At 65.0% G+C, this 56485-nt stretch carries 55 protein-coding genes; 44 read left to right on the forward strand and 11 right to left on the reverse strand.

Translation table 11 applies throughout. From position 1 onward, the window contains the following. On the reverse strand, positions 1 to 187 hold a 187-nt coding region (locus HHL08_RS25345), incomplete at its 3' end, for a hypothetical protein (RefSeq protein WP_206377885.1). Between the two features lie 234 nt (positions 188 to 421). Between HHL08_RS25345 and HHL08_RS14365 the strand changes: the two genes are divergently transcribed. From HHL08_RS14365 to epsC, 7 genes are all read left to right on the forward strand, one after another. Continuing rightward, the gene (locus tag HHL08_RS14365; RefSeq protein WP_169573847.1) at positions 422 to 1132 is read left to right on the forward strand and encodes a response regulator transcription factor; all 711 of its coding nucleotides are present in this window, start codon (positions 422 to 424) and stop codon (positions 1130 to 1132) included. A gap of 179 nt (positions 1133 to 1311) precedes the next feature. Next, complete coding sequence (locus HHL08_RS14370) at positions 1312 to 2010, forward strand: carbonic anhydrase (protein WP_169573848.1); 699 nt, start codon at positions 1312 to 1314, stop codon at positions 2008 to 2010. Between the two features lie 3 nt (positions 2011 to 2013). After that, on the forward strand, positions 2014 to 3510 hold the full coding sequence (locus HHL08_RS14375) for a SulP family inorganic anion transporter (RefSeq protein WP_169573849.1): 1497 nt from the start codon (positions 2014 to 2016) through the stop codon (positions 3508 to 3510). Positions 3511 to 3805: 295 nt separating this feature from the next. Further along, positions 3806 to 4663 carry a TorF family putative porin gene (locus HHL08_RS14380; protein WP_169573850.1) on the forward strand — a complete coding sequence of 286 codons (858 nt, stop codon included), beginning with the start codon at positions 3806 to 3808 and terminating at the stop codon, positions 4661 to 4663. A gap of 160 nt (positions 4664 to 4823) precedes the next feature. After that, positions 4824 to 5534 (forward strand): response regulator, encoded by a 711-nt coding sequence (locus HHL08_RS14385; protein WP_169573851.1) that lies wholly within the window; start codon positions 4824 to 4826, stop codon positions 5532 to 5534. A 29-nt stretch (positions 5535 to 5563) separates the two neighbouring features. Continuing rightward, a complete protein-coding gene (locus HHL08_RS14390; protein WP_408021782.1) occupies positions 5564 to 6874 on the forward strand; it encodes an ATP-binding protein in 1311 nt (436 codons plus the stop codon). Positions 6875 to 6966: 92 nt separating this feature from the next. Further along, positions 6967 to 7971, forward strand: coding sequence for a serine O-acetyltransferase EpsC (gene epsC / locus HHL08_RS14395; RefSeq protein WP_169573984.1), 1005 nt, complete (start codon positions 6967 to 6969; stop codon positions 7969 to 7971). Positions 7972 to 8052: 81 nt separating this feature from the next. On the opposite strand, the gene HHL08_RS14400 is transcribed toward epsC, so the two are convergent. After that, a complete protein-coding gene (locus HHL08_RS14400; RefSeq protein WP_169573853.1) occupies positions 8053 to 9714 on the reverse strand; it encodes an alkaline phosphatase family protein in 1662 nt (553 codons plus the stop codon). A gap of 76 nt (positions 9715 to 9790) precedes the next feature. Here HHL08_RS14400 and HHL08_RS14405 point away from each other — a divergent pair, with 76 nt between their 5' ends. The 10 genes from HHL08_RS14405 (at position 9791) to HHL08_RS14450 (ending at position 19990) form a co-directional block, all read left to right on the forward strand. Then, on the forward strand, positions 9791 to 11818 hold the full coding sequence (locus HHL08_RS14405; protein WP_169573854.1) for a protein-disulfide reductase DsbD family protein: 2028 nt from the start codon (positions 9791 to 9793) through the stop codon (positions 11816 to 11818). Continuing rightward, positions 11818 to 12555: a TlyA family RNA methyltransferase gene (locus tag HHL08_RS14410; RefSeq protein WP_169573855.1), complete on the forward strand. Its 738-nt coding sequence runs from the start codon at positions 11818 to 11820 to the stop codon at positions 12553 to 12555. Before HHL08_RS14405 ends, HHL08_RS14410 begins: the two co-directional genes overlap by 1 nt. An 88-nt stretch (positions 12556 to 12643) precedes the next feature. Then, the gene (locus tag HHL08_RS14415) at positions 12644 to 13705 is read left to right on the forward strand and encodes an efflux RND transporter periplasmic adaptor subunit (RefSeq protein WP_169573856.1); all 1062 of its coding nucleotides are present in this window, start codon (positions 12644 to 12646) and stop codon (positions 13703 to 13705) included. Next, positions 13705 to 16809: an efflux RND transporter permease subunit gene (locus HHL08_RS14420; protein ID WP_169573857.1), complete on the forward strand. Its 3105-nt coding sequence runs from the start codon at positions 13705 to 13707 to the stop codon at positions 16807 to 16809. Before HHL08_RS14415 ends, HHL08_RS14420 begins: the two co-directional genes overlap by 1 nt. Before the next feature lie 25 nt (positions 16810 to 16834). Next, positions 16835 to 17383 (forward strand): TspO/MBR family protein, encoded by a 549-nt coding sequence (locus tag HHL08_RS14425; RefSeq protein ID WP_169573858.1) that lies wholly within the window; start codon positions 16835 to 16837, stop codon positions 17381 to 17383. Positions 17384 to 17426: 43 nt separating this feature from the next. Beyond that, the gene (locus HHL08_RS14430; protein WP_169573859.1) at positions 17427 to 17726 is read left to right on the forward strand and encodes an accessory factor UbiK family protein; all 300 of its coding nucleotides are present in this window, start codon (positions 17427 to 17429) and stop codon (positions 17724 to 17726) included. A 53-nt stretch (positions 17727 to 17779) separates the two neighbouring features. Continuing rightward, positions 17780 to 18286 (forward strand): type III secretion system chaperone family protein, encoded by a 507-nt coding sequence (locus HHL08_RS14435; RefSeq protein WP_169573860.1) that lies wholly within the window; start codon positions 17780 to 17782, stop codon positions 18284 to 18286. A gap of 4 nt (positions 18287 to 18290) precedes the next feature. Further along, positions 18291 to 19103, forward strand: a complete 813-nt coding sequence (proC, locus tag HHL08_RS14440) for a pyrroline-5-carboxylate reductase (protein ID WP_169573861.1) — start codon at positions 18291 to 18293, stop codon at positions 19101 to 19103. 62 nt (positions 19104 to 19165) lie between these two features. Beyond that, positions 19166 to 19669: an asparaginase domain-containing protein gene (locus HHL08_RS14445; protein WP_169573985.1), complete on the forward strand. Its 504-nt coding sequence runs from the start codon at positions 19166 to 19168 to the stop codon at positions 19667 to 19669. A gap of 78 nt (positions 19670 to 19747) precedes the next feature. After that, positions 19748 to 19990: a hypothetical protein gene (locus HHL08_RS14450; RefSeq protein ID WP_169573862.1), complete on the forward strand. Its 243-nt coding sequence runs from the start codon at positions 19748 to 19750 to the stop codon at positions 19988 to 19990. Between the two features lie 96 nt (positions 19991 to 20086). Here HHL08_RS14450 and HHL08_RS14455 read toward each other — a convergent pair whose 3' ends face one another. The 4 genes from HHL08_RS14455 to HHL08_RS14470 form a co-directional block, all read right to left on the reverse strand. Continuing rightward, the gene (locus HHL08_RS14455; protein WP_007709832.1) at positions 20087 to 20614 is read right to left on the reverse strand and encodes a CarD family transcriptional regulator; all 528 of its coding nucleotides are present in this window, start codon (positions 20612 to 20614) and stop codon (positions 20087 to 20089) included. Between the two features lie 245 nt (positions 20615 to 20859). Next, positions 20860 to 21198 carry a ferredoxin FdxA gene (fdxA, locus tag HHL08_RS14460; RefSeq protein WP_169573863.1) on the reverse strand — a complete coding sequence of 113 codons (339 nt, stop codon included), beginning with the start codon at positions 21196 to 21198 and terminating at the stop codon, positions 20860 to 20862. Between the two features lie 191 nt (positions 21199 to 21389). After that, positions 21390 to 21686, reverse strand: coding sequence for an RNA-binding S4 domain-containing protein (locus HHL08_RS14465; protein ID WP_169573864.1), 297 nt, complete (start codon positions 21684 to 21686; stop codon positions 21390 to 21392). Further along, positions 21679 to 24465, reverse strand: coding sequence for a helicase-related protein (locus HHL08_RS14470; protein WP_169573986.1), 2787 nt, complete (start codon positions 24463 to 24465; stop codon positions 21679 to 21681). Before HHL08_RS14470 ends, HHL08_RS14465 begins: the two co-directional genes overlap by 8 nt. 198 nt (positions 24466 to 24663) lie before the next feature. Here HHL08_RS14470 and HHL08_RS14475 point away from each other — a divergent pair, with 198 nt between their 5' ends. Together HHL08_RS14475 and HHL08_RS14480 are read left to right on the forward strand one after the other, a co-directional pair. Beyond that, positions 24664 to 26235, forward strand: a complete 1572-nt coding sequence (locus tag HHL08_RS14475) for a M23 family metallopeptidase (RefSeq protein WP_169573865.1) — start codon at positions 24664 to 24666, stop codon at positions 26233 to 26235. A gap of 224 nt (positions 26236 to 26459) precedes the next feature. Continuing rightward, positions 26460 to 27242, forward strand: coding sequence for a nucleotidyltransferase family protein (locus HHL08_RS14480; RefSeq protein WP_169573866.1), 783 nt, complete (start codon positions 26460 to 26462; stop codon positions 27240 to 27242). Between the two features lie 67 nt (positions 27243 to 27309). Here the strand turns inward: HHL08_RS14480 and rnhA are convergent, their stop codons facing one another. The 3 genes from rnhA to ispH form a co-directional block, all read right to left on the reverse strand. Then, positions 27310 to 27756 (reverse strand): ribonuclease HI, encoded by a 447-nt coding sequence (gene rnhA, locus HHL08_RS14485; protein WP_169573867.1) that lies wholly within the window; start codon positions 27754 to 27756, stop codon positions 27310 to 27312. A gap of 80 nt (positions 27757 to 27836) precedes the next feature. After that, the gene (gene thrB / locus HHL08_RS14490) at positions 27837 to 28814 is read right to left on the reverse strand and encodes a homoserine kinase (RefSeq protein WP_169573868.1); all 978 of its coding nucleotides are present in this window, start codon (positions 28812 to 28814) and stop codon (positions 27837 to 27839) included. Between the two features lie 3 nt (positions 28815 to 28817). Beyond that, positions 28818 to 29777 (reverse strand): 4-hydroxy-3-methylbut-2-enyl diphosphate reductase, encoded by a 960-nt coding sequence (gene ispH, locus HHL08_RS14495; protein ID WP_169573869.1) that lies wholly within the window; start codon positions 29775 to 29777, stop codon positions 28818 to 28820. Between the two features lie 226 nt (positions 29778 to 30003). Here ispH and HHL08_RS14500 point away from each other — a divergent pair, with 226 nt between their 5' ends. The 9 genes from HHL08_RS14500 (at position 30004) to tatC (ending at position 37264) form a co-directional block, all read left to right on the forward strand. After that, complete coding sequence (locus HHL08_RS14500; protein WP_169573870.1) at positions 30004 to 30612, forward strand: hypothetical protein; 609 nt, start codon at positions 30004 to 30006, stop codon at positions 30610 to 30612. 205 nt (positions 30613 to 30817) lie between these two features. Next, entirely contained in the window at positions 30818 to 32542 is a 1725-nt protein-coding gene (argS, locus tag HHL08_RS14505; protein WP_169573871.1) for an arginine--tRNA ligase, read from the forward strand. A 10-nt stretch (positions 32543 to 32552) separates the two neighbouring features. Beyond that, on the forward strand, positions 32553 to 33275 hold the full coding sequence (locus tag HHL08_RS14510) for an SPOR domain-containing protein (protein ID WP_169573872.1): 723 nt from the start codon (positions 32553 to 32555) through the stop codon (positions 33273 to 33275). Positions 33276 to 33339: 64 nt separating this feature from the next. Further along, on the forward strand, positions 33340 to 34353 hold the full coding sequence (gene nagZ / locus HHL08_RS14515; protein ID WP_169573873.1) for a beta-N-acetylhexosaminidase: 1014 nt from the start codon (positions 33340 to 33342) through the stop codon (positions 34351 to 34353). Between the two features lie 2 nt (positions 34354 to 34355). Further along, positions 34356 to 35132, forward strand: coding sequence for a segregation and condensation protein A (locus HHL08_RS14520; protein ID WP_169573874.1), 777 nt, complete (start codon positions 34356 to 34358; stop codon positions 35130 to 35132). Then, positions 35129 to 35722 (forward strand): SMC-Scp complex subunit ScpB, encoded by a 594-nt coding sequence (gene scpB, locus HHL08_RS14525; RefSeq protein ID WP_169573875.1) that lies wholly within the window; start codon positions 35129 to 35131, stop codon positions 35720 to 35722. The genes HHL08_RS14520 and scpB overlap by 4 nt, the downstream gene beginning before the upstream one ends. Before the next feature lie 28 nt (positions 35723 to 35750). Continuing rightward, complete coding sequence (locus tag HHL08_RS14530) at positions 35751 to 35999, forward strand: twin-arginine translocase TatA/TatE family subunit (protein WP_169573876.1); 249 nt, start codon at positions 35751 to 35753, stop codon at positions 35997 to 35999. A gap of 27 nt (positions 36000 to 36026) precedes the next feature. Beyond that, positions 36027 to 36488, forward strand: coding sequence for a Sec-independent protein translocase protein TatB (tatB, locus tag HHL08_RS14535; RefSeq protein WP_169573877.1), 462 nt, complete (start codon positions 36027 to 36029; stop codon positions 36486 to 36488). After that, positions 36485 to 37264 carry a twin-arginine translocase subunit TatC gene (gene tatC, locus HHL08_RS14540; protein WP_169573878.1) on the forward strand — a complete coding sequence of 260 codons (780 nt, stop codon included), beginning with the start codon at positions 36485 to 36487 and terminating at the stop codon, positions 37262 to 37264. Before tatB ends, tatC begins: the two co-directional genes overlap by 4 nt. Positions 37265 to 37589: 325 nt before the next feature. Here tatC and HHL08_RS14545 read toward each other — a convergent pair whose 3' ends face one another. Continuing rightward, the gene (locus tag HHL08_RS14545; protein WP_088184748.1) at positions 37590 to 37718 is read right to left on the reverse strand and encodes an entericidin A/B family lipoprotein; all 129 of its coding nucleotides are present in this window, start codon (positions 37716 to 37718) and stop codon (positions 37590 to 37592) included. Between the two features lie 362 nt (positions 37719 to 38080). Then, entirely contained in the window at positions 38081 to 39052 is a 972-nt protein-coding gene (locus HHL08_RS14550) for a cell wall hydrolase (RefSeq protein ID WP_169573879.1), read from the reverse strand. 219 nt (positions 39053 to 39271) lie between these two features. Here HHL08_RS14550 and HHL08_RS14555 point away from each other — a divergent pair, with 219 nt between their 5' ends. The 16 genes from HHL08_RS14555 (at position 39272) to murB (ending at position 56347) form a co-directional block, all read left to right on the forward strand. Further along, positions 39272 to 40267 carry a cysteine synthase A gene (locus HHL08_RS14555; RefSeq protein ID WP_169573880.1) on the forward strand — a complete coding sequence of 332 codons (996 nt, stop codon included), beginning with the start codon at positions 39272 to 39274 and terminating at the stop codon, positions 40265 to 40267. 41 nt (positions 40268 to 40308) lie between these two features. After that, positions 40309 to 40620, forward strand: coding sequence for a hypothetical protein (locus HHL08_RS14560; RefSeq protein ID WP_169573987.1), 312 nt, complete (start codon positions 40309 to 40311; stop codon positions 40618 to 40620). A gap of 29 nt (positions 40621 to 40649) precedes the next feature. Further along, complete coding sequence (locus tag HHL08_RS14565) at positions 40650 to 41915, forward strand: Gldg family protein (protein ID WP_169573881.1); 1266 nt, start codon at positions 40650 to 40652, stop codon at positions 41913 to 41915. 186 nt (positions 41916 to 42101) lie between these two features. Continuing rightward, complete coding sequence (locus tag HHL08_RS14570; RefSeq protein WP_169573882.1) at positions 42102 to 42599, forward strand: division/cell wall cluster transcriptional repressor MraZ; 498 nt, start codon at positions 42102 to 42104, stop codon at positions 42597 to 42599. Beyond that, a complete protein-coding gene (gene rsmH, locus HHL08_RS14575; protein WP_169573883.1) occupies positions 42596 to 43558 on the forward strand; it encodes a 16S rRNA (cytosine(1402)-N(4))-methyltransferase RsmH in 963 nt (320 codons plus the stop codon). The genes HHL08_RS14570 and rsmH overlap by 4 nt, the downstream gene beginning before the upstream one ends. Continuing rightward, positions 43555 to 44205 (forward strand): colicin transporter, encoded by a 651-nt coding sequence (locus HHL08_RS14580; protein ID WP_169573884.1) that lies wholly within the window; start codon positions 43555 to 43557, stop codon positions 44203 to 44205. Before rsmH ends, HHL08_RS14580 begins: the two co-directional genes overlap by 4 nt. Then, positions 44205 to 45908 (forward strand): peptidoglycan D,D-transpeptidase FtsI family protein, encoded by a 1704-nt coding sequence (locus HHL08_RS14585; RefSeq protein ID WP_169573885.1) that lies wholly within the window; start codon positions 44205 to 44207, stop codon positions 45906 to 45908. The genes HHL08_RS14580 and HHL08_RS14585 overlap by 1 nt, the downstream gene beginning before the upstream one ends. Next, positions 45908 to 47362: a UDP-N-acetylmuramoyl-L-alanyl-D-glutamate--2,6-diaminopimelate ligase gene (locus HHL08_RS14590; protein ID WP_169573988.1), complete on the forward strand. Its 1455-nt coding sequence runs from the start codon at positions 45908 to 45910 to the stop codon at positions 47360 to 47362. Before HHL08_RS14585 ends, HHL08_RS14590 begins: the two co-directional genes overlap by 1 nt. A 124-nt stretch (positions 47363 to 47486) precedes the next feature. After that, positions 47487 to 48878, forward strand: a complete 1392-nt coding sequence (locus HHL08_RS14595; RefSeq protein ID WP_169573886.1) for a UDP-N-acetylmuramoyl-tripeptide--D-alanyl-D-alanine ligase — start codon at positions 47487 to 47489, stop codon at positions 48876 to 48878. Continuing rightward, positions 48878 to 49951, forward strand: a complete 1074-nt coding sequence (gene mraY / locus HHL08_RS14600; protein WP_169573887.1) for a phospho-N-acetylmuramoyl-pentapeptide-transferase — start codon at positions 48878 to 48880, stop codon at positions 49949 to 49951. The genes HHL08_RS14595 and mraY overlap by 1 nt, the downstream gene beginning before the upstream one ends. Then, positions 49948 to 51261 (forward strand): UDP-N-acetylmuramoyl-L-alanine--D-glutamate ligase, encoded by a 1314-nt coding sequence (gene murD, locus HHL08_RS14605; RefSeq protein ID WP_169573888.1) that lies wholly within the window; start codon positions 49948 to 49950, stop codon positions 51259 to 51261. Before mraY ends, murD begins: the two co-directional genes overlap by 4 nt. 36 nt (positions 51262 to 51297) lie before the next feature. Further along, positions 51298 to 52500: an FtsW/RodA/SpoVE family cell cycle protein gene (locus tag HHL08_RS14610; protein ID WP_169573889.1), complete on the forward strand. Its 1203-nt coding sequence runs from the start codon at positions 51298 to 51300 to the stop codon at positions 52498 to 52500. Beyond that, entirely contained in the window at positions 52497 to 53678 is a 1182-nt protein-coding gene (murG, locus tag HHL08_RS14615; RefSeq protein ID WP_169573890.1) for an undecaprenyldiphospho-muramoylpentapeptide beta-N-acetylglucosaminyltransferase, read from the forward strand. Before HHL08_RS14610 ends, murG begins: the two co-directional genes overlap by 4 nt. A 148-nt stretch (positions 53679 to 53826) precedes the next feature. Continuing rightward, positions 53827 to 55254, forward strand: coding sequence for a UDP-N-acetylmuramate--L-alanine ligase (murC, locus tag HHL08_RS14620; RefSeq protein ID WP_169573891.1), 1428 nt, complete (start codon positions 53827 to 53829; stop codon positions 55252 to 55254). Beyond that, positions 55254 to 55451 carry a hypothetical protein gene (locus HHL08_RS14625; protein ID WP_169573892.1) on the forward strand — a complete coding sequence of 66 codons (198 nt, stop codon included), beginning with the start codon at positions 55254 to 55256 and terminating at the stop codon, positions 55449 to 55451. Before murC ends, HHL08_RS14625 begins: the two co-directional genes overlap by 1 nt. Next, entirely contained in the window at positions 55433 to 56347 is a 915-nt protein-coding gene (gene murB, locus HHL08_RS14630) for a UDP-N-acetylmuramate dehydrogenase (protein ID WP_169573989.1), read from the forward strand. The genes HHL08_RS14625 and murB overlap by 19 nt, the downstream gene beginning before the upstream one ends. Positions 56348 to 56485 lie beyond the last annotated feature (138 nt).

The raw sequence follows: 56485 nt of genomic DNA on the forward strand, positions 1-56485 counted from the left end.
GCTCCGCGTCGCCTCCGGCTCCGCTGCGCGGCCCCCAGTCGCGCAAGGAATAGTCCGTGAGGGTGATCTCCTGTAGGGAGCATTTACGTGAGGCAATGGCTATGCCGCTCGGGAACATCGCTTCATGAGGCAACACGACGCCCACGCTGATCGCCGCGCAATGACGCGCGAATAATTGCGCTGGCAATGATTTGTTACATCCGGCAAATTACGGAGACATTTGCCAGTCCTAGTCTTTCGCCCATCCGCGATTTCACGGGCAGAATGTCCCGATCGCTTCTGCCGCGGAGGAGAAGTCCATGTTCCCGATTCCCGCCCCCGTCGTGGCGGCCCTATCCGCCGTAGCTCCGTCCGCCTCAGTCCGTCATGCCGATGCCGCGAATCAGAGCCGGATCGCCACGCATGGCGCCGTGCAGAGCGGATGAGTCCACCGTTGATACTGATCGCCGAATTGCACCAGGATTTGCGGCACAAGGTACGCGAATATCTTGAACAGGGCGGGTTTCGCGCTCTGCCCGCGGCTTCGGCGACGGATATTTTCAGCGCCCTCACCAGCATGCCGGTTGGTGCCGTCGTGCTGGATGCGGCGCTGCGCGGCCCCGATGGGCTGGACCTGTGCCGCGATATCCGCGAACGCAGCGACGTCCCCATCATCCTGGTCGGATCCAACAGCTCCGAGGTCGACCGGGTAGTCGGGCTGGAACTGGGCGCGGACGATTATATGGCCAAACCCTATTCGATGCGCGAACTCGCCGCACGCCTGCGCGCCGTGTTGCGGCGTGGCCGGGGCGAACGGGCGCTGGGCCTGCGCCGCCAGACGGAGGCTATTTTCGACGGCTGGATCGTGGATTTCGCCCGGCGGGAAGTGACCGATCCGCAGAGCCGGCTGGTGGAACTGACCGCTGCCGAATTCACGCTGCTGACGGTGTTTCTGGATCATGCCCAGACGGTGATCGCACGCGCGCGGCTAATGGAGTTGGCGGGCGTGCGCGATGCGCCGTCGTCGGATCGCAGCATCGACGTACTGGTCAGCCGCCTGCGCCGAAAGCTGGGCGCGGGAGGGCAGCCTGCGCCAATTGTTACCGTTCGTGGTGCCGGCTATATGTTCAGCGCCGTGGTCGATCGGCGCTGAGCGGCGGTTTCCTGCGCAGAACCGCGGATTTACCCGGCTCAGCACGGCAATCGCACAGTTCATGACCCAGACACAGTTTTTAACAAACCCGCTGCGCTGCAGCAAAACCACATCCCTATCCTCCATCATACATCGGTCCGCCCCCTGACCGGCACCCTATTGAGAAGAGGATAGACTCCATGAACGAGCTACTCGGTCGCGTATTCAGTTTCGAAACCAAGGTTTTCCCGAACGAAAGCGCCCTCTATAACCAGCTGGCCAGCCATGGCCAAAGCCCCAAGGCGCTGATGATTTCCTGCGCCGATTCGCGCATCGTCCCCGAACATATCATGCAGGCGGCACCCGGCGACCTGTTCGTCTGCCGTAACGCCGGCAACATCGTGCCGCCCCACGCTACCCAGAATGGCGGCGTCACCTCTACCGTCGAATACGCAGTGATGGTGCTGGGCGTGCGCGACATCATCGTGTGCGGCCACAGCGATTGCGGCGCGATGAAGGCGCTGTCCACCAATGCCGACCTAGCAAAGATGCCCAATGTCGCCGCCTGGCTGCGCCACAGCCACGCCGCGCAGATGGTCTGCCGCGAAAATTACCCCGATGATCTGAGCGACGCCGAAAAGCTGCGCAACATGGCGCTGGAAAATGTCGTCGCCCAACTCGCGCATCTGCGTACCCACCCGTCGGTCGCGTCGGGTATCGCGCGCGGCGAAATCGCGCTGCACGGCTGGTATGTCGATATCCATGCCGGTCAGATATTGGGCCTGGACGGCGAAACCGGCCATTTCTCGCCTTTGCGCGAAGGCCAGCCGATGCCGATCGCTCTTCCCCATGGTCGTCGCCTCACCGGCGAATCGACCATTGCTCAAGCGGCGGAGTAAATCATGTTGAAGGCTCTTTCCGGCGGCAATTTCGGCCGCGACTTTACGGCGTCGATCGTCGTCTTCCTGGTGGCGATGCCGCTTTGCATGGGCATTGCGATTGCATCCGGCGTGCCGCCGGAAAAGGGCCTGATCACTGGTATCATCGGCGGTCTGGTCGTCGGCCTGCTGGCCGGTTCGCCCTTGCAGGTTAGCGGTCCTGCCGCCGGCCTTGCCGTCATCGTGTTCGAAATCGTGCGGGAACAGGGGCTTTCCGCTCTTGGACCCATCCTCATCCTGGCGGGCGCGATTCAGGTCGTTGCCGGTCTTTTGCGGGTTGGCGGATGGTTTCGCGCCATTTCACCGGCGGTCGTGCATGGCATGTTGGCGGGCATCGGCGTGTTGATCGTCGTCGGCCAGTTCCACGTCCTGTTCGATGACAAGCCGTTGTCGAGCGGATTGCATAACCTGATCGCCATGCCGGCGCAGATTTTCGGTCTGACCACCGGTGACACCGCTACGGCGTTCGCGGTCGGTCTGGTGACGATCTTCAGCATGTTGGGTTGGGAAAAATTCCGGCCCGCATCGCTCAAGCTGGTGCCAGGTGCGCTGGTCGGTGTGGTCGCCGCCACGTTGGTCGCCTTCGTCCTGGGGCTGCCTGTCGCCCGCGTGGTCGTGCCAGAATCGATCGTAGCGGCGATCGCTTTGCCTGAAGCCGGTCTGCTGGCGCAGTTGATGAACCCGGCGATCTTCACCACGGCCATTGCCATCGCCTTCATCGCCAGCGCCGAAACCCTGCTGTCGGCCGCCGCGGTCGATCGCATGCATGATGGCGTGCGCACCAATTATAACCGCGAACTCAGCGCCCAGGGCGTCGGCAACCTGCTTTGCGGCTTTGCCGGCGCGCTGCCGATGACAGGCGTCATCGTCCGCAGCTCCGCTAACGTGCAGGCCGGCGCCAAGACCCGCCTGTCGGCAATCCTGCACGGCGTCTGGATTTTGGGCTTCGTCGCGTTGCTGCCCTGGCTGCTGCGCGAAATCCCGATGGCGGCGCTGGCCGGCATCCTGGTGATCACTGGCGTCCGTCTGGTAAGCGTCGCGCATGTGAAGCATCTCTTCCACCTCTACGGCCCGCTGCCCGCGGTCGTATGGGCAGCGACGCTGATCTGCGTGGTCACCACCGATCTGCTGACCGGCGTGCTGGTGGGTATCGGCCTGTCGCTGCTCGAACTCCTGCCCCACGCCACGCGCCTGCGCCTCAAGATGGTCGACGAAAGCCGGGGCGAAGCGCATGAAGTGGCGCTGCGCGGCACCGCCACCTTCCTCAGCCTGCCCAAGCTGTTGGCGAAGCTGGACTCGTTGCCCACAGCGGGCCTCGTCATCCTGAACGTCGAAAAGCTAGGCCATATCGACCATACCTGCGCGGAAATGCTGCGCGAATGGGTCGATCGCCGCCGCGGTGCTGGCGCGCCGGTCGAATTGTTCGGCGCCACCGGACGTATGCGTCAACTCGTCGCCTGATCCCCCCAACAAAATCGGGCGATGTCCTGAGCCGCCGCGCCTCCCCCCAGGAGCGGCGGCTTTTCTTTGGACTCCCATAATCAGAAACATAATAGCAATATACTATTACCACTCTGGCAAAGAACCGTGCCCGGCATATCACAGCCGCTCCGATCCGTTCGCAGTTGCAGTAAAAGCGGTTTGTCTCGCGGTCAGGACAGAATAGGGCAAGCCTATCCGCCGGTATTGAAGACGATCAACAACAGATCTTCGGGCCAGAGCGGATGCAGGACGGAACATTCCAATGTTAAGGGGAATGTTCATGAAGTATCAAATCGCCTGTGCCGCCCTCGCGCTCATGTCCAGCGTGCCGGCTTTCGCGCAGGAAGCACCCGCCAGCCCCGTCACCGTTACCGGCAGCGTCGGCCTCGTGTCCGACTATCGCTTCCGTGGCGTGTCGCAGTCTGACAAGGCCATGGCGGTCCAGGGCGGCATCACCGCAACGCATGAAAGCGGCGTCTATGTCGGCACCTGGGCGTCGAACCTCGCTGGCTGGGGCACCTTCGGCGGCGCGGGCATCGAACTCGACCTGATCGCTGGCTATGCCATGCCGCTGGGTGAGGGCACAACGCTGGACGTCGGCCTGACCTGGTACATGTATCCGTCGGGCGCAGACGAAACCGATTTCGCCGAGCCTTATGTCAAGCTGTCGCACCAGATCGGCCCGGTCAAAGCGCTGGTCGGCGTCGCCTATGCCCCCAAGCAGGAAGCGCTGGGCAAATGGTATAATGACGCTGCCGCCTATGGCACCGGCATCCCTGACAAGGCGGGCGACAAGGAAGACAATTTCTACGTCTGGGGCGACGTCAGCGGTGCCGTGCCCAACACGCCGGTCACGCTGAAGGCGCATCTGGGCTGGTCGAACGGCAATAGCGGCCTTGGCCCCAACGGCACGTCGGTCGCCCCGACCGGCAAATATCTCGACTGGCTGGTGGGTGCGGACCTCGCCATCCCCGGCACGCCGCTGACGCTGGGCGTGGCCTATGTCGACACCGACATCGCCCGCGTGGAGGAAAACTACCTCCGCCCCAACCTGTCGGTCGCCGATGCCGACAATGCCGGCAAGTCGATCGTGCGCAGCCAGGTCATCTTCTCGCTGACCGCGGCCTTCTAATTCCCATGTCCGGGCCTGGTTCGCCAGGCCCGGACATTCTCCCTGCCGTGACAAATTGTTGCTACAGTTGCGTTTCGGGCCTTCCCGCCGCCGCCGCAGTTGACCCCCGATCCGCCGACCCCTATTTCCCGGCCATGACATTTTGTGCGCTGACGCCTTCATGACCGCCCCTTCGATCATCCTTGTCGAGGACGATCCGCCGCTGCGCACGCTGACCGCGCGTGCATTGCAGGAACATGGCTATCAGGTGCGCCCCGCGTCCTCCGGCCCCGAAATGTGGGTGGCCTTCGACGCTGGCCCGGTCGATCTCGTCGTGCTCGACGTCATGCTGCCCGGCACCAACGGCATCGACCTGTGCCGCCAGATCCGCCGCAAGAGCGACGTCCCCATCATCTTCATCAGCGCCAAGGGCAGCGAGACGGACCGGATCGTGGGCCTTGAACTGGGCGCGGACGATTACCTCCCCAAACCCTTTGGCACGCGCGAACTGATCGCCCGCATCCGCGCCATCTTGCGCCGCGTTGGCGTGGAGCGTGGCCCTGAAGAGCATCGCGAGAGCGAAGCGCATTTCGACGGCTGGAACGTCAACTTCCCTCGGCGCGAACTCCGCTCTCCCACCGGCGCCATCGTCGAACTCACCGGGGCGGAATTTGACCTGCTCGGTTCCTTCCTCAGTCATCCGCAGCGCGTGATCGCCCGCGAACGGTTGATCGAATTGTCGCGCACCCGCATGGGCGACAGCAGCGACCGCAGCATCGACGTCCTCGTCAGCCGCCTGCGTCGCAAATTGTCCACCGCCGACAAGGGCGCACTGATCACCACCGTCCGCGGTGTCGGCTATATGTTCAACGCAGAGGTCAGCCGCGCTTGAGACGGCATTTCAGGGGATCGCTGGGGCTGATGGGCCGCCTGTCGGTCATCCTGCTGCTGACGGTAATGCTGGAATTTGCGGTGGGCACGCTCATCTACGAGCGTACCAGCCAAATCTCGTTGCAGGATGATGAGGCACGGCGACTGGCCGAACATCTCGTCATCGCGCGAAAGCTGCTGACCGAGCAGCCGCCCGCTGAACGACCCGCACTCGGCCTGCAACTGACCACCGATCGCTACGACGTCCATTGGTCGCCCGCAGCCCCGCCGCCGCCGCCGCTCTCGCCTGAACTGGAGCGGATGCGCCAGCAGATCGTCGCCTGGGAACCCAGCCTGGAACGCTCCCGGCTCTGGCTGCGCATCGCATCGCCCAGTCGCCATTCGGAAATCAATGGCGGGTTGCAATTGGCCGACCGCAGCTGGGTCTATTTCGGCATGCATCATTCCGGCAGCAAATGGGCCTTCACCCTCGGTCGGCTGGGGCTGGCGCTGATCCCGGTGCTGGCGCTGCTGATCGCCGGCTGGCTGCTAATCCGCCGGACACTCGCCCCGCTGCGCGACCTGACCCATGCGACCCACCGGATCGGCCTGGGATCGGCGGTAATGGTGCCCGAAGCGGGGACCAGCGACGTGCGAAATCTGATTGCGGCCTTCAACGCGATGCAGTCGCGCCTCCACCGCCTCATCAACGAACGTACCGAAACACTGGCGGCGGTGGGCCATGATCTGCGCACCCCGCTCGCCCGGCTGCAATTGCGGCTGGAGGGGGTGAAAGACGATGATATCCAGCAGGCGATGGCCGGCGACCTGGAGGAAATGGGGGCGATGCTGGAATCTCTGCTGGCCTATCTGGGCGGCGAAAAAGACCCCGAACCGGCAGTGCGCACCGATGTTGCAGTCACGATCGCCACCATCGTCGACGCTTTTCAGGACCATGGTGACGACGTCGCCTATGATGGCCCCGATCATTTGGAAATGGCGGTGCGCGCCTTGTCGCTGCGCCGCGCGGTGCGCAACCTCATAGAAAATGCGCTCCACTATGGCGATCGCGCCCGCGTCTCGCTCGAACGGGTCGGGACGGAGATATTGATCCGCGTCGATGATGACGGCCCCGGCATCCCGCGGGAACGGCTGGAGGAGGTATTGCGGCCCTTCGCCCGGCTGGACGATGCGCGCCAGCGCAACACGCGCGGCCTGGGCCTGGGCCTGGCCATCGTCGAAAAAGCGGTGCGGGCGGAAGGCGGACAGCTGACGCTCGCCAACCGCCCCGAAGGCGGGCTGCGCGCTGAAATCTGCCTGCATCTGCCAAGGTCGGCCGCTCGTAGCGAATCGCGCAGCTAAAAGAGAAACTGTCCGACCCCAAGCAAAACTCGTTTATCGCTGTGCCTGTCGCCACGCTATGCCCACCGCAACAGGCGCATGAGGCGGATATGATGGCAGACGGACAGGCCGATGACGGAATCGTCGAGGGCTATTGGGACATAGCGGCGCTGACGGCGGAACTGGGCGCGGCGCGCAGTCGCTGGCGGCAGGCGCAGCAGCACCATGCCGAATATGGCGCGGAAGGTTTCCCGTCGCGCGACAATCTGACCAAGATCATGCAATCGCTATGCGGCGCGCTGTTCCCGCTGCGCCTCGGCCCCAGCTTCGTGCGCCTGCATAATGAGGACGCCTATGTCGCCGAAACGCTGCAGACGGTGCTCAGCCGCCTCTATGGGCAAATCCGGCTGGAACTCATCTATGCGCTGAAAGGCGAGCCGGCGGAGGCAGTCGATCGCGAAGCGGCGCGCATCATCGCCGCCTTCGCCCACAGCCTCCCGACCTTGCGCGCGCTGCTCGACACCGATGTCGATGCCGCCTTCCTGGGCGATCCTGCCGCGCGCAGCGTGGACGAAGTGCTGATCTGCTATCCCTCCATGCTGGCGATCATCCACCACCGGCTGGCGCATCGCCTGCATCAACTGGGCGCCCCGCTGGTGGCGCGGATCATGTCGGAAATCGCGCATGGGAAGACGGGCATCGATATTCATCCCGGCGCGAACATCGGCCGGTCCTTCTTCATCGACCATGGCACCGGCGTCGTCATCGGCGAAACCGCGATCGTGGGCGATCGGGTGCGGCTGTATCAGGGTGTCACGCTGGGCGCGCGCAGCTTTCCGGCGGATGGGAAGGGCGCGCTGGAAAAGGCGCTGCCGCGTCATCCGATCATTGAGGATGACGTGGTCGTCTATGCCGGGGCCACGGTTCTGGGCCGGATCATCGTGGGCAGCCGCTCCGTCATCGGCGGCAATGTCTGGCTGACCGACAGCGTGCCGGCCGACAGCAATGTGCGCCAGGCCAAGGCGCATTATGAGGTCACAAGCCGCGCCCAGGTGTCCGCCCCGCACCGCGTCCATGCCATGCTGGAAAGCACGGACGGAGTGGGGGAGAATATTTAGCCAACATCCGTTCGTTTCGAGCGTAGTCGAGAAACGCGGCGCTCACCGCTTCTCGACTTCGCTCGAAGCGAACGGGCCTTCTTATCGCCCCGCGCAGCTATCCCCGTCGCCTGCCACCAGATCGAGGCACCGGCCATCGATCTCGCTCTTCGCCACCGGCAGTCCGATCAGCGCCGCCAGCGACGGCATGATATCCACCGTCTCGACCCCCAGCGGCTGTTCGAAATGCTGCATCCCCTTGCGCCAGAACAGAATCGGCACGCGGCGATCGGCGTCCCAGGGCGAACCATGGGTCGCGACCGATCCCATGGTCGCCTGTTCCGGGATCGACATGACGCGCGGCTTCAAAAGCAGCAAAAGGTCACCTGACCTTTCGGCATAGAAGCTGGCCCGCGCCTCCTGAATCAGGGTCCAGCTTTCGGGCGGGCCGGACGGGGAAGGGGTGGCGGCGATCTGCGCCTTGGTGAATACCGTCTCGACTTGGCGGTGCGCGCGCAGCAGCTTGAGCGCTTCGGCCTCTACGCGCGCGCGCTGGGGCGCAGTCAGCCCCTTGTCGAAATACAGGTCGCCCGACGGCCCGTCGCTCCAGATCACCTTCTTGCCCGGCAACCCCGCCTTGTCTGCGATGGCGGTATTGAGCGCCTTGGGCGTCAGCGCCATGTCAACGCGGCTTTCCATCGGCATGGCGTTCAGGCGATGGCGTTCGGGCAGGTCATGGCCGCCATGGTCGGCGGTCAGCACAACGACATAATCGATGCCGTCCTTGTCGAGCCGATCGAAGAAGGCGCCCAGTTCCTGATCGAGCCGATCGACCTGGATACAGCTTTCCGTGCCTTCGGTGCCATAGGTGTGGCCGATATAGTCGGTCGCCGACAGGCCGATCGAGATGATGTCGGTCTGCGCCTGCTTGCCGAGATCCATATTCTCGATCGCGGCGGCAGCGAAGGCCAGGGTCATCGCGTCCTGTTCCGGCGAGATGCGGAAGCTCTTATAATCGCCCGCCGCGCGCGCGAAGCGGCCGGTGCCGACGGTCTTGTCGCCCGCCCGCACCGCGAAATCCTTCGACGCGCACTGGGCCGGCAGTTCGAAGCCGGGATTGGGTTGGGCCATCCGCTGCGCCATCGCCGCATTGACCTTGGCGACCAGCGGAGGGGTGGCGATCCCCTTATAGCTGACATAGCCCTGCGGTCCGCCCAGCCACCACACATGGTCGGCGGTCGCGCCGCCCATCATGATAGCCGCGCGATCCTTGCCCGCGATCGACACGACGCGGGTGGCGGGGTTGGCGATCTTCATCCGGCCGCCCAGTGTCGGCACCTTCAGGTGCATCGGCGACGCATCATATTTGTCGCTGCTGCTGCCCGGCTGCGTCTCGTCCTCGGCGCAATAGATCGATTTGTCCTCGCGCTTGGCACCAAGGTCGAACCAGTTGTTGGCGATGATGCCGGTGCGCGACGGGCGGCTGCCGGTCAGGATGGTCGAATGGCCGGGGCAGGTTTCGGTCGCGGCGTGGCTTTGATAGCCGCGCGGGAAGACCGCACCTTCGCTCGTCAGACGCTTCAGGCCGCCGCTATAATATTGGCGATATTCGCTGAACAGGTCGGCGGAGAATTGATCCACGCTGATGGCGACGATCAGCTTTGGCGGCGTTGAAGGCGCGGCGGCCGGGGCCGGGACGGGCTGCTGCGCCGCCAGCGGCATGGCGGTGGCAATCAACAGGGTGGCGGCGACTGTCTTCAACATCTACTGTACCTTCTCCAGCCTTGACGGCGAACGCCCCCGGACCTAGCCCGCTGACATCCACCAGACCAGAGGCCCGATGCGGATTTTTCAAGTCATATTGATGACGCTGGCATGGCTGGCCGCTCTTTCCCCTGCGCAGGCGCAGGGGGCGTTCGGCGGCGGGCCGGCGCATATCGCTGCGCAACTGGTCGCCGAAAGCGCCGCGCCCCGGCCTGGCGAAGGCACGACCATCGCCTTCGCCATGATTCCCGAAAGCGGCTGGCACGGCTATTGGGAAAATCCCGGCGATGCTGGCCTTGGCATGACCGTGGACTGGACCCTGCCCAGGGGCGTCAGCGTCGGCCCGCTGCGTTATCCGGTGCCCGAAACGCTGCTGATTTCCGGCCTGATGAACCATGTCTATGAAGGGCCTTATGGCGTGCTGGCGACGCTCAAGGTCGCGCCCGGCATCGCGCCCGGCACGCGCCTGCCGGTGCGGGCGAAGGCGCAATGGCTGGCCTGCACCGACAAGGTATGCGTGCCCGAAAGCGGCGAGTTGACGCTGGAACTGGTCGCGGGCGACGGCACCGTGTCAGCGGCTGATCGGATGCGCTTCGATGGTTGGCGCACCCATCTGCCCCGGCCGCTGGGATCGCAGGCTAGCTACGCGGTGAAGGACGGCAAGCTGCGCCTGTCAGTGCCGTTCCCAGCCAGTGCGCAGGCCAGCGACATCCACCTCTTCCCGCTGGCCGAAGGGCTGGCCCGCTATGCCGCGCCGCAAACGGTAACGCGCGATGGCGACACGCTGCGGATCGAGACGGACGCAGGCGAGGGCGGCAAGGGCGGTACGGTGCAGGCGGTGCTACGGACCGGCGACCATGTCGGCTTCTTGCTGACGGCGAAACCCGGCGCGGTTGCGGGCGTATCGGGCGGCGGCCAGTGGAGCGCCATTTTCGCCGCGCTGGGCGGCGCGCTGCTGGGCGGCCTGCTGCTCAACATCATGCCCTGCGTTTTCCCGATTCTGGGCCTCAAGGCCATGAAGCTGGCGAAGGCCGGCGGCGACGAGCGGACCGTGCGGCGGGAGGCGCTGGCCTATACGCTGGGCGTGATCGTCACCTGCCTAGCCTTAGGCGGCGCGCTACTGGCGTTGCGCGCAGCGGGCGGCGCCGTCGGCTGGGCGTTCCAGTTGCAAGACCCGCGCATCATCCTGGCGCTGCTGCTGCTGGTCACCGGCATCGCTTTCAACCTCGCCGGCCTGTTCGACCTCAGCGCCTATGGCGGCGGCGAAGGGCTGGCGGGGAAGGGCGGCGTCGCCGGCTCCTTCTGGACCGGGGCGCTGGTCGCCTTCGTCGCGACGCCTTGCGCCGGGCCGTTCATGGCCGCTGCCATGGGCGCGGCGCTGCTGCTGCCCCTGGCGGCTGCGCTGGCGGTCTTCGCCGGATTGGGGTTGGGGCTCGCGCTGCCGTTCCTATTACTTGCTTACGTGCCGGCGCTTCGCAAACGATTGCCTAAACCCGGCGGCTGGATGGGCCGTTTCCAGAAAATCCTCGCCATCCCGATGTTCCTGACCGCGCTTGGCCTCGCCTGGCTGCTGGGCCAGCAACGCGGCGTGTCTGGCATGACGATCGGTCTGGCCGCGGCGCTGTTGCTGGCGCTGTTGCTCTGGTGGCTGGGTGGTCGCCAGCGGCTGGGCAAGGGGGGCGGCTGGATCGCCGCGATCGCAGGCCTCGCGTTGATGGCGGGCGCCGCCTACGCCCTGCCGACCCGCGCGCCTGCCGCTGTCGAAAAAGGCGATTCAACTGTCCATTTCGATGTCGCAAAACTCGCCGAACTGCGCACCGCCAACAAGCCGGTTTTCCTCTATTTCACCGCCGACTGGTGCCTGACCTGCAAGGCAAATGAGGCCGCCGCGATCGACCGCGCCGAAACCCGCGCCGCCTTCGACAAGGGCGGCGTCACCGTCATGGTCGGCGACTGGACCAATGCTGATCCCGCCATCACCCGCTTCCTCGAAGGGCAGGGCCGCTCGGGCGTCCCCCTCTACCTCTTCTATGCGCCGGGGAAGGAGGCCGTTACCCTGCCGCAACTGCTCACCCCCGCCACCCTTGCCGGATTGGTGCGCTGATGGCCAAGATCCGTGCCGATCAGTTGCTCGTCGACAGCGGCCTTGCCGAAAGTCGCGCCCGCGCGCAGGCGCTGATCCTCGCCGGACTTGTCTTCCTGGGCGACAGGAAGGTCGAGAAGGCAGGGCAGCAGGTGCTCGAAGGGACGGAACTGGACGTGCGCGGCCGCGACCATCCCTGGGTATCGCGCGGCGGCATCAAGCTGGCCCATGCGCTCGAAGAGTTTGCGATCGACGTCACCGGCTTCGTCGCCATCGACGTTGGCTCCTCGACCGGCGGCTTTACCGACGTGTTGTTGACCAATGGCGCGGAGAAAGTCTATGCGGTCGACAGCGGCACCAACCAACTCGCCTGGAAAATCCGCTCCGACGATCGCGTCATCGTCCATGAACAAACCAGCGCCCGCATCCTGACCGACGCGCATATTCCCGAAGCCATCGACATGATCGTGTGCGACGCCAGCTTCATCAGCCTCGCCAAAGTGCTGGAAAAGCCCATCAGCTTCGCCAAACCCGACGCGCAGATGATCGCGCTCATCAAACCTCAGTTCGAGGCGCGGCGGGAAGAGGTGGGCAAGAATGGCGTGGTGCGGGATACCCTCGTCCACCAGCGCGTTTGTGCGGAGGTGCAGGACTGGGTCGTGTCGCAGGGCTGGACCGTCGCGGGCCTGACGCAAAGCCCGATTACCGGCCCGCAAGGCAATGTCGAATTTCTCCTCTACGCCCGGCTTGGTGGATAATGGACGTATGTTCGTTCCCAACCCTACCGTCATAAGGTGCGGCCCAAGCCCGATTGTCCCGCCAGAAAAGGCTCGTTACCCTTTTATCATGCGCCCCATTCTTCCCGTCCTGATGCTTGCCCTGTCCCTCGCCGCCTGCGGTGGAGAACAGGAAAAAAAGCCCCGCGCCGTTCCCTTGGTTGAGGTGCAGCCCATTGCGCCTGCCGCCTTCACCGACAATCTGGAAGCGGTCGGCACCGCCCTCGCCAATGAACAGGTGGTGCTGTCCGCGCCGGTGACCGAACGGATCGAGGCGCTCAATTTCGCCGACGGCGGCTATGTGGCCAAGGGGCAGGTGATCGCCCGGCTGGCGGTGGGGCAGGAACAGGCCGAACTCGCGTCGGCCGAGGCCACCGCGTTGCAGGCGACCCAGCAGCTCCAGCGTATCCAGGCGCTCAAGAGCCGGGGCTTTGCCACCGGCGCGACGCTGGAACAACAGGTCGCGCTCGCTAACTCTGCCCGCGCCAATGCACAGCTCGCCCGCGCCTCGATCGGCGACCGGGTGATCCGCGCGCCCTTTTCCGGCTGGGTCAGCCTGCGCACCGTCTCGCCCGGCGCGATCGTGACGGCCGGCACCGCGATCGCCACGGTCAGCGACATCAGCCGCATCAAGCTGGACTTCACTATCCCCGAAACCCGGCTGGCGATGATCCGCGAAGGCATGACGATCAAGGCGGTGTCCGCCGCCTGGCCTGATCGGCCGTTCAACGGCACGATCGCCACCATCGATCCCGTCATCGACCCTGCCACCCGCGCGGTGCGGGTGCGCGCGATCCTGCCCAATCCCGACAAGGCGCTGAAACCCGGCATGTTGCTGACCGTCAGCGTGCTCGCGCGCCAGCGCCAGTCCCTGTCGGTGCCCGAACTGGCGCTGGTCGGCGATGGCGACGATCGCTTCGTCTTCGTGATCGAGGATCGGACGGCCAAGCGCGTGAAGGTTGAAACCGGCATCCGCCAGGATGGCCGGGTCGAGATATTGGGCGGGCTCAAGGCGGGGCAGAAGGTCGTGACCGAAGGCGTGGTCAAGCTGACCGACGGGGTGAAGGTGCGGTTGCCCGGCGACAAACCCGACCAGCGGGCTAAGGACGGTTCCGGCAAGGCGGCCGGCTGATGCAGCTATCCGACCTTTCGGTCCGCCGCCCGGTCTTCGCCGCGGTCGTCGCGGTACTGATGTGCATCATCGGCGTCGTCGGCTGGATGAGCCTGTCGGTGCGCGAATATCCCGATACCGACCCGCCGATCGTGTCGGTCGAAACCAGCTATACCGGCGCGGCTGCATCCGTGGTCGAAACCCGCATCACCCAGTTGATCGAGGATGCTGTCGCCGGCGTTCAGGGCATCCAGACCATCACGTCCACGTCGCAGGACGGCACGTCTAACATCAATATCGAATTTGATCCCTCGCGTGACATTGACACCGCCGCCAATGACGTGCGCGACCGGGTGGGCTCGGTGGTGGAGGATCTGCCCGAAGACGCACTGGCCCCCGAAATCCGCAAGGTGGATTCGGACGCGCGCGCCATCCTGTTCCTCGCCTTCTCGCGCCCCGGCTGGACGCCGATCCAGATCAGTGACTATCTCGACCGCAATGTGGCCGACCGGTTCGCCGCGATCGATGGCGTCGCCCGCGCCAATATCAGCGGCGAGGCGCGCCCTTCGACCCGCATCTGGTTCAACGCCGAAAAACTGGCCGCCTTTGGCCTGACCCCGGCCGATGTCGAAGCCGCGCTGCGCAGTCAGAATGTCGAGCTGCCCGCCGGCCGCTTCGAATCACAGGACCAGAATCAGACTCTGCGCGTCGAACGCCCGTTCGCCACGCCCGATCAGTTCGCGCAGCTTGTCGTCGGCCGCGGCACGGACGGGTATCAGGTCAAGCTGGGCGATGTCGCCCGGATCGAGGAAGGCGCGGAAAATCCCTATAGCAGCTTCCGTTCCAACCAGGGGACGGCGATCGGCATCGGCATCATCCGTCAGTCGGGTGCCAACACGCTGGAGGTCGCGCAAAAGGCCAAGGCGCTGATCAAGGAATTGCAGCCGACCCTCCCGCAGGGGATGCGTGTCGCCATCGGCACCGACGAATCGCTGTTCATCGAACGCGCCATCGCCAATGTCTATGACACGCTGATAGAGGCGGCCCTGCTGGTCATCCTCGTCATCTTCCTGTTCCTGGGGTCGGTGCGCGCGACGATCATCCCGGCGATCACCGTGCCGATCTGCCTGCTCGCAACCTGCGCGGTGATGTGGCTGCTGGGCCTGTCGATCAACCTGCTGACGCTGCTTGCCTTCGTGCTTGCCATCGGCCTGGTTGTCGATGACGCGATCGTCGTGCTGGAAAATGTCTATCACCGCATCGAACAGGGGGAAGACCCGTTGGTCGCCGCCTATCTCGGCACGCGGCAGGTCGGTTTCGCAATCATCTCGACCACGCTGGTCGTCTGCGCCGTGTTCGTGCCGGTCATGTTCCTGGCCGGCCAGACCGGCCTGCTGTTCCGCGAACTTGCCATCGCGATGATCGCCGCGATCGCTTTTTCCGGTTTCATTTCGCTCAGCCTTGCGCCGATGCTCTGTTCCAAGCTGCTGAAAAATGCCGAGCGCGGCCGGCTTGCGCGCTGGATAGATGATCGCTTTCAGCGTCTGGAAAATGGCTATGCGCGCTGGCTGGACGGCGCAATCCGCAAGCCGCTGCTTCCGCTGCTGGCCGTGGTGCTATTTCTGGTCGTCGCCGGCTTCTTCTTCACCCGCCTGCCGAGCGAACTCGCCCCGGCCGAGGATACCGGCGTGGTCGAAGCGCAGATCAGCGCGCCCGAAGGCACCGGCTTTCCCCGGATGATGGCCTATATGAAGAAGATCGAGGATGATCTCTCCTTCCTGCGCAAGGATGGGACGCTTCAGAATTTGGTCATCCGCACGCCTGCGGGTTTTGGCTCGACCGACGATTTCAACGGCGGCAACGTCATCGCCTTCCTGCGGCCATGGGAAGACCGGACTATCACCACCGCCGAAGTCGCGACCATCGTCAACAAGGTGATCGCCGACCAGCCCGGCGTGCGCGGCAACGCCGCGCCGCGATCGGGGCTGGGGCGTGGGCGCGGCCTGCCGGTCAATATCGTGCTGGCGGGGTCCACCTATGAAGGGCTGGTCGCCGCGCGCGACCGGATCATGGCCGCCGCCGCCGACTATCCCGGCCTGATCAACGTCGACAGCGATTACAAGGAAACCAAGCCGCAGATGCGGATCGAAACGAACCTCGCCCGCGCGGGCGATCTGGGCGTGTCGGTCAACGATATCAGCCAGGCGTTGCAGAGCTTGCTCGGTTCCCGCCGGGTCGGCACCTATGTCGAACGGGGCGAGGAATATCGCGTGCTGGTGCAGGCGGAAGAAGAAGGGCGTCAGACCGCGGCCGACCTCGACCGCATCAACGTCCGCTCCCGCACCGGCGCGCTGGTGCCGCTGTCGACGCTGGTGACGCTGCGGGAAGTCGCCGGGCCGCGCCAGCTCAACCGTTACAACAAGCTGCGCGCCATCACCCTGACCGCTGCGCTCGCCCCTGGCACCTCGCTGGGGCAGGGCCTTGCCTTTCTGGAGGATCAGGCCCGCCAGTCACCCGAAGTGCTGGCCATCGGCTATCGCGGCGAAAGCCAGTCGCTGCGCGAAACCGGCGGATCGATCTGGCTGGTCTTCGGCCTCACAATCCTGATCGTCTATCTGCTGCTCGCCGCCCAGTTCGAAAGCTTCATCCATCCCGGCGTCATCATCGCCACGGTGCCGCTGGCGGTGGCCGGCGGCGCGCTGGGGCTGGCGATCACCGGCGGGTCGATCAACCTCTACAGCCAGATCGGCATCGTCATGCTGGTGGGACTGGCGGCCAAGAACGGCATTCTGATCGTGGAATTCGCCAACCAGTTGCGTGACGAAGGAATGGAGATAGCCCAAGCCATCCGCGAAGCCGCCAAGCGCCGCCTACGCCCTATCCTGATGACCTCTATCGCGACCGTGATTGGCGCGGTGCCGCTAGTCATTCGTGGCGGCGCGGGGGCCGCGGCGCGCCATTCTATCGGCACGGTCGTGGTGTTCGGCGTCAGCCTCGCGACCCTCATCACCCTGTTCCTGATCCCGATCTTCTATTCGCGCGTTGCCAAGCGGACGGTTTCTCCGCAAACCGTTGGCCGCAAGCTGGATTCGGCGCTCAAGGATTCGCCCGATCCCGCCGAATGACAGGCTTTTTGGAGCTGCGTTGCCGATGAACGAGATTGCGTCCCCCGGTCAGTTGCGTCTTGCCTATTTGCGCTGGGCGCTGGTTACGGTGCCGGCGATCGTCTTTCTGGGGTTCCTGTCGGGGCGGCTTGCCAATAGCGGCTATGGCAATCGCTGGTTCGACGCGCTGGAAAAGCCCGCACTGATGCCGCCCGGCTGGGCGTTCGGCGTCGCCTGGACGATCCTTTACGTCATGATGGCGCTGGCCTTCGCCATCGTCCTGCACGCGCGCGGGGCGAAGGGGCGCGGCGCGGCGATTGCCCTGTTCTTGATTCAGTTGCTGCTCAACCTTTGCTGGTCGCCGCTTTTCTTTCGCGCGCATCAGGTCGGCAGCGCGCTGGCGCTGATCCTCATCATTTTCGTATTGGTCGCCGTAACGACCGCGCTTTTCTGGCGCATCCGCCGCCTCGCTGGCGTGCTATTACTGCCCTACCTGGCGTGGCTGGCCTTTGCTTCCTTCCTCAACTATGAGATCGGCCGCCTGAACCCCGATGCGGCGACCCTTGTCGCCCCGGCGCTCAGAACCCAGATATGAATCATGGGCGCGCCGATCGCGCGCCGGACAGAGGATAAAGCCAATGCAGAGCGAAAACCGCTTTTTCGATGATCTCGCCAAGCTGGTGAACGGCGCCGCCGGCACCGTGGCGGGCATGGGCCGCGAATTTGAAACCAACGCGCGCGAGCGGGCGAAGGAATGGATCGGCGGCATGGAATTCGTGTCGCGCGAAGAATTTGACGCGGTCAAGGCGATGGCGGCCGCCGCGCGCGAGGAAGTCGAACTGCTCAAAGCGCGGCTCGACGCCCTGGAAGGCAAGGCCGGCGAACCCGTCACCAAGACCGTCAAGGCGGCCAAGCCCAAGCCGACGGACCCGGTCTGACCCTGCCATCCTTGCGTCTGTCCTTTCGCGGTAGGCGGTGATAAGGCGCGCCGATGATGGATAGCGACGAATTTGAACATGGCGGCGGGGAAGCCGCGCCGATCGACATGCTGGCAGCCTATTTCGAAGCGCATGGCTGGACGTTCGAGCAGGTCGGCGAAGATGAGATCGTCGCGAATACCCAGGGGTCGTGGGCGCAATATGAGCTGCGCGGCATCTGGCGCGACGAGGATCAGGTGTTGCAACTACTGGCGTTGCCCGACATTCGGGTGACCGAAGAAAAACGCGGCACCGTCTACGAGACGCTGGGCCTCATCAACGAACAGCTGTGGCTAGGGCATTTCGAGCTATGGTCGTCGAGCGGCATCATCCTGTTCCGCCATGGCGCGCTGCTGGGTGCGGGCGGCACCTTGACGCTCGACCAAGCGCAGTTGCTGGTGGAAACCGCGATCGACGAATGCGAGCGTTTTTATCCGGTGTTCCAGTTCGTCCTCTGGGGTGGCAAGTCGCCAGCGGAAGCGATCTCCGCCAGCCTGATCGAAACCCGCGGCGAGGCCTGATCCGATGATACAGAGCTGGCCCGATCATCTCCTCCTCGTTGGTTGCGGCAATATGGCGGGGCAGATGCTGTCTCGCTGGCTCGATTGCGGCCTCGACCCCGCGCGGGTCACCGTGTTGCGCCCCAGTGGCAGGCCGGTGGCCGATGGCGTGGCGGTCGTGACCGACTATCCCGACGCGCTGCCCGCCGGAACGACCGTGCTGCTGGGGATGAAACCCTATCAGATCGCCGCTGTCGCCGCTGCACTGGCACCGCTCTGCGCCGCCGATACGCGCATCGTCTCGATCCTGGCCGGCACGACGCTCGCCGATCTGCGTGCCCGTTTCTCCGCAGCCCGCGACATCGTGCGCGCCATGCCCAATTTGCCGGTCGGACTTGGGGAGGGCGTGACGGCACTGTTCACCGACGCGGCGACCGCGACGCAGGCCAAGGCGGACGTCGCCGCGTTGATCGAGCCGCTGGGCCTGGTCGAATGGATTGCCGACGAAGCCCTGTTCAATCAGGTGACGGCGCTGTCGGGCTGCGGCCCTGCTTTCTTGTTCCGCTTCATCGACGCGCTGGCGCGGGCGGGCGAAGCGATCGGCATTCCCGCCGATCAAGCCGCGCGCATGGCGCTGGCGACGGTGCAGGGATCAGCCGATATGGCGGCCCGCGCCGCCGACAGTCCCGGTGTGCTGGCCGATAAGGTAGCAAGCCCCGGCGGCATGACCCGTGAAGGGCTGAATGTTCTCGATGCCGACGACCGCTTGCTGGCTCTGCTCACCGATACGCTGGCCGCGGCCCGCGACCGCGGCGAAGCGATGGCGCGCGGGGCATAAGGGCTGTTTCGAGGGGCAGGCTTTTGCGCTAAGGCGCGCGCTTACCGACCCCGGAGTCCGCCATATTGTCCCCGGATACCCCCATCCTGCTGCTCACCACTGGCGGCACGATCGACAAAATCTATTTCGACGCCCTGTCCGACTATCAGGTCGGCGAAACCGTTATGGCCAAGCTGCTGGAGGTCGCGCGGGTCAAGCGCCCCTTCCGTATCGAGGAAGTGACGCGCAAGGATAGTCTGGAACTGAACGACACGGATCGCGCGCTGATCTACGCCCGCGTCGCCGCGGCGACGGAACGCCACATCGTCATCACCCATGGCACCGATACCATGACCGATACGGCCAAGCAGCTGGCCGGGATCGAAGGCAAGACCATCGTACTCGTCGGCGCGCTCGCCCCCGCGCGCTTTGGGGAGAGCGACGCCAGCTTCAACCTCGGCATGGCCTTCGCCACGGCGCAGGTGGCGGAGCCGGGCGTCTATATAACCATGAGTGGCTCTGTCTTCCGCGCCGACAAGGTGATCAAGGACCGGGCCAAGGGTGCCTTCGTGCCGATCGCGGACTGACGCAGTCGTTTCTCTACCGGAACCTTGCCGCCCATTTGCGCATTGATCGCGCAGGGTACATGTCGAGGAGGAAGAGATATGAGCGATTATCAGGAACGTCCGGTCACGACGACGACCGTAATCGAAAAGCGCAGCAGCGGCGGCACGATGTTCGCGGTCCTGTTGCTGGTTGTTGTTGTGGCGGTGGCCGCCTTCTTCCTGATCAGCAGCCAGACGAGCAAGGACAATGCCATATCGAGCGCCGCGGGCCAGGTCGGTCAGGCCGCCAGCGATGTCGGCGATGCAGCCAAGGATGCCGCCGGCGCCGCCAAGGGCGAATGACCGCGATCTAATTCTGTATGATGCAGGCATGAAAAAGGGGCGTTCCGATCACCGGAACGCCCCTTTTTCTGTCTAAGCCTGACGTCGTGGGCCTGATCAGCCTTCGACCTTGGCATATTTGGGCGCGGCTTCGTTCAGTATGCGCAGGATCTTCTTCAGAGCGGTCGGCTCGTCCGTTTCTTCCATCGCCGCCAGTTCGCGGGCCAGGCGGCTGGACGCCGCTTCGAAGATCTGGCGTTCGGAATAGCTTTGTTCGGGCTGGTCGTCGGCACGGAACAGGTCGCGCGTCACTTCGGCGATCGACACCAGGTCGCCCGAATTGATCTTCGCTTCATATTCCTGGGCGCGGCGCGACCACATGGTCCGCTTGACCTTGGGCTTGCCCTTGAGCGTTTCCATCGATTCCTCCAGCGTCTTGTTGGAGGACAGCTTGCGCATGCCGACGCCTTCGGCTTTGTTGGTCGGCACGCGCAGCGTCATGCGCTCTTTTTCGAAACGGAGCACGTACAGCTCCAGCTCCATGCCCGCGATCTGCTCCTTTTGCAGTTCGATCACACGGCCAACGCCATGCTTGGGGTAAACGACATAATCACCAACGTCAAAGGACAGCGCTTTGGCAGCCATTTGATACCTTTCCAATTCGACCGGGGGACGGGCCGTCGCGGGGGCAGATGTGCAAGAGACATAAGCCGGGAGGTCCACGGCGCCACCGTCAAGACATGAAGCGTATTCTCCAAGGCTGGACAGGGGTATGTCCGGCCGTTGGAGCGCTATTTAGCAGATTCGTAACAAAATTACCACCCCCGGACATAGTGGCCGGGAGCGTGGCGCAAAACGGGACGCAGGATGGACGGCGCGGGCCGCCCGGATCAGTTGCCGGTGCCGGGCTCGGGCGAGAAGAATTTCTCCAGCTTGCCTTCCACGCCGTTCATCTCTTCGGCATCGGCGGGCGCGTCGCCCTTGACCGTGATGTTGGGCCATTCGGCGGAGAATTTCGTGTTGAGCTCCAGCCATTTTTCCAGGCCGTTCTCGGTATCGGGCAGGATCGCTTCGGCCGGGCATTCCGGCTCGCACACGCCGCAGTCGATGCACTCGCTGGGGTTGATGACCAGCATATTCTCGCCCTCGTAGAAACAATCGACAGGGCAGACCTCGACGCAATCCATGAATTTGCAGCGGATGCAGTTGTCGGTCACGACATAGGTCATTGTCAGGGCACTCTTGGCTTGGAAAAACGCGGTCCTGCTATGCTCAGGCAAGCCGAAGGTCAATGAGGATATTGTTGCCCGGTGTTTAGGACCGGTTTGGCGGCCCAGTCGACCGAAGTTCACACCGTCGCAGGACGACATTTTCCGCGTGTTGCGACGAACCTGATGATGCGATCCCTGATCGCGCGCGCTCACGCGCCGATCGTCAGTTCCTCATAACAGTCCTGCGCTTCGGCCGCCGGGCCGCGGCGCGTGGGGAGTTGGATCACGCGCACCACGCACACGGCGTCGCCATGGGGGAAGGTGATGAGGTCGCCCGCGCGCACCGGCGCGTGGGCGCGTTCGATGCGGCGGCCATTCAGCCGGATATGGCCGGTTTCGGCCAGCTTTTGTGCGTTCGACCGGCTGGAACACAGCCGGACGAACCACAGATATTTGTCGATGCGCAGGCTCGGCCCATGGCCGATGCCGGTCACCGGGTTAGCCATTGCGGCCGAGCAGGTCGGCAAGCCCCGCAAAGGCGTTGTTGACCGGGGCCGGGCTGCTGCGATGCGCCGGGGCGTCACCCGTGCGATCGCGCTGTTGGCGTTCGTTGCGCGGTTTGCCACCGCTACGTTTACCCTCATTCTGCTTGTCAGCGCCCGGATTGTCGCCGCGGCGGGGGCCGCGCGATTGCTGCGCGCGTTCTGGACGTGGCTTCTGCCGACCTTTGAATACCCAGTTAGCTGCATTGACGGTCGGTGCTTCAACGGCTTCGACTGGTTCCGCGCTTTCGACCGGTTCTACGCCCTCGACCGCTTCTGCGGTCGGCTTCGAGGCAGGCGCCTCCACAGGGCGGAAGCCCGCGAGGCGCATCAGTTGCAGGAAGGCGGGTTCGGACAGGCCGAGCGACACGATCTGCGGGCTGACATGGGTGAAGGCTTCGTTCTTCGCGATGGCTTCATGCGCGGTGCGGGCCATGCGTTCGGCCATGTCGATGCGCAGCATCTGATCACCAAAGCCGCGGAAGCCGGCGATACGCGCGCCCATCTGTTCGAATTTCTCGCCGGTCGGGATCAGGGTGATGCCGGGCAGCGGCAGCGGCAGGCAGGGTTTGCCGATGCGCGCGGCCAACAGGGCGGAGCGCCAGCGCGCCGCACCGGGCTTCAACAGGCCGGGATGATAAATGTCGAGCACGCCTATATCGATGCCCGCCTTGCGCAACAAATGGCGCTGGTCCTTGTCGAGATGGCCTAGCGCCGAATCGAGATCCGTCCGCGCGATCACGCCGCCGGCATCGCCCAGTTGCGCGAATACGGCGCGGACAACGGCGGGCGTTTCAGGATCGGACGCGCTTTCGCTCATTTTGACGAGGGGGAGGAGATGCTTCTGCTTCTGCGCCTCGACCCAGGCGGTCAGGCGCGTGGCGACCTGCTTCTGGACATCCTGATCCAGGTCGAGAATCGCGCGATCCAGCCGAATTTCGGGCGCAAGCAGGTTTGGTCCCGCCAGCAGCGACGCTACCGGCGTTTCGCCCCAGGCGATGCCCGGTGCCTGTCCTGCTTCGTCCATGAGCGCGAAATCCGTATCCACAGCGCTCACCAGTTCGTCTGCCTTCACTCGCAATACCTTTCCAAGGCGCCGTTCCGCGGCCGCCAGCAACATCTTTCGATCCTGATGTCGCGTAGCGGGATCGACCGAGAATCGGAAGCCGTCAAGTTTTCCGATCGTCTCGCCATCGACACAGACGCTCCCGTCCGCCTCCACGACGACCGGCAGGTTGCTGGCATTCTGCCCGATATCGCGCAACAGGACGGAGGTACGCCGGTCCACGAAACGCTGCGTCAGCGCGGCGTGCAGCGCATCGGACAGCTTTTCCTCCAGCGCGCGGGTCCGTTCCGCCATCTCGGCGGGATATTCCAGCCAGTCGGGGCGATGGGCGATATAGGACCAGGTGCGCGCCGCCGCGATCCGGCCCGACAGCGTGTCGATATCGCCCTGCACCGAATCGAGTCGCGCCAGATTCTGGGCGAACCAGTCGCGCGGGATGTAGCCATTCGCCTCCGACAGGAAGCGCCAGATGCGGTTGACCGCGCGAGCATGATGGTCCGCGCCCAGCTTCTGGAAGTCGGGCAGGCTGCTGGCCGCCCAGAGCCGCTCGACCTGACGCTTCGTCCGCACCCGCTCGATCACCAGCGGGTCTTCGGCCAGCCGTTTGAGGACCGCGAGGTCGACCGCCTGCGGCGCGGCGCGCAATTCGGGACGGTCGGGGCGCTCCTCCAGATCGGCGATCAACTGGTCCAGCCGCTCGGTGCGGGGCGTGCCGTCGCGCCAGAACAGTTGATCGATCGGCGGGAAACGATGGGCCTCGATCGCTTCTATTTCTTCGGGGGTGAAGGCGGCGTCGCCATCCTCTCCCCCTAAGCTGCCGAATGTGCCGTCCTTGTGGTGGCGGCCTGCGCGCCCGGCGATCTGCGCCATTTCACTGACGGTCAGGCGGCGGGTGCGATGGCCATCATATTTCCGCAGCGACGCGAAGGCGACATGGGCGACGTCGAGGTTGAGGCCCATGCCGATCGCGTCGGTCGCGACCAGATAATCGACGTCGCCATTCAGGAACATCTGCACCTGCGCGTTGCGGGTGCGGGGACTGAGCGCCCCCATTACGACCGCCGCGCCGCCGCGAAAGCGCCGCAGCATTTCGGCGACGGCATAGACTTCCTCCGCGGAGAAGGCGACGATGGCGGAGCGTTTGGGCAGGCGCGACAGCTTCTTCGCACCGGCATAGGAGAGGGTCGAGAAGCGCGGGCGGCCGATGATGTCGATATCAGGGACCAGCGATTTGACGACGCGCGCGATGCTGGCGGACCCCAGGATCATCGTTTCTTCCCGGCCGCGGGCGCGCAGCAGCCGGTCGGTGAAGATATGGCCTCGTTCCGGGTCGGCACCCAGTTGCGCCTCGTCCAGCGCGACGAAGGCGAAATCTTTCAGGCCGTTTGTTGTTACGTCGGTGTCGCGCTGGCCCTGGCTGATCGGCATCGATTCGGCGGTGCAGAGGAAGTAGCGGGCACCCGGCGGCACGATCTTTTCCTCGCCGGTGATGAGCGCGACCTGCGCCGGTCCCTTGATCGCGACGACGCGGTCATAGACTTCGCGGGCCAGCAGCCGCAGCGGAAAGCCCATCATGCCGCTGCTATGGCCGCACATCCTCTCGACCGCGAGGTGCGTCTTGCCGGTATTGGTTGGACCCAGAACGGCGGTGATGGGGGAACGGGCGAACTGGACCATGGTCATCCCTATGTCGGGGAGGACAGAGCGGGGAGCAAGGGGATTATAGGGTTCCTTGGCGTTACGAGCGCCCGTCCGGCGATCGACACGCTTTGTCGCGGCCCGCAATGTCATCGCAACGTCTTTATTTGACTTTAACCCTGTGCGTTCACAACAGTCGCGCCCACGCATGGCGCGGGGGACGTTGCCAATGCAGCAATGCCGACGCAGCAACGACAAAAAGCCTTTGGGGTCGCGGGTTTGTTTCAGGAACACCAGTTCGGGTCGCAGCAGGGCGGCGCATCCATGTCGCTATGGATGGCCGACGCACTGGGCCATGCGCCCGTGGCGGCGACGAAGGACTGGCGCGCACGGCTCCGCGATTGGGCCGACGAGGTCGATCTGGTCCCGGACCTCGCCGAACGGGTTGGCAGCCGCACCTGGTTCCGCGGTCTGTTCACCTGTTTCGGCCTGTGCGCCACCGCCCTCTATCTCTCCCCCGGTTTCCAGCCGATTCCCGGCCTGCCCGGCGCGCGGCTGAGCGACGGGCATTATGACGAAGTGCGCAGCCAGATGATCACGCCGCTGGCGCTCGGCGCGGACAGCGGCCGGCATATGGGCGCGACCGACGCGGTGCAACCGCTGCGCGAAACGCCCGAACGGCCACAGATCGAACTGAGCGCCCAGATCGGCAGCAGCGACACGCTCCCCCGCGCCCTGTCGCGTGCCGGCGTCAGCAGCGGCGACGTCGCCACGATCACGTCCATGGTGGGCGGCGACATCAGCGAAGGCGTCAAGCCCGGCACCCGGCTCGACATCATCCTGGGCCGTCGCGTCAGCCGCGACCGGCCGCGTCCGCTGGACAAGCTTGCCTTCCGCGCGCGGCTCGACCTGGCGCTGGAACTGACGCGCGCGGCCGGCGTGCTGTCGGTCAAGCGCATCCCCATCCGCGTCGACAACACCCCGCTGCGCATCCAGGGCGTGGTCGGCGACAGCATCTACCGCTCCGCCCGCGCGTCCGGCGCGCCGCCCAAGGCGGTGCAGGCCTTCCTGCGGGTGATCGCGGGGCAGGTCGATCTGGGCGGTATCGGCGCTGGCGATCGATACGACATCGTCACCGAATATCGCCGCGCCGAAACCGGCGACGTGGAGGTGGGTGACCTGCTCTATGCCGGGTTGAAGCGTGCGCGCGGCAAGTCGGTCGACATGCTCAAATGGACCAGGGACGGCCGCACCGAATGGTTCGAGGCGTCGGGCGTGGGCGAACGGCGCGGCGTGCTGTCCGCCCCGGTCGCCGGGCGCATGTCGTCGGGCTATGGCGCGCGGCGTCATCCGATATTGGGCTATACGCGGATGCATGCGGGCATCGATTTCGCGGCACGCTATGGATCGCCGATCTATGCCGTCACCGACGGCGTGGTCGCCTTTGCCGGGCGGCATGGCGGCCATGGCAATTATGTCCGCATCCAGCATGGCGGCGGCCTCGCCACCGGTTACGCCCATATGAGCCGCATCGCCGCAGCGACGGGCCAGCGGGTGCGGCGCGGCCAGGTGATCGGCTATGTCGGGTCAACCGGCCTGTCGACCGGGCCGCATCTCCATTACGAGTTGTATCGCAATGGCGCGACGGTCAATCCGCTGTCGGTGAAGTTCACCACGACGGCGCAACTGGCAGGGGCCGAACTGGCGGCGTTCCGGGCGCGACTGGCGCAATATCAGGGGCTGCGCGTGGGAAGCCACGAAGCGTTTGCACAGAAGGCTGTGGCAGCGCCGGTGGCGTCGGGCAAGTGATAACTCCCGTTCGCCCTGAGCGAAGTCGAAGGGCATGGCTGAGCCTGCCGAAGCCACTTCGCCTCCGCTTAATATAGGGCTTCGACTTTGCTCAGCCTGAACGGTTGGGCTGTTGCGCATAAACGCCCCTTCCCGTGCATCGTCGGCTCCGTTTTTCTTGTTTTTCCGCATTCTGCGAGTCGTCGGCTGTTCCAGCCGCCTTCAGAATGCTCTAGGGCGCGGCGATGACTGGTTCCATCACCGCCATCCTGCTCGCAGGCGCGCGCCCCATCGCCGATCCGCTGGCCATAGCCGCCGGCGTGCCGGTCAAGCCACTCGTCCCAGTCGGGGGCGAACCGATGATCAACCGCCCGGCGCGCTCGCTGCTCGACCATCCTGCGATCGGGCAGGTGATCGTGCTGACGCAGCGGCCCGACGTCTTCGCCGCTGATCCCGCCACCGCCTGGCTGGCCGATCATCCGCGGGTGCGGTTCGAGACGGGCGGGCAGGGGATCGCCTCGTCGCTGCTGGCGCTGCTGGAGACGGGCGATGTGCCGTTCCCGATCCTGCTGACCACGGCGGACCACGTGCTGCTAGACGGCGCGATGCTCGACCAGTTTGTGGCGGAAGCCAGCGGCGCGGACATTGCCGTCGCCATGGTGGAGCGCGCGACATTGCTGGCCCGCTATCCCGATTCGCGCCGCACCTGGCTCAAATTCCGCGACGGATGGTGGTCGGGCGCGAACATCTTCTGGTTTGGCAGCAACAAGGCCCGCCCGGTGATCGCGCTGTGGCAAGAGGTGGAGCAGGACCGCAAGAAGGGCTGGAAGATATTGGCCGCCTTCGGGCCGTTCGCGCTGATGGGTGCATTGCTGCGCATCCTCACCTTACGCGGCGGTATCGCGCGGATCGGGCTCAAGTTCGGCCTGACCGCGCGGCTGGTGGCGATGGACAGCCCGGAGGCGTGCATCGACGCGGACAAGCCGGCGGACGTGACGCTGATCGAGACGATTTTGAAGCGACGATAAGCAAAGAGCGCCACAGTTGGCGCTTCTCATTTCACGACTGCGCTCGAAACGAACGGATGCGGGAGGATTACCGCCGGAAACTCTCCGCCGCCGCGCAGGCCAGTGCGTCGGCGCGTTCATTTTCCGGGTGGCCGGCATGGCCCTTTACCCATTGCCAGGTCACCTGATGGGGCGCGATCGCCTTGACCAGCAGTTGCCAGATTTCGACATTCTTGACCGGCTTGTTGTCGGCGGTGCGCCAGCCGCGCTTCTGCCAACCGAAAATCCATTTGGTGATGCCGTCCAGCACATATTTGCTGTCGGTGTAGATAGTCACCTTGCACGGCTTCTTCAGCATGTTCAGCGCTTCCACCGCGGCCATCATCTCCATGCGGTTGTTTGTCGTCTGCGCCTCGCCGCCGGAAATTTCCTTCTCTTTGTCGCCAAAGCGCAGCACCGCGCCCCAGCCGCCCGGACCAGGATTGCCCTTGCAGGCACCGTCGGTGAAGATGTCTATGGTGGGGAGGTCGGTCATATATTCTCCTCCGCACGGTTCGAGCGAAATCGAGAACCGCTTCTCGACTTCGCTCGAAGCGAACGGGTGTTGGTGGGGGCTTAGGCGCCCAGCAAGGTCGCGGGTTCGGCCTGCGCATAGAAGTCCAGCCGGCGCAGATAGGCGAGCGGGTCTTTGCGCGTCACCAGCGCGTCGGCCGGTGTGTTGATCCAGTCATAGGCGCGGGTCAGCAGGAAGCGCAGCGCCGCACCGCGGCACAGGATCGGGAAGGCGGCGCATTCGGCGGCGCTCAACCCATGCGCTTGGCGGTAGCCTGCGCCGATCGCTGCGCCGCGCGCGCCGAACCAGATCGCGCCATCATTGCTGAAGCACCAGGCGCTGTGGGTGACGGCCAGGTCATAGGCGCGGATGTCGGTGCAGCTGAAATAAAAGTCGATGAGGCCCGTCACATCCTCGCCCAACATCAGCACATTGTCGGGGAAGAGATCGGCATGGATCACCGATCGCGGCAGGTCGGCGGGCCAATGCGCGTCCAGAAACGCCAGCTCCTGCGCGACGCGCGCGGCCAGGCCGGGCTGGATCTGGTCGAAATCGTCGCCGCATTTCGCCGCCAGATCGTGCCAGCCGGCGATGTCGAGCGCATTGCGTCGTTCGCTGGCAAAGCCCAGCGCCGCCCGGTGCAGTTCGCCCAGCGCCACGCCGGCGGCGCGCGCCTGTCCGGGGGTCGGTTCGGTGACGCTGATGCCGGTCAGAAATTCGATCAGGCAGGCGGGGCGGCCCGACAATTGCTGGAGCCGCTTGCCATCCCGATCGGCGATGAAGCGCGGCACCAGACAGCCGCGCGCGCCCAGATGGTCGAGCAGGTCCATGAAGAAGGGCAGGTCCGCCTCATCCACCCGCTTTTCGTAAAGCGTCAGGATATAGCGATGCCTCGTTCCATCCGCACCGGTGGTTTCCAGCAGATAATTGCTGTTCTCCACCCCCTCGGCGATCCCCTTGGCCGACACCAGCCGACCGGCGTCGTAACGGGTGAGGAAGGCGTCGATCTCTTCGGCGGGAACATGGGTATAGACGGCCATGGTTCAGGCGGCTTCCAACCCGCGGGGCAGCTTGAAGGCGATCGTCTCGCGCGTGGTTTCCACCTGTTCCTCTTCGACCGTGAAGCGCTCCGCCAGCCGATCGACCACTTCGCGCACCAATATCTCCGGTGCGGAGGCACCCGCGGTCAGGCCCAGCGTCGTCACGCCGTCCAACCAGGCGAAGTCGATCTCCGATGCGCGCTGGATCAGCCGGGCGGGCGTGCCTTCGCGCTCCGCCACTTCCACCAGCCGCAGCGAGTTGGAACTGTTGGGCGCGCCGATGACGTAGAGCGCCTGGCAGCGGGCGGCGATCGCCTTCACCGCGGTCTGGCGGTTCGATGTCGCGTAGCAGATATCCTCGCCCTTGGGCGCTGCGATGGTGGGGAAACGGCGCTCCAGCGTCGCGACGATCGCGGCGGTATCGTCCACCGACAGCGTCGTCTGGGTCAGGAAGGCGAGATTGTCGGGGTCGGCGGCCGCGAAAGCCTCCGCATCCTCGACCGTTTCGATCAGGGTCATCGCGCCGTCGGGCACCTGGCCGAAGGTGCCGATCACTTCGGGATGCCCCTTATGTCCGATAAACAGGATGTGGCGGCCGGCCTCCACCTGCCGCTCCGCCTGGCGATGGACCTTGCTGACCAGCGGGCAGGTGGCGTCGAGATAGTCCAGGCCGCGCTGCTCCGCCTTGGCCGGCACCGCCTTGGGCACGCCATGGGCGGAAAATACGACCGGCACGCCATCGGGCACCTGGTCCAGGCTTTCGACGAAGATCGCGCCCTTGGCCTTTAGCCCGTCCACGACATATTTGTTGTGGACGATTTCATGGCGGACATAGACCGGCGCGCCATATTTCTCGATCGCCTTTTCCACGATGATGATCGCGCGGTCGACCCCTGCGCAAAAGCCGCGCGGCGCGGCGATCAGGAGCTTCATCGGCGGGCGGGCGGAGGGCGCGTGCGTCATGCCTTGCCGCTTAGGCGAATGTGCGGCCGGAAGAAAGAGCCAACCGGCCAAAGGAAAGAGCGAACCGGAAGAAGGCGCGAACCCGAAAGCCGCGTCCTTATATGTGGAAAGGATGGGCGGTTGCGTGGCGGGCGGCGGATGGATAAGGAAGCGCAAAGCTTTTGGTCTGTGGGGCCATGCGAAGGAATATCTGCCTGTGAAAGTGTCTCATATCGCCGTGACTGCCATGCTGGCCCTCGCTCTGGCGGGCTGTTCGCGCCGGGGCGAGATCGACGCGACCGGCGGCATCGTCGCGGTGCGTTCGGCCTGCCCGACAGCGGCGATTCCCGCGCAGACCGGCGATATCACCCTGTTTACCGCGCCCGGCCGCACCGATGCCGCAGCGATCGACGTGGTGGCGGAGATCACCAACCTGCGTTCGACCTGCGCGGATGGGGAGCAATTCTATACCGAGGCGACCTTCACCGTGAATGCGCGGCGCAGCGACGCCAGCGCGGCGCGGCAGGTAACCTTGCCCTATTTCTCCGCTGTTGTGCAGGCCGGCACCAATGTCGTCGCCAAGCGCGTGGGCCAGGTGACGCTGAACTTCGCGGCGGGCGACTATCGCGCCAGCGCGCAGGGCAAGGCCGGCTCCTATGTGAACAAGTCGGCCGCGACGCTGCCCGCCGATATCCAGACCAAGATCACGCAGAAGCGCAAGGCAGGCGACGCCGACGCCGCGATCGATCCCTTCGCCCAGCCCGACGTCAAGGCGGCATTGCAGCGAACCAGCTTCGAGTTGCTCGTGGGTTTCAACCTGACCCAGGATCAGCTCCGATATAACGCGACCCGTTAAGAGCTTCTCGCAGTTTACCTATCCTCCGTTCTTGCTGAGTAGGGACTGAGCGAAGCCGAAGGCCCGTATCGAAGCATCACATTTATCCAGATCCTTCTATCCAGATCCTTCGATACGCCATTTGCCCTTCGGTCGTCTTCGACTCCGACTTCGCTCAATGGCTACTCAGGACGAACGGTATTTTTTTGTGATGCAGGATCGTTCGATGTCCCTTTACACCCGTTTCACCGCCCATCTCGACGCCGTGCTGGACGCGCTGGAGGCTGAGGGCACATTGCCCGCCGGTCTTAACCGCAAGCCGGTGACCGTGGAGCCGCCGCGCGACCCCAGCCATGGCGACCTGGCCACCAATGCCGCAATGGTCCTGGCCAAGCCCGCGGGCACCAATCCGCGCGCGCTGGCTGACGCGATCGTGACCAAGCTACAGGCGCTCGATGAGGTCGAAAGCGCCGCCATCGCCGGTCCCGGCTTCATCAACCTGACCTTGACCGATCCGACCTGGCGCGCGGAACTGGCCGCAATTCATGCGGATGCCGATGATTATGGCCAGTCCGGTATCGGCCAGGGCGTGACTGTCAATGTCGAATATGTCTCCGCCAACCCGACCGGTCCCATGCATATGGGCCATTGCCGGGGCGCGGTGGTGGGTGACGCGCTCGCCACGCTGCTGGAATATGCCGGGCATAAGGTGACCCGCGAATATTATATCAATGACGCGGGCGGTCAGGTGGATGTCCTCGCCCGCTCCGCCCATATCCGCTATCGCGAGGCGCTGGGCGAGGATGTGACCATCCCCGAAGGCCTGTATCCGGGCGACTATCTGGTGCCGGTGGGTCAGGCGCTGGCCGCCGAATATGGCGACAAGTTCGTCGGCGCGCCGGAGAGCGACTGGCTCGTTACCTTCCGGAGCTTCGCCGTGGCGCAGATGATGGACCTGATCCGCGCCGACCTGGCCCTGCTGGGCATCCATCACGACATTTTCTCGTCAGAGGCGGAATTGCAGGCGGCGGGCAAGCCGGAGCAGGCCGAAGCCTGGCTGCGCGCGCATGACCTGGTCTATGACGGCGTGCTGGAAGCGCCCAAGGGCGAATTGCCCGACGATTGGGAGCCAGTCGAACTACCGCTGTTCCGCTCCACAAAATTTGGCGACGATCAGGATCGGCCAATCAAGAAGTCGAACGGGTCTTGGACCTATTTCGGCGCCGACATGGCCTATCACTACCAGAAGGCACAGTCCGCCGACCAGTTGATCGACATATGGGGCGCGGACCATGCCGGCACGGTCAAGCGCATCCAGGCCGCCGTCGCCGCGCTGACGGAGGGTAAGGCGCGGTTCGACGTCAAGCTGATCCAGATGGTCCGCCTGCTGCGCGATGGCGAGCCCGTGAAGATGTCCAAGCGCGCGGGCAATTTCGTGACGCTGGCCGATGTGGTGCAGGAAGTGGGCAAGGATGTCGTCCGTTTCACCATGCTGACGCGCAAGGCCGACGCCCAGATGGATTTCGACTTTGCCAAGGTGGTGGAGGCGTCGAAGGACAATCCGGTCTTCTACGTCCAGTACGCCCATGCGCGGATTGCCTCGCTCGGACGACGGGCGGAGGAGGCGGGGATCGTCCTGCCCGCGCCCGACCTGTCCCTTCTTGGGACGGCGGAGTTGGCCATCGTCAAGCTCGCCGCCCAGTTCCCGCGGGTGGTGGAAGGGTCTGCTTTGGCCCGCGAGCCGCACCGGGTTGCCTTCTATCTCAATGACTTGGCTTCCGCCTTCCACGGCTGGTGGAACATGGGCAATGACGATCCGCGCGCCCGCGTCATCCTTGCCGACGATCCGGCGCTGACCGCCACGCGCCTTTTCCTGGCGCAAGGAATAGGGCAGATTATCCGCAACGGCCTCGCCCTGATGGGCGTTGCGGCCCTGACGGAAATGCAGTGAGGCGCTGGAAATGAGCGATTATGCGCGTGGGCGACTGGATCTGGACGATGAAGATCGTCTGCCGTGGCTGGAGCCGGCGATCGACGATGACGGTGACGAGCCGATCTCGCCGCTGCGGCTGCTCGGCCTGATCCTGCTGGGCCTCGCGCTGATCGGCGCAGTGGTTGCGGGGGTGTGGTGGGTACAGAACCGTAACGGCGCGGGTGGCGCTGGCGAGGGGCAGTTGATCGCCGCGCCGCCGCAGGATTACAAGATCGCCGCTAACGAAGCCGACGCCAAGAAGTTCGCCGGCGAAGGCGACTCCAGCTTCGCCGCCAGCGAAGGCGTGCTGCGCGATGGCCGGATCGATCCCAGCCGCGTGCCCGAAGCGCCGATCGCCAAGACCGCGCCGGCACCCGCAGCCCCGGCACCCGCTGCGCCGAACAAGCCCGCCGCCAGCGTCACGGCGCGCGTTACCGATGAAACCGGAGTGCGCCAGGCTGAAACGCCAAAGGCCGCCGCCGGTGGCGCGATGATCCAGCTTGGTGCCTATGGCAGCGCGTCGGGGGCCAAGGACGCCTGGACCAAGCTGTCCAAGCGTTTCGCCTATCTCGCCCCGCTCGCCATGACGGTCGAACCGGCGCAGGTCGGAGGCGGCACCGTCTATCGCCTGCGCGCGAGCGCGGGCGGCCAGGCAAGCATGATCTGCGGCAAGCTGAAGGTCGCGGGCGAAAGCTGCCTGGTGGTCAATTAAAGGGGGAAGGGCGCGCTGCTCTTCTCCTTCGACAATGTCGTTCCGCCCCGCTAGTCTCATGGTCATGAAACCCGTCATCTTCGGTCTGTCCGGCGAAACCCTGACCGGCGACGAGCGCGCCTTCTTTGCAGAGGCGCAGCCCGCCGGATACATCCTGTTCAAACGCAATATCGCCGACCGGGCGCAGTTGCGCGCGCTGACCGACGATCTGCGCAGCCTGCATGGCCGCGACGACCTGCTCATCATGATCGACCAGGAAGGCGGCCGGGTGGCGCGGATGCAGGCACCGGTCTGGCCCAGCTTCCCGGCGGGCGCGCAGTTCGACCGGCTCTATGACCTTGCCCCGTCCAGCGCGATCGCCGCCGCGCGCGCCAATGCCCGCGCCATCGCACTGACTCTCGCGGAAGTCGGCATTACCGTCGATGCGCTGCCGCTGCTCGACGTGCGGCAGGACGGCGCGAGCGACATTATGGGCGACCGCACGCTGGGTGCCGACCCGATGCGCGTCGCGGCGCTGGGCCGCGCCACGCTGGAGGGACTGGCCGAAGGCGGCGTGGTCGGCATCGTCAAACATATGCCGGGCCATGGCCGGGCGATGGTCGACAGCCATCTGGCCCTGCCGGTGGTGACCGCCAATCTCAACGCGCTGGAAACCGACCTGGCGCCGTTCCGCACGCTCAACCAGGCGCCGATCGGGATGACCGCCCATGTCGTCTATACCGAATGGGATGCACAGCACCCGGCCAGCCTCTCGCCGACCATCATCGGGGAGATCATCCGGCAGCGGATCGGCTTCAACGGGCTGCTGATGTCTGACGATTTGGACATGAAGGCGCTCAAGGGCAGCATCCCCGACCTCGCGGCCGGCGTGGTCGCGGCGGGATGCGATCTGGCGCTCAACTGCTGGGGCAAGATGGACGATATGGTCGGGATCGCAGACCTGTTGCCTGAGATTACGGACAAGGCGCGGGCGCGGCTCGACCGGGCGATGGCATCGGTGACGCGGGGGACGGACCAGCCACCGATCGGGGAATTGCTGGCGACGCGGGATATGCTGCTGGGGCTGGTGGCGGCCTGAAAGTGGACGATCTCTTTATTGCCCCCGCCATTCCCAGCCCAGAAACGCTCACCGTCAGCTTCGAGGCGTGGGAAGGGCCGCTCGACCTGCTGCTCAGCCTGGCGCGGACGCAGAAGGTGGATCTGCGCGAAATTTCCATTCTGGCGCTGACCGAACAATATCTGGACTTCATCGATGGCGCGCGGGAATTGCGGTTGGAACTGGCGGCGGACTATCTGGTGATGGCGGCCTGGCTCGCTTATCTGAAATCCTCGTTGCTGCTGCCGCGGCAGGAACAGGCCGATCCCAGCCCCGAAGATTTGGCGCTGCGACTGCAATTACGGCTCCAGCGGCTGCACGCCATGCGCGACGCCGCCGCCCGGCTGATGGCGCGCGACCGGGTCGGACGCGATGTCTTCGCCCGGCGCAAGCCGGAAGGGCTGCGGCTGGTCAAGAAGGCGCTATGGCGCGCCAGCCTCTATGACCTGATCCAGTCCTACGGCCAGATTCGCGCCCGCACCCAGCCGGCTGTCCACATCATCGCGGTGCGCCCGGTGATGACGCTGGACGAGGCGATCCAGCGGGTCGGTTCGCTGGTGGGCGCGGCGCTCGACTGGACCCGGCTCGAATCCTTCCTGCCGCCCGATCTCGACGCGCCCAAGGCGAAGTCGGCGCTCGCCAGCAGCTTCGTCGCGGCGCTGGAACTGGCGCGGCAGGGGCGGCTGGAGATGCAGCAGGACGGCATTTTCGCACCGCTCTATCTGCGCGCCGCGCCGCCGAATCAGGAAGCCGTGGCATGACCCCCGAACCCGACGATTTCCTGCGCGCGGTGGAGGCCGCCCTGTTCGTGGCGGAAACGCCGCTGACGCCCGCCGACATCAAATTGCATGTCGGGGAAGGCGGTGATCTTCCCGCAGCGCTTGGCGCGCTGGCCGATCATTATGCCGGGCGCGGGGTCAATCTGGTCGAACGGGGCGGGCGCTGGCATTTTCAGACCGCGCCCGACCTGGCCCATATCCTGCGCCGCGAAAAGGACGAGCCGCGCAAATTGTCGCGCGCGGCGATGGAGACGCTGGCGATCATTGCCTATCATGAGCCGGTAAGCCGCGCGGAAATCGAGGCGATCCGCGGGGTTCAGGTGGCCAAGGGCACGCTCGACGTGCTGATGGAAGCGGGCTGGGTGCGCCCTGCCGGACGACGCGAAGTGCCCGGTCGCCCTCTTATCTATGCGACGACCGTAGATTTTCTGTCACATTTCGGGCTTAGCAGCCGGCGCGACCTTCCGGGCGTGGACGATCTGCGCGCCGCGGGCCTGCTCGACCCGGTCGATTTGGCGCTGGAGGGTCTGGGCGGTCAATCCGTTGTGGAAAATGACGATGAAGACGCCTAGATAGGCCTTCTACTAGGAGTATTGAAAAATGGGTTCCTTTTCGCTGATGCACTGGGTCATCGTGCTCCTGGTCGTCATGCTGCTGTTCGGCGGCGGCCGTATTTCTGGCCTGATGGGTGACGTGGCCAAGGGCATCAAGAGCTTCAAGAAGGGCATGGCCGACGATAGCGACGACGACGCGACCCCGGCCAAGCCCGCGACGCGCCTGGAAGGGCATCGCGTGCCGGAGCAGGACGCGCCGACCCCCAGCGCGACCGAAGAAAAGACCAAGGCCTGATCCTCTAGCGCAGGCCGGTAGTCCCGCATGTTTGGTATCGATTCGTCCGAATTTCTGGTGATCGTGATCATAGCCGTGATCGTGATCGGGCCGAAGGATTTGCCGCGCGCCTTGTACAAGGTGGGGCAGATCGTCGGCAAGGCGCAGGGCATGGCCCGGCACTTCCGCACCGGCATCGACGCGATGGTGCGCGAAGTGGAGCTGGAAGAGCTGGAAAAGAAATGGGCGGCGCAGAACAAGCGGATCATGGACGAGCATCCACCCGAAGTCGCGGCGACCGAAGCGCTGCCCGCGCCGGGCGAATCCGCGACGTCCGAATCCGCTGCGGAGGGTATACCGCCCTATATGGCCGAAGCACCGGCGGAAAAGCCGCCTTTCATTGCCGAATCGGCGCCTGTCGCGCCCCCCGCGGCGGACGGCCCGCCCTATGTCGCAGAGGCATCTGCCGAGCCTGTCGCGCAGCCACGCAAGGGTGATGCAGCGGCATGATCGGGGATATTGACGACAGCAAGGCACCCTTGCTCGACCATCTTATCGAACTGCGCGGCCGTTTGCTCAAATGCGTCTATGCGCTGGTAGCGACCGGGGCGATCTGCTTCTATTTTTCCGAGCAGCTTTTCACGATCCTGGTCCATCCGCTCAAGGAAGCTTTTGGCGATGGCGGCGGCAAGCTGGTCTATACCAAGCTGTACGAAGCCTTCTTCGTTCAGGTGAAGATCGCCTTTTTCGGCGCTTTCTGCCTGTCCTTCCCGATCATCGCCAACCAGCTCTGGGCCTTTGTGGCACCAGGCCTCTATGCCAAGGAAAAGAAGGCGCTGCTGCCCTTCATCCTGGCCACCCCCTTCCTGTTCGCGCTTGGCGCCAGCCTTGCCTATTTTGTGGTCATGCCGATGGCTTTCCACTTCTTTCTGGAATTTCAGGGGAATAGCAGCGGCTTGCAAGTGGAGGCGCTGCCCAGCGCGGACGCCTATCTCGGCCTCGTCATGCAATTCATCCTGGCCTTCGGCATCAGCTTCCTGATGCCGGTGCTGCTGATGCTGCTCAACCGCGCCGGCTTCGTCACGCGGGCGCAGTTGATCGGGATGCGGCGTTATATGATCGTCGCGGCCTTCATCCTGGCGGCCGTGCTGACCCCGCCCGATGTGGTGTCGCAACTGATGCTCGCGATCCCGCTGTTGCTGCTCTACGAAATCACCATCGTCGCGATCTGGTTCACCGACCGCCGGGCGGCCAAGCAAGAGGCGGCGGAAGAGGCTTCGGCGTAACTGGCGCTGGGTTTTCTGCCATTCCGCTTTTCACCGGACTTCACTTTAACAACCAGGAAAATCCCGTCACCCCAGCGAAGGCTGGGGTCTCGCGCGGGAGCACGCAGCGGTCGAAATGAGCGCTTACCCACACGTAGCGCGCCGTCGCCTGAGACCCCAGCCTTCGCTGGGGTGACGGCTATTGGGCAAGCCGGAATGGCCGCCGCACGCCCGCTTCTGGTCGAAGCCTACAGCGTCCTTCTTCGCTGCGCAAAAAAAGGCCCGCCGTTTGACGGGCGGGCCATGCTAGGGAGCGGGGTAGTAAACTATCGGGTCTGTTCGACCCTTAGTTCGCAGTCTTTTCCACGGCCTTGCCGGCGCTCTGCACGTCGCGGCCTGCGCCTTCGACCGTGTTGCACGCGGCAACCATGAGCGATCCGGTGAGCAGCACGGCGGCTAGAATTTTCTTGGTCATCGGAAATCTCCTCGTCAAAATCTGTGACCGGATGGCGACGCCATCGCAGTGACACAGGAAGAACCCACGCTGCCGCGATACGTTCCGCAGCCGAAAAGAATAAAGATTTCAAAAGGAAAGGCCCCGGAAAAAGTCTGAGCCCGGAACGTGTCGGGGGGGGAGACGTTCCGGGCTCATATTTTGCGGATAGCAAGAGCGGGGGGCAAAAGATTTGCTATCCGGAATACAGAACCCGTCATGGCCCAAATCGGTTCCCGCCAGCCTTCAAAAAAGCATTTTTTAATATGCCTTTTTTCCAGTCACTTCGATGATTATCAGATTCTTAACCGCAAGAAACCGCCGGTTCTGGCAAAAAAACGATGTCAGATGAGCGGACGGCCGCTGTTGCGATATTCCGGCCGGATGGTGGATTCCGGCAGGCCGTCATCGACACGCTGCGGTAGCGGCGCTGGTGTCCATCCGCTGCGCGGCGCGACCGGGGGTAGGGCTTGGGTGGGCGGCGTATAGGGCGCTGCCAGCATCTCGATCGGCTGCGCCGGGCGGGCGGGCCAGCTGGTGCGGGCCGGTCCCGATATCGTCTCGCGCCCCAGATAGGGGGCGGCGAAGGCCGCGGGTGTGCCGCTGAAGCCGGGATTGCGATAGAAGATATGCGCGCCGATCACCGCCACCGCCTGTAGGCTGGACGACCAGTCGGGCCGCACGGCCAGCGTGTGATAATGGGTGGCGAGGCCGACCGGGGCATAGACTTTCCCCGCCAGCGCGTCCTCCGCCACGCGCCGCGCCCGCACCCATGCGGCCGCGGCGGGCACGCGCGCCATCGCCCCGTCGCAGCTGAAGGTGAACTGGCATCGATAGTCGGTGCGTTCCGACCCCTGATAGACGACGCCGCACACCGTATTGGGCCATAGCTGGCTGCGCACGCGGTTCAGAACCACCTGCGCCACCGCGCGCTGGCCATCGTCCGGTTCGTTGGCGGCCTCATAATAGACGGCCGAGGTCAGGCAGTTGAGCGCGCGATAGCTGTCGAGGCCGGTGAGGCCGCGAAAGATCATGGCGGGCGCGGCCTTCACTTCGTCTAGGCCCAGAACATGCTCGCTCTGCACCGTGGCGACGCCGGGCACCGGATCGAACGCCCCTTGCGCATAGAAAAAGGCGGAGCCGGGGAAGTTCGCGCCCGAATCTTCCGCCGGATCGGCCATCGATCGGCTTTGTTCGCCGTCCAGCATGTCGAGCGGCGCGGCGGTGATCAGGCGCGGGGCGACGAGCAACAGCAGCGCGATCGCAAGGATCGCCCCATGTCCCTTCCATCCCCGCATCTGCGCAAAAAACCGCATGCCAAACCCTGTTGCTGCGCGACACCATGTCGGCCCAGCCCGCCCTTAACCCAATTCCCTTGCGCTTTCCTCTATGGATTTGGGCCTGTGCCGCGATGGGACGCCGGAGGGTGAAAAGATTAACCGGGCAAAGATTAACAGCGCGGTGAAATGGCCGCTTTCTCAGTGTCATCATTCCCTTGCTTGGCAAAGCCGCGCCCGCTCCGCTATGCGGGTGCCATGCTGCTTCAACCCAATAGTCTCGCGCTCATCGGCAACACCCCTATGGTGCGCCTCGCTGGTCCTTCGCAGGAAACCGGCTGCGATATTTTCGCCAAGTGCGAATTCGCCAATCCCGGCGCCTCGGTCAAGGACCGGGCGGCGCTGTTCATCGTCAACGATGCCGAGGAAAAGGGCCTGCTTCAGCCCGGCGGCACCATCGTCGAGGGGACGGCTGGCAATACCGGCATCGGCCTGGCGCTGGTCGCCAATGCCAAGGGGTATAAGACGATCATCGTCATGCCCGAAACGCAGAGCCGGGAAAAGATGGATACGCTGCGGGCGCTGGGCGCCGAGCTGGTGACGGTCCCGGCCGCGCCTTATTCGAACCCCGGCCATTTCGTCCACACGTCACGTCGGCTGGCGGAGGAGACGGAAGGCGCGATCTGGGCCAACCAGTTCGACAATATCGCCAACCGCAAGGCGCATATCGTCGGCACGGCCGAGGAGATCTGGACCCAGATGGACGGCCGGATCGACGGCTTCACTTGTGCGGCCGGCACCGGCGGCACGATCGCGGGCGTGGGCCTGGGCCTGAAAGCCAAGGATGAGAATATCACCATCGCGCTCAGCGATCCGCATGGCGCAGCGCTCTACAGCTATTATGCGACCGGCGAGTTGAAGTCTGAAGGCTCTTCGGTGGCCGAGGGCATCGGCCAGGGGCGCATCACCGCCAATCTGGAAGGTGCGCCGATCGACACCCAGTTCCGCATTTCCGACGCGGACGGCATGGAGTGGGTCCGTCGCTTGCTAAGCGAGGAAGGGCTGTGCCTGGGCCTGTCGTCGGGCATCAATGTCGCGGGTGCGGTGGCGCTGGCGCGGCAATTGGGGCCGGGCAAGCGGATCGCGACGATCCTGTGCGACACCGGCTTTCGCTATCTTTCGACCCTTTATAACCGTCAGTGGCTCGAATCTAAGGGCTTGACGGTCTTCCCCTGGCTCGCGCACACTGCATGAACGCCGACACGGGTCGCGGCGAAGAGGTTCAGAGCGTCGCCATGGCTGAAACACCCCGCCGACAGGAAGGGTTACAGCGCGTCCAGATTGGCTTGACCGGTCTGGCGGGTGTGGTGTTGCTGGTGGGCCTGGCCAATATCGTCATCGAAAAGGCGCGGCTGGACGATGCCGCGCTGCCGCCGCCGGTGGTGCCGACGCTCAGCGCCAGCAGCAATGCCGTGTCGCCCCGCGATCCGCTGGCCGAACTGGGCGTGCAGCCAGCGCCGGAACAGGCGCCGATCGTTCCTGATCTGCAACCCGATCCCAATATCCGCAAACCCATGGACCGCGATCCCACGCAGCAGCAGCGCTGAGTGATGCAGCCGGGCCGGGATCGCCGCCGATGATGGCGGGGTTGAAACGATTCCTGTGGCTCTGGCTGCCAGCGCTGGTAATTATGCTGGCGGGCCTCTGGCGCGCCTGGCTGACCGGGCAGGCCGATCCCTGGGACTGGGGCGTGCCCATGGCGCTGCTCCTCGCCGGGGCGGGCCTGCTGCTGGCGCGACGCGGATGGGCGATGCTGACCTGGGTGGCGGTGGGTGGCGTCGGGATGGCGCTGATCTTCTGTGCTTTCGCGGCGGGACGCGCGCCGGATGGGATGGCGGTGCTAGGGCTGTTCGCGGTCGCGCTGCTGGCCGTTCTCGGCGGGGCATTCATACGCCAACATCCGTTCGTTTCGAGCGAAGTCGAGAAGCCCGGCGCAAACGCTTCTCGACTTCGCTCGAAACGAACGGGCTTGGGTGTGATTTTCCTTGTTATGGCGGCGCTACTCCTCTGGCGCGGCCCCGCCCAGCCGTTGCAACCCGCCCCGGATCGCCCGAGGCTCGCCGTCATCACCGGCCTGCCGCTCTTCTGGAGCGAGTCGGGGCAGGGCGGGCCACAGGAAGCGCCCATCGTCACGATCCTGCGCACCCGCTTCACGGTCATGCCTATGGACGACACGGTGCAGCTCAAGGCATCGGGCGCGCGACGCCTGTTGCTGGCGCAGCCACGCGCGCTGACGCCCGCGCAACTGGTTGCGATCGATCGATGGGTGCGGGATGGCGGCACTGCGCTGGTGCTGGCCGATCCGCTGCTGCGCTGGCCGTCGGACCTGCCGCTGGGTGATCGCCGCCGCGCGCCGCCTACCAGCCTGCTGGGGCCGCTGCTTGAACATTGGGGCTTCGCGCCGTCGGGCGTCATGGAAGGATCGGAAATCCGGCATTTTCTACCCGATGGCCAGTTGATCACCCTGTCCGGCGTGCAGCGATCGGGTGCGGCCCTGCTGCATCGCCAGCGCATCGGCCAGGGCGCGGTGCTGGTGCTGGGCGACGCCGATCCGATAGATGATCGCTTGTGGCTCGCCGATCCCGCCCATCCGCTCGATCCCCGCTATTGGGTGGCCGATACGCCTGCGCTCGTCGTCCGCTGGTTGGGCGGGGCATCCATCCCCGGCTACCGGCGCTGGATGCGCGACGCGCAGGATGTCACCCGCGCGCTCCGTTGGGCGCTTCTGGCCGGGACGATATGGGCGATAGTGGGCGCGATGCTGCTCCACCGGGGACGGCGCGGGGCCACGCCCGGAACAAAAGGAGAAGATGGCGAGGCAAAAGATAACAAATCCGGTTAGTCCCGAATTTCACCGTCTTTTCCCACTACTGCCCATGCTTTCCCATTGCAGTGACCCCCCATGCTTGGTACGTAAACCAGCATTGGGGTTCGTCAGGCTTTTGTGCAGTCCTGTACGCTGGATGGTCTTCTCGTGATTCCGGCGACAGGCGGCCTGTGCCCTGCATAAAAGGGGTCGGTTGCCAGCGTGTCGGACGTCATTCTCTATTCGGGCAACGCATTCAGCGTCGCGGACGGCAAGGGCCGTTTCGTGCTGCCCCTGGAGATGCGCAAGCTGGTCACCCAGGCCAGCGGCGGGCAGAATCGGCTGTGCCTGTCGATCCATATGGACAATGGCTGCGCCACCGGCTTCGGCCTGTCCCACAAGCAGTTCCTGTTCGAAGAGGTCGATAAGCTGGAGCGTCAGGCCTATGAAGCCGGGCGCGATTTCAACGCCGATCTGGAACGCGAAAATCGGCTGGGCACGATCGAGGACGTCAATTTCGACGATGCCGGCCGCTTCTTCCTGCACCCTGATATCAAGGACGAAGCCGGCATCACCGACGCGATCTTCTTCTATGGCGTTGGCCGCTATTTCCAGGTCTGGAAGCCCGAAGCGCTCATCGAAAGCCCCGATCGCCCGGCGCTGATCCGCAACAAGGTCCGGCGCTGGATCGACGCGCGAGCCGAAGGGGCGGCCAAGTGAGCGACGCCGTTTCCGCAACCGCCCCCCACATTCCCGTCCTCCTTGCCGAAGTGCTCGACGCTCTCGCCATCACCCCTGGCGAGATACATGTCGATGGCACCTTTGGCGCGGGTGGCTACAGCAGCGCCATGGCGATGGCCCAGGCGCAGGTCTTCGCCTTCGATCGTGACCCCGATGCGATCCGCGAAGGGCAGGGCGTGGCCGATGCGCATGGCATCACGCTGATCGCGGGCGAATTTTCGCGCATGGTCGAATTGCTGGCGGAACGCGGCATCAGCCAGGTGTCGGGCATCACGCTCGACATCGGCGTCTCCTCGATGCAGCTCGACCGGGCGAATCGCGGCTTTTCCTTCCAGGCCGACGGCCCGCTCGACATGACGATGAGCCAGGACGGCATGAACGCCGCCGATTTCCTCAACACCGCGTCGGAAGAGGATATCGCCAACGTCATCTACCGCTATGGCGACGAACCGCGGTCGCGCCGCGTGGCCCGCGCCATCGTGGCGGCGCGCCCGCTGGAGCGCACCGCCCAGTTGGCCGCCGTGGTCCGCCGCGCACTGGGCCACAAGCCGCATGACAAGAAAGACCCGGCGACCCGCACCTTCCAGGCGATCCGCATCCATGTGAATCAGGAACTGGAAGAGCTGGAGCGGGCGCTCGACGCGGCCGAGGCGCTGCTGGAGGAGGGTGGTCGCCTTGCGATCGTCACCTTCCACAGTCTGGAGGACCGTATCGTCAAGCAGTTCCTGCGCAATCGCAGCGGTGGCGAGGGGGCCGGGTCCAGGCATCTACCCGAACGCGCCGCGGCACCGCAACCGACCTTCGCCAAGCCCGCCAAGCCGGTGCGGGCAGGGGACGCAGAACTGGCGCGCAACCCCCGCGCGCGGTCCGCCACGCTGCGCTCCGCCATCCGCACCTCTGCCCCCGTCTCCTCGCCTCCCCGGAGTTCCAGCATATGATCGCCGTGAAGAGGTTGCAGAGCCTGATCTGGGTGATCCTGGTCGCACTGGGCGCGCTGGGGGCCTATATGGTGTCGCTCAAGGTTGCGACCGAGCGTAACGAGCTGATGAAGGTGCGCGCGCAGATCGCGGGGGCGAAGGGCGACATTCGCTATCTGGAAACGGAATTTAGCGCGCGCGCCTCGATGCGCCAGCTGGAAAGCTGGAACCAGCATGACTTCATGTACGCCACGCCCAGCGCCCAGCAATATCTGGGCGGCGAACGGGCGCTGGCGCATCTGGATGGCATCCAGCCCAACGGCCCCGACTATGTCGCCCCGCCGGTGATGGTGGCGATGGTCGAAACCCCCGCCGACCTGCCGTCCGCGCCGCAAAGAGGCCCCGAAAGCCCGGCCGCGACCCAGATTCGCAGCGATATCGCGGTGATTCGAGAGGCCCATGCCGCCGATGTCGTTGACAAGCTGCCCAAGCCCGCGCCTCGCACCCCGGCGCAGCAGGCCAAGGTTGATGCCGATGTGAGCAAGCCCAATCCGATTGCGCGCAAGGCGGAACGGATGGCGATGCTCGACGCCAAGCTGCTGGACGACAGCACGCTGGGCGACCTGTCCGCCAAGGCGGCGCGCGAGAAACGCAGGGAGCAGCGCTGATGGCGACGATCATTGTCCAGCCAGGTGGCGAACGGGCGGGGCGACAACGGCTCAACCTGACCGCCATCGCCCATAACCGGTTGATGCTGCTGCTGATCCTGTTCCTGGCTATCACCACTGTCCTGATCGGCCGACTCGCCTGGGTCGGCATTTTTGCGCAGGGGACGACGGGCGATGGCAGTCTGGCCGCTTTCCTGCCCGCGCGCGCCGATATCGTCGATCGCAACGGCGTGCCACTGGCGCGCACGATGGACGCCTATTCGGTCGCGGTCCGTCCGTCCAAGCTGATCGGCGATCCGGCCGAACTGGCGCGCAAGCTGCACGACATCTTTCCCGACGAACCCGAAGCGACCTTCTACAAGAAACTGACGGGACGAGGCTGGGCCTATCTGCGCCGCCGCGCGCTGCCCGAACAGGTGGCGGCGGTGAATGCGCTGGGCGAAATCGGCATCGAATTTCCGCGTGAGAAGGAGCGGCTCTACCCGCAGCGCACCCTTGCCGCGCATGTGCTGGGCTTCGCGCCGGATTCCGCTGGCGTGGGCGGCATGGGGGTGGAGGCGGTCTTCAACGACCGGCTGACGGATGTAGCGCAGCGCGGCAAGCCCTTCGCCATATCGATCGACAGCCGGGTGCAGGGCGCGCTGGAAAGCGAGCTTTACGCCCAGTTGGTGCAGACGCGGGCCAAGGGTGCGGGCGGGGTCATCATGGACGCCAATACCGGCGAGATCATCGCCATGGCCTCCATTCCCGTATTCGACCCCAACAAGCTGCAAAATTATGCCGGCAAAAGTTGCAGCCAGTCGCCGCTCTGCAATCATATGGTGCAGGCCCGCTACGAAATGGGTTCCTCGTTCAAGCCGCTCGCCATCGCGGCGGCCATGGACGCCGGCGTCGTGACGTCGATGAGCAAGCGCTATGATGCGACCGCCCCACTTGCCGTCGCCGGCTTCCGCATCAAGGACGATCATGCGATGGGCCGCTGGATCAACGTGCCGGAAATCCTCGTCCACAGCTCCAATATCGGCACCGCGCGGATCGCTGACGAAATGGGCGCGGCACCGCTGCAAAAGATGTTCCGCAGCCTGGATTTCGACCAGCGCGCGCCGATCGAGTTTAACGAGCGCGCCAAGGGCATCTGGCCATCCAGCTGGGGCCGCATCACCAGCATGACCACATCCTACGGCCATGGCATCGCGGTCACGCCGCTGCATCTGGCGGCTGCCTATGCCGCTTTGGTCAATGGTGGCATCTGGCGTCCCGCGACCGTGCGTAAGCTCAGCGCCGATGAAGTGCCCGACGGGCGGCGCGTGTTTTCCGCCGCCACCAGCGCGCGGATGCGGCAACTGTTGCGGATGATCGTGTCGGCGGGTACAGGACGTAGCGCCGACGCCAAGGGATTCCGGGTGGGCGGCAAGACGGGTTCCGCCGAAAAGCCTCAAGAGGGGCGCTATAACAAGACTTCGCTGGTGACGACTTTCGCTTCTGCCTTCCCGATGGACAATCCCCGCTACGTAGTCGTCGCGATCATGGACGAGGCGACGGGCCAATATGGCCTGCGCACGGCCGCCTGGACCGCCGCGCCGGTGGTCAAGCGGGTGGTGGAGCGGACCGGGCCGATGCTGGGGGTGATGCCGGACGAGAGCCGTGACGTCGATATTTCCGACCTGATGCCGCTGCTGCACGGCGACAAGGAGAAAGAATGATGCGCCTTGGCTCGCTGGTCGAAGGTCTGGACGCTGCGATGTCGGGAGAGGCTGGCACAAGTGCCGGCCTCGATTCGTCCGTGACGGGCTTCGCCATCGATAATCGCAAGGTCGCGCCCGGCACTGTCTTCGGGGCCTTCCAGGGGCTGCGCGTCAATGGTGAGGATTATATCGCCGATGCGGTCAAGGCGGGCGCCGTCGCCGTCGTCGCCCGGCCGGAGGCGAAGGTCGAGGGCGCGATCCACATCGCCCATGCCAATCCCCGCCGCCTGCTGGCGCTGATGGCGGCCCGCTATTTCGCACCTTTTCCGGACGTGACCGTCGCCGTCACCGGCACCAATGGCAAGACCAGCACGGTCGAACTCGCCCGCCAGCTGTGGCGGATGATGGGGCATAAGTCCGCGTCGATCGGCACGCTGGGCGTCACGACCTCGGTCGATCAGGTATCGACCGGCCTGACCACGCCGGACATCGTCACCTTCCTTGCCAATATGTCGGGCCTGCGCCGTGAGGGCATCACCCACGCCGCGTTCGAGGCGTCGAGCCATGGCCTCGACCAGTATCGCACCGAAGGACTGCCGGTGATCGCGGGCGCATTCACCAACCTGTCGCGCGACCATCTCGATTATCATGGCGACATGGAAAGCTATTTCGACGCCAAGATGCGGCTGTTCGATGAAGTGGTGTCGGCGGATGGCGCGGCGGTCGTGTGGGCCGACGACGCCTGGTCCGCCAAGGTCATCGATCGGGTGCAGGCGCGGGGCCTGCGCCTTTTGACTGTCGGCGCGCAGGGCGATGCGCTGCGCCTGGTCAACCGCACCCCGACCCATTTGGGCCAGACGCTGGAGATCGAGGCGGAAGGAAAGCTCTACAAGGTTAACCTGCCGCTGATCGGTGCCTATCAGGCCGCCAACGCCCTGACCGCCGCCGGACTCGTCATCGCGACCGGTGGCGACACGGCCAAGGTGCTGGAACTGCTCGGCCGGGTCCAGCCGGTACGCGGGCGTCTGGAACGCGCCGTCATCAGCAAGGCGGGCGCGCCCGTCTATGTGGATTATGCCCATACCCCCGATGGCCTGAAGGCCGCGATCGAGGCGTTGCGCCCGCATACGCGCGGCAAACTCATCACCCTGTTCGGCGCGGGCGGCGATCGCGACGCGGGCAAACGGCCGCTGATGGGCAAGGTCGCAGCGGAATTGTCCGACCATGTCATCGTCACCGACGACAATCCCCGATCCGAAGAGCCTTCGGCAATCCGCGCCGCCGTGCTGGCGGGCGCTCGGCAAGCGCAGGAAATCGGCGGCCGCCGCGCCGCGATCGCCGCCGCGATCGCGCTGGCCGGGCCGGACGATATCGTCCTGCTCGCGGGCAAGGGGCATGAACAGGGCCAGATCATCGGCGACCGCGTGCTGCCCTTCGACGACGTCACCGTCGCGCGGGAGTGCGCGGGTTGATGCAAAATATGTGCTCAAATCCGTTCGCCCTGAGCCTGTCGAAGGGCCTTTCTTTTCTTGAAGGAAGAGAAGGGCTTCGACAGGCTCAGCCCGAACGGGGTTTTGTTTCTGGAGCGTTGGATTGATGCCAGATCTCTGGACCTCCACCGAAATCGCTGAGGCCACAGGCGGCGCCGCGTCGGCGCCGTTCGCCGTTTCGGGCGTCGCCTTCGACAGTCGCGAAGTGGGGCAGGGCGACCTGTTCGTCGCGATGAAGGGTGAGGCGACCGACGGCCATAAATTCATCGACAAGGCATTCGGCCAGGGCGCGGCCGGCGCGATCGTCAGCGAACCCGTCGCCTATCCCCATATCCTGGTCCCAGACAGCGCCGCCGCGCTCGAAGCGTTGGGCAAAGCATCGCGCAAGCGCATGGATGGCAAGGTGATCGGCGTCACCGGATCGGTCGGCAAGACCGGCACCAAGGAAGCGCTGTTTCAGGCGCTCGATCGCGCGGCGCGGGACCAGGTGCATCGTTCGGTCAAAAGCTATAACAACCATGTCGGCGTGCCATTGAGCCTTGCCCGGATGCCGCACGGGTCGGCTTACGGCGTGTTCGAAATGGGCATGAACCACGCGGGCGAACTGGCGGCCCTGACCCGGCAGGTCCGCCCGCATGTCGCCATCGTCACCGCGATCGCGCCCGCCCATATCGAATTTTTCGGCACGGAAGCGAAGATCGCCGAGGCCAAGGCGGAGATTTTCGAGGGGCTGCAACCCGGCGGCACCGCGATCATCCCCTATGACAGCCCGCATGTCACCTTGCTCTACAACAAGGCGGAGCGCCATGCTGCCCGCATCCTGACCTTTGGCACCAGTCCGCAGGCGGATATCTGCGCCCGCGAAGCCGTGCCTGCGCCGGGCGGCGGCACGCTGGTCACAGCGACCCTGCCCGACGCGGAGCTTTGTTTCACCGTGGCCGCGCCGGGCGACCATTGGGTGTCGAACGCGCTGGCCGTACTGGCCGCGGTCGACGCGGTGGGTGGCGATCTGGCCGCAGCGGGCCTTGCGCTTGCCGAAATGCCGGGCCTGCCGGGCCGGGGCGAACGGCGCATCCTCCCCGTCGCGGGCGGGCAAGCGCTGCTGATCGACGAAAGCTACAACGCCAATCCGCTGTCCATGACCGCCACGCTCACGCAACTGGGCCGTGAAAAGGCCGACCGGCGCGTCGCCATATTGGGCGGGATGCGTGAACTGGGCGACCGCAGCATCGAACTCCACGCCGGCCTTGTCGAGCCGCTGGGCGTGGGCCAGGTCGACTATGCCATATTGGTCGGCGCGGAAATGACGCCGCTGGCCGATGCCTTGGTCGGCATCATCCCCTTTGTGCATGTCGCCGATACGGCGGCCGCCATCCCCCTCATTCAAAGCGAAATGCGCGCGGGCGACGCGATATTGGTCAAGGGTTCGAACGGCGTGGGCCTGTCCCGCCTGGTCGCCGCCCTTGGCGAGAACGCCGGCGAAGGAAAGACGAACTGATGCTCTACTGGCTGGCCCAGACTATGGATTTCGCGGGGGTGTTCAACCTCATCCGCTATCTGTCCTTCCGCGCAGGCGCGGCGATCTTTACGTCGCTGATCATCGGCCTGGTGATCGGCCCCAAATTCATCGGCTGGCTGCGCGTCCGCCAGGGCAAGGGGCAGCCGATCCGCGACGACGGTCCGCAGACGCACCTCGCCAAGCGCGGCACGCCGACCATGGGCGGCCTTATGATCCTGACCTCCATGATCATTTCGGTGCTGCTGTGGATGGACTTGTCGTCCACCTATGTCTGGGCCTGCCTGTTCGTGACGCTGGGCTTCGGCGCGATCGGTTTTCTGGATGATTATGACAAGGTGACGAAAGCCAGCCACAAGGGGCTGTCAGGCAAGATGCGCCTGTTGTTCGAATTTCTGATCGCCGGTTTCGCGGCCTGGATGATCGTCAACCAGCATGGCAATACCGCGCTCTACGTGCCTTTCTACAACGGCCCGGCGATCGAACTGGGACCGTTCTACTTCTGCTTTGCCGCCTTCGTCATCGTCGCGTTCGGCAATGCGGTGAACCTGACCGATGGCCTGGACGGCCTCGCCACCATGCCGGTCATCATCGCCAGCCTTGCCTTCATGCTGATCGTCTATCTGGTCGGCCGCGCGGACTTTGCCGAATATCTGGGCATTCCCCATGTGCCCGGCGCGGGCAATCTGACCATCCTGTGCGGCGCGATCATCGGCGCGGGCCTTGCCTTCCTCTGGTTCAACGCGCCGCCCGCCGCCGTCTTCATGGGCGACACGGGTTCGCTGGCTTTGGGCGGGACGATCGGCGTGATCGCGGTCACCGCGCACCATGAAATCGTGCTGGGCATCATCGGCGGCCTCTTCGTCGTGGAGGCGCTTAGCGTCATCATCCAGGTCTTCTTCTACAAACGAACCGGCAGGCGCGTGTTCAAGATGGCGCCGATCCACCATCATTTCGAGCAACTGGGCTGGGCCGAACCGACCGTGGTGATCCGCTTCTGGATCATCGCCTTCGTGCTGGCGCTCGCCGGTCTTGCCACGTTGAAACTGCGATGATCGTTTCGGACGTCTTTGCCGGGAAGACCTACGCCGTGCTAGGGCTGGCGCGGTCCGGCCTCGCAACGGTTGAGACGCTGCTGGCCAGCGGGGCGCGGGTCGTGGCCTGGGATAGTCAGGAGACTGCGCGGGCGCAGGTCGAAGGCCGCGCTGAACTGGGCGATCCGATGGAGATCGACCTGTCCGGTTTCGACGGCATCGTCGTGTCGCCGGGCGTGCCATTGAACCGCCATCCCATCACCATGCGCGCCAGAATCGCGGGCGTCCCAATCATCGGCGACATCGAACTGTTCGCGCTCGCTTGCCCGAAGCTGCCCCCGCACAAGGTCGTCGGCATCACCGGCACCAACGGCAAGTCGACCACCACCGCGCTGATCCATCACATCATCGAGCAGGCGGGCTACCCCACCGTCATGGGCGGCAATATCGGCCTGCCGATCCTCAGTCAGCCGCCGCTGGAGCCGAACCTGCACGGCGTGGGCGTCTATGTGCTGGAACTGTCCAGCTACCAGATCGACCTGACCCATAGCCTCGATTGCGACGTCGCGGTGCTGCTCAACATCACGCCGGATCATCTCGATCGGTACGATGGGTTCGAAGGCTATGTCGCGTCGAAGGCGCGGCTGTTCGCGATGCAGTCGGCTGAGCATGTAGCTATTATTGCCGCTGACGATGAACCGAGCCGATCTGTTGTGGTAAACGTCGCTGGATTGCCGGTCCTAGTGCAGTCTTCCGACATCGACCCCATCGCCCAACTCGCCTGGCCCGCGCTCCAAGGCCCGCACAACGCGCAAAATGCAGCTGTCGCCATCGCTGTCGCAAAAGCGCTGGGTATCGACACCGATACCATCGCCAACGCCCTAGCCAGCTACGCCTCGCTCCCCCACCGGATGCAGGCCGTCGCCACCCGCAACGGCGTCCTCTACGTCAACGACAGCAAGGCGACCAACGCCGCCTCGACCGCCCCGGCGCTCGCCGCCTGGCCCGCCAAGGACGGCCGTCCCCGCATCCACTGGATTTTAGGCGGCGTCGCCAAATCCGACAATCTGGACGAGTGCGTCCCCCATTTCGCCAATGTCGCCCACGCCTATACGATCGGCGAAGCGGGGCATATGTTCGCCGATCTGCTGCGCCCCGCTATGGCGGTGGACGACAGTGAGATGCTAAGCGCCGCCGTCCGCCGTGCCGCGCGCATCGCGCAGCCCGGCGACGTGGTGCTGTTGTCGCCCGCCTGCGCCAGTTTCGATCAGTTTCGCGATTTCGAGGCGCGCGGCGACGCCTTCGTCGCCGCCGTCGCGGCGCTCGATTAAGGCTCCGGGGCGACGATGAGCAAAAGGGGAACAGGCATGTCCAGAGCAGGCGAATTGGTGAAGGGTTTCCGCACCCGCACCGTGCCGCGCGAACGCACCGCGCTCGCCATCTGGTTCTGGGAGATCGACCGCGTCCTGCTGTCGCTAATCGTCACGCTGATGGCGATCGGCCTGGTCGCCGTCGCGGCAGCGTCCCCCGTCGCCGCGATCGATCGATCGACTGCCTCGATCGCGGTCAACCCGCTGATCTATTTCTACCGCCAGCTGATGTGGGTATTCATCGGCCTGCCGATCATGCTGATCATCTCCATGCTCCCCCGGCCGCAAGCGCGGCGGCTGGCCATTTTCGGCTGCGCCTTCTTCTTCATCATGCTGATGTTCGTGCCGCTATTGGGATCGACCGTGAACGGCGCGAAGCGCTGGATCGATTTGCCCGGCTTCCGTTTCCAGCCGTCCGAATTTTTGAAACCCGTCTTCGTCGTGGCTCTCGCCTGGCTGCTGTCGCTGCGCGCCAAGGATATGACCCTGCCGGTCGTGCCCTTGAGCTTCGCGGTCACCGGCCTCATCGCCATCATCCTGATGCGCCAGCCCGACTTCGGCCAGACCGTCATCTTCGCCGCTTGCCTTGGCGTGCTGCTGCTGCTGTCGGGCGTGTCGATGCGCTTCATCGGCGGCATGGCCGGCGTCGCGCTGGCCGGGCTGGTCGCGGTCTATATGTTCTACGAAAATGGCCGCCAGCGGGTGAACGACTTCCTTGGCATCGGTGTCCAGCTAGACGCCGGCCCGGACCAGACCGACCTTGCCTTCCGCACCATTTCCCATGGCGGTTTCACTGGCGTCGGGCCGGGCGGCGGCCAGAACAAGTTCCGCCTGCCCGAAGCGCATACCGACTATATCTTCTCGGTCATCGGCGAAGAGTTCGGCCTGCTCGCCTGCATCGCCATCGCCTGTGTCTATCTCGCCATCGTCGTGCGCGTGCTGCTGCGCCTGCTCGATGAGGAGGATGTGTTCACCATCCTCGCCGCTGCCGGCCTTACCACCCAGTTCGGGTTGCAGGCGATCATCAACATGGGCGTCAATGCGCAGATATTTCCGTCAAAGGGTATGACGCTGCCCTTTATCAGCTATGGCGGCTCCTCTATGCTGGCGCTTTGCATCGGGGTCGGCCTGTTGCTCGCCTTTACCCGGCGCAATCCCTTCATGGGCCGGCATACCGTGGTCAAATGGAGTGGTCGATGAGCATTTCCCGTCACTTCGTCCTCGCCGCCGGCGGGACGGGGGGTCATATGATTCCGGCCCACGCCGTCGCCGAAGAGCTGATGGCGCGAGGGCATCATGTCGCGCTCGTCACCGATGAGCGCGGCGCAAAGATCCCTGGTATCTTCGACAAGGCGCCGGACAATCGGGCGCAGGTCCACATCATGCCCGCCGGTCGCATGACCAAGAACCCGGCCAGCTGGCCCGGCGCCTTGAAGGCGATCTGGGCAGGACGCGCCATGTCCCGGCGGCTCAACGAAACCTTCCGCCCCACCGCCGTCGTGGGCTTTGGCGGCTATCCCGCCATGCCCGCTTTGCTCGGCGCATTGGCCGATGGCATCCCGACTGCGATTCATGAACAAAATGCCGTGCTGGGCCGGGTCAACCGCCTGCTGGCCGGCCGGGTCGACGCCATCGCCACCGCCTATCCCGATGTCGAACGCTTGAAGGACGCTTATTCGTCCAAAGTGCATCTGATCGGCAATCCGATGCGTGAGGAAGTGAAGCAACTGCGCGAGGAGGATTTTCCCGCGCTGACCGACGAAAGCGTGTTCCGCGTGCTGGTGATCGGCGGTAGCCAGGGCGCTTCGATCCTGTCCAGCGTCGTGCCCGAAGGCCTTTCGATGCTCCCGGTTGCGCTCCGCCGTCGCTTGCAGGTGACGCAGCAATGCCGCGCCGAGGATATCGACCGCGTGCGGAAGGTCTATGCGGAGATGGAAATCCCCGCCGACCTCGCCACCTATTTCAACGACGTGCCCGAAAAGCTGGGCTGGTCGCATCTGGTGATCGCACGGGCCGGGGCGTCGACACTCGCCGAACTGACCTGCGCCGGCCGTCCCGCGATCCTCATCCCTCTGCCCAGCGCCATGGACGATCACCAGACCGCCAATGCCAGGGAAATGACGCAAGCGGGCGGCGCGCGCACGATCACGCAGGCGCGCTTCACTGCGGTCGAACTGGCCAAGCAGATGCAGAAAATGGCGCTCGAACCCGGCGCGCTCCAGAACGCGGCTAAGCGCGCGCGCGGCTGCGGCCGCCCGCACGCGGCGCGCGACATGGCCGACCTGCTCGAAAGCATCGGCCATGCCCCGATCATGAACGACCCGGTGCGCGTCGGCCCGACGCCGACGACGCTGAATCTGGCTGGGGTTCCGGCGTGACACATCAATTCAAAATCCTCCCCGATGCGGGGAGGTGGCAGCCCGAAGGGCTGACGGAGGGGGCTATCGTCCGGGCATTGTGTGGGGGGCTAACCCCCTCCACCACTGCTTCGCGGCGGTCCCCCTCCCCATATTGGGGAGGAATAGCATGAAGGGTGTCGGCACGGACATCGGCACGATCCATTTCATCGGCATCGGCGGCATCGGCATGTCCGGCATCGCCGAGGTGATGCACAATCTGGGCTATGACGTTCAGGGGTCGGACGTGGCCGAAGGCTATGTGGTTGAAGGGCTGCGCGCCAAGGGTATCCGCGTGATGATCGGCCACAAGGCGGAAAATCTGGGCGATGCCGCCGTGGTCGTCACCTCCACCGCGATCAAGCGCGGCAACCCGGAAGTCGAACTGGCGCTGGAAAACCGCGTCCCCGTCATCCGCCGCGCCGAAATGCTGGCCGAACTGATGCGCCTCAAATCCACCGTCGCGGTGGCCGGCACACATGGCAAGACCACGACGACGTCGATGGTCGCCGCGCTGCTGGACGCTGGCGGGGTCGATCCCACCGTCATCAATGGCGGCATCATCAACAGCTATGGCTCCAACGCGCGGCTGGGCAATAGCGACTGGATGGTCGTTGAAGCCGACGAGAGCGACGGCAGCTTTCTGCGCCTCGACGGCACGATCGCGGTCGTCACGAATATCGATCCCGAACATCTCGACCATTATGGCAGCTTCGACCGGGTGAAGGACGCCTTCGTCGAGTTCGTCGGCAATGTGCCCTTCTACGGCGCGGCGCTCTTGTGCCTCGACCATCCCGAAGTGCAGGCCATCCTGCCGCGGGTGCAGGACCGCCGCATCGTAACCTATGGCTTCTCCGCCCAGGCCGATATTCGCGGCGACAATGTCGTCAGCTTCCCCGGCGGCAACCGCTTCGACATCCAGGTGCGCGAGCGGGACGGATCGACCCGCAAGATCGAGGGCATCGAAATGCCGATGCCCGGCCGCCATAATGTGCTGAACGCCATGGCGGCGATCGGCGTGGCGCTGCACATGGGCATTGACGACGCGACCATCCAGACCGGCTTCGCCAAGTTTGGCGGGGTCAAGCGCCGCTTCACCAATGTCGGGCAGATCGATGTGGCGGGCGGCACCGCCACCGTGATTGACGATTATGGCCACCACCCGGTCGAGATCAAAGCGGTCCTCGCCGCCGCGCGCGAAGGGGCGAAAGGCCGCGTCATCGCCGTGGTCCAGCCGCATCGCTTCACCCGCCTGCGCGATCTGATGGACGAGTTTCAGCAGGCGTTCAACGACGCCGACATCGTCTATGCCGCCCCGGTCTATACCGCGGGCGAACAGCCGATCGAGGATGTGGACAGCGCCGCGCTGGTCGCCGGCCTCAAGCGCCGGGGCCATCGCCATGCCTCGACCGTCGCCGATGCGGATGAACTGGCGGCGCTGGTCGCCGCCGATATCCAGCCCGATGACATGGTCATCTGTCTGGGAGCGGGCGACATCACCAAATGGGCGGCGGGGCTGGCATCGGCCGTCTCCGCCAAGGTCAAGGAAGCCGTCTGATGTTCGAACTGTTCGCCGTCGGCCTGGAAATGCAAAAGCGCATGATCGACGCCCAGATGCAGGGCGTGGAGGCTGCGCGCGACATGGTCGAGGCCGCGCAACGCCAGGTCGAAACCGGCATGGCCGCGACCCAGGCGAACGAAGCGGGCCTGAAAGCCATGAAGAATTGGATGAACCTGTGGGGGATGCGCGGTTGAGCGGGACGATCGCCCTTCCGCCGGTGCGCGGCGCGCTAAAGGCCGACGCCCCGCTGGCCCCGCTCGTCTGGTTCAAGGCGGGCGGTGCCGCGCAATGGCTGTTCGAGCCGAAGGACGCGGACGACCTGTCCGATTTCCTCGCCATGCTCGATCCGCAAGTGCCGGTGATGGCGCTGGGCCTCGGCTCCAACCTGATCGTCCGTGACGGCGGCGTACCGGGCGTCGTCGTGCGGCTGGGCAAGCCCTTTGCCAAGGTTGCGGCTTTGGACGAAACGACGCTGACCTGCGGCGGCGGCGCTTCGGGCATCCTCGTCTCCTCGACCGCGCGCGACGCAGGGATTGCGGGCCTTGAGTTTCTGCGCTCCATCCCCGGCACGGTCGGCGGCTTCGTACGCATGAACGGCGGCGCCTATGGCCGGGAGACGCGCGACATCTTGGTCTCGTGCGAAGTCGTGCTGCGCTCTGGCGAGCAGATCACGCTGCTGAACCGCGACCTCCATTACACCTATCGCCATTCCAACCTGACCGACGGCGCGATCGTGGTGTCGGCGACGTTCCGCGGCGAACCGGGCGAGCCCGCCGCGATTCAGGCGGAAATGGACCGCATCGCCGCCGCGCGCGAGGAAAGCCAGCCGCTGCGCAGCAAGACCGGCGGCTCGACCTTCAAGAACCCGGAAGGGCACAAGGCCTGGCAGCTTGTGGACGAAGCAGGCTGTCGCGGCCTCCAGATGGGCGGCGCGCAGGTCAGCGAAAAGCACACCAATTTCCTGCTCAACAGCGGCGACGCCACCAGCGCAGACATCGAAGCGCTGGGCGAAGAAGTCCGCCGCCGCGTGAAGGCCAAGAACGGCGTCGAACTGGAATGGGAAATTCAACGGGTTGGGGTGGCGAAGTGAGTTTTGCGATCGAATTCCTCCCCGGTACGGGGAGGTGGCAGGCCGAAGGCCTGACGGAGGGGGCTTGCCTCCTTCGCTACGATAGCCCCCTCCACCACTGGCTTCGCCAGCGGTCCCCCTCCCCGTGCCGGGGAGGAG

Source organism: Sphingobium psychrophilum (assembly GCF_012927105.1).
Lineage (GTDB): Bacteria > Pseudomonadota > Alphaproteobacteria > Sphingomonadales > Sphingomonadaceae > Sphingobium > Sphingobium psychrophilum.

Coding starts and splice junctions, on each gene's coding strand:
- argS (WP_169573871.1), top strand. CDS start 30,818: ATGTCCCTTTACACCCGTTTCACCGCCCATCTCGACGCCGTGCTGGAC.
- HHL08_RS14450 (WP_169573862.1), top strand. CDS start 19,748: ATGAGCGATTATCAGGAACGTCCGGTCACGACGACGACCGTAATCGAA.
- HHL08_RS14430 (WP_169573859.1), top strand. CDS start 17,427: ATGCAGAGCGAAAACCGCTTTTTCGATGATCTCGCCAAGCTGGTGAAC.
- HHL08_RS14555 (WP_169573880.1), top strand. CDS start 39,272: ATGCTGCTTCAACCCAATAGTCTCGCGCTCATCGGCAACACCCCTATG.
- HHL08_RS14475 (WP_169573865.1), top strand. CDS start 24,664: ATGCCGACGCAGCAACGACAAAAAGCCTTTGGGGTCGCGGGTTTGTTT.
- murG (WP_169573890.1), top strand. CDS start 52,497: ATGAGCATTTCCCGTCACTTCGTCCTCGCCGCCGGCGGGACGGGGGGT.
- HHL08_RS14590 (WP_169573988.1), top strand. CDS start 45,908: ATGCGCCTTGGCTCGCTGGTCGAAGGTCTGGACGCTGCGATGTCGGGA.
- HHL08_RS14405 (WP_169573854.1), top strand. CDS start 9,791: ATGCGGATTTTTCAAGTCATATTGATGACGCTGGCATGGCTGGCCGCT.
- HHL08_RS14510 (WP_169573872.1), top strand. CDS start 32,553: ATGAGCGATTATGCGCGTGGGCGACTGGATCTGGACGATGAAGATCGT.
- HHL08_RS14415 (WP_169573856.1), top strand. CDS start 12,644: ATGCGCCCCATTCTTCCCGTCCTGATGCTTGCCCTGTCCCTCGCCGCC.
- HHL08_RS14580 (WP_169573884.1), top strand. CDS start 43,555: ATGATCGCCGTGAAGAGGTTGCAGAGCCTGATCTGGGTGATCCTGGTC.
- murC (WP_169573891.1), top strand. CDS start 53,827: ATGAAGGGTGTCGGCACGGACATCGGCACGATCCATTTCATCGGCATC.
- tatB (WP_169573877.1), top strand. CDS start 36,027: ATGTTTGGTATCGATTCGTCCGAATTTCTGGTGATCGTGATCATAGCC.
- HHL08_RS14470 (WP_169573986.1), bottom strand. CDS start 24,465: ATGGTCCAGTTCGCCCGTTCCCCCATCACCGCCGTTCTGGGTCCAACC.
- HHL08_RS14365 (WP_169573847.1), top strand. CDS start 422: ATGAGTCCACCGTTGATACTGATCGCCGAATTGCACCAGGATTTGCGG.
- HHL08_RS14530 (WP_169573876.1), top strand. CDS start 35,751: ATGGGTTCCTTTTCGCTGATGCACTGGGTCATCGTGCTCCTGGTCGTC.
- HHL08_RS14380 (WP_169573850.1), top strand. CDS start 3,806: ATGTTCATGAAGTATCAAATCGCCTGTGCCGCCCTCGCGCTCATGTCC.
- HHL08_RS14390 (WP_408021782.1), top strand. CDS start 5,564: ATGGGCCGCCTGTCGGTCATCCTGCTGCTGACGGTAATGCTGGAATTT.
- tatC (WP_169573878.1), top strand. CDS start 36,485: ATGATCGGGGATATTGACGACAGCAAGGCACCCTTGCTCGACCATCTT.
- HHL08_RS14480 (WP_169573866.1), top strand. CDS start 26,460: ATGACTGGTTCCATCACCGCCATCCTGCTCGCAGGCGCGCGCCCCATC.
- rnhA (WP_169573867.1), bottom strand. CDS start 27,756: ATGACCGACCTCCCCACCATAGACATCTTCACCGACGGTGCCTGCAAG.
- HHL08_RS14375 (WP_169573849.1), top strand. CDS start 2,014: ATGTTGAAGGCTCTTTCCGGCGGCAATTTCGGCCGCGACTTTACGGCG.
- HHL08_RS14420 (WP_169573857.1), top strand. CDS start 13,705: ATGCAGCTATCCGACCTTTCGGTCCGCCGCCCGGTCTTCGCCGCGGTC.
- HHL08_RS14435 (WP_169573860.1), top strand. CDS start 17,780: ATGATGGATAGCGACGAATTTGAACATGGCGGCGGGGAAGCCGCGCCG.
- mraY (WP_169573887.1), top strand. CDS start 48,878: ATGCTCTACTGGCTGGCCCAGACTATGGATTTCGCGGGGGTGTTCAAC.
- HHL08_RS14500 (WP_169573870.1), top strand. CDS start 30,004: ATGCTGGCCCTCGCTCTGGCGGGCTGTTCGCGCCGGGGCGAGATCGAC.
- HHL08_RS14560 (WP_169573987.1), top strand. CDS start 40,309: ATGGCTGAAACACCCCGCCGACAGGAAGGGTTACAGCGCGTCCAGATT.
- fdxA (WP_169573863.1), bottom strand. CDS start 21,198: ATGACCTATGTCGTGACCGACAACTGCATCCGCTGCAAATTCATGGAT.
- HHL08_RS14585 (WP_169573885.1), top strand. CDS start 44,205: ATGGCGACGATCATTGTCCAGCCAGGTGGCGAACGGGCGGGGCGACAA.
- scpB (WP_169573875.1), top strand. CDS start 35,129: ATGACCCCCGAACCCGACGATTTCCTGCGCGCGGTGGAGGCCGCCCTG.
- HHL08_RS14410 (WP_169573855.1), top strand. CDS start 11,818: ATGGCCAAGATCCGTGCCGATCAGTTGCTCGTCGACAGCGGCCTTGCC.
- HHL08_RS14545 (WP_088184748.1), bottom strand. CDS start 37,718: ATGACCAAGAAAATTCTAGCCGCCGTGCTGCTCACCGGATCGCTCATG.
- HHL08_RS14625 (WP_169573892.1), top strand. CDS start 55,254: ATGTTCGAACTGTTCGCCGTCGGCCTGGAAATGCAAAAGCGCATGATC.
- murD (WP_169573888.1), top strand. CDS start 49,948: ATGATCGTTTCGGACGTCTTTGCCGGGAAGACCTACGCCGTGCTAGGG.
- proC (WP_169573861.1), top strand. CDS start 18,291: ATGATACAGAGCTGGCCCGATCATCTCCTCCTCGTTGGTTGCGGCAAT.
- HHL08_RS14565 (WP_169573881.1), top strand. CDS start 40,650: ATGATGGCGGGGTTGAAACGATTCCTGTGGCTCTGGCTGCCAGCGCTG.
- HHL08_RS14465 (WP_169573864.1), bottom strand. CDS start 21,686: ATGGCTAACCCGGTGACCGGCATCGGCCATGGGCCGAGCCTGCGCATC.
- HHL08_RS14595 (WP_169573886.1), top strand. CDS start 47,487: ATGCCAGATCTCTGGACCTCCACCGAAATCGCTGAGGCCACAGGCGGC.
- epsC (WP_169573984.1), top strand. CDS start 6,967: ATGGCAGACGGACAGGCCGATGACGGAATCGTCGAGGGCTATTGGGAC.
- nagZ (WP_169573873.1), top strand. CDS start 33,340: ATGAAACCCGTCATCTTCGGTCTGTCCGGCGAAACCCTGACCGGCGAC.
- HHL08_RS14550 (WP_169573879.1), bottom strand. CDS start 39,052: ATGCGGTTTTTTGCGCAGATGCGGGGATGGAAGGGACATGGGGCGATC.
- HHL08_RS14370 (WP_169573848.1), top strand. CDS start 1,312: ATGAACGAGCTACTCGGTCGCGTATTCAGTTTCGAAACCAAGGTTTTC.
- thrB (WP_169573868.1), bottom strand. CDS start 28,814: ATGGCCGTCTATACCCATGTTCCCGCCGAAGAGATCGACGCCTTCCTC.
- HHL08_RS14425 (WP_169573858.1), top strand. CDS start 16,835: ATGAACGAGATTGCGTCCCCCGGTCAGTTGCGTCTTGCCTATTTGCGC.
- HHL08_RS14385 (WP_169573851.1), top strand. CDS start 4,824: ATGACCGCCCCTTCGATCATCCTTGTCGAGGACGATCCGCCGCTGCGC.
- HHL08_RS14400 (WP_169573853.1), bottom strand. CDS start 9,714: ATGTTGAAGACAGTCGCCGCCACCCTGTTGATTGCCACCGCCATGCCG.
- HHL08_RS14455 (WP_007709832.1), bottom strand. CDS start 20,614: ATGGCTGCCAAAGCGCTGTCCTTTGACGTTGGTGATTATGTCGTTTAC.
- HHL08_RS14610 (WP_169573889.1), top strand. CDS start 51,298: ATGTCCAGAGCAGGCGAATTGGTGAAGGGTTTCCGCACCCGCACCGTG.
- ispH (WP_169573869.1), bottom strand. CDS start 29,777: ATGACGCACGCGCCCTCCGCCCGCCCGCCGATGAAGCTCCTGATCGCC.